Source organism: Streptomyces sp. NPDC058683 (assembly GCF_042716195.1).
Taxonomy (GTDB): domain Bacteria; phylum Actinomycetota; class Actinomycetes; order Streptomycetales; family Streptomycetaceae; genus Streptomyces.
This window is the reverse complement of record NZ_JBHXSK010000003.1, coordinates 339986-381921: the sequence shown is the minus strand read 5'-3', so window position 1 is coordinate 381921 and position 41936 is coordinate 339986. Positions and strand designations below refer to the sequence as shown.

Sequence of the window (41936 nt, the reverse complement as noted above, 5' to 3'; positions counted from 1 at the left end):
TTTTTTTTAAAAACTCCAAGAAAAAATACCCCAGCCAAACAAAGAATACTTCCCCCCCCCCTCCGTGGTCTCGGCCCCAATTCGACGTTGTCGGGAAACATTCGGAAACATCGGAAACGAGTGCCGGGAAAACTCGTGTCACGTGTAAGGCGGGCCACTCGGTCGGGTGGCCCGCCTTACACGTGGTGCTGGTGCTGTCAGCGGCCGAGGGCCCGGCGGCCGCGGCCCTGCGAGAGAACCGGAAGGTTCTTGGCAGGCGCCTGGGAACGCGTGTCCTCCTCGAGACGCAGCGCGAGCGCCGGGCAGCGGCGCACCGCGCGCAGCGCCTTGGCCTCCGCGAACCGCGGCACCTTCGCCTGAGCCACCGTCGGGAAACCGTCCACGCCCAGTTCGAAGACCTCCGGGAGGATGTCCGCGCACAGACCGTGGCCCCGGCACAGCGTCCAGTCGACGTAGATCTTCTGACGGCTGCCGCTGGTCTCCTCGGGCTCTGCGCCGCCAGGGATGCCGGTCGGGAGCTTGCCGTCCTCGAAGAGCGGCAGAACGCCTTCCACGGGCCGTCCGCAGCCGTTTCCGAGGACATGCGCGGCCAGGTCGTCGGTGAACGCCTTGATCGTCGATTCCAGGAACATCGCGGAGCCGTCCGGGTGCGAGCACGCGCCGCGCCGCTTCACGTTCTTCGCGACCTGCTTGAGCGCCTCCAGGGCGGCCGGTCCGCCGCCGTTGAGGATGTCCTCCATGCCGCGCGCGGCCGCCGGCAGGCCGAGGTAGCAGGGACCGCACTGTCCCGCGCTCTCCTCCGCCAGCCACTGGGCGACCCGCAGCGACTCGCCCAGCGGGCAGGTGTCCTGCGTGATCGGCAGGATCGCGCCGGCGCCCAGCGCACCGCCCACCGCGTCCAGGGAGTTGCGGGAGACGATCGCCTCGTTGACCGTCGCCGCGTCGATCCACTTGCCGTGGTAGCCGCCGGTCAGCACACCCTGCGGCACCGGCGGGGCGCCGGCCAGCTGCAGGACGTAGCGCAGCGGCACACCCGTGGGCACCTCGATCACCATGGGACGGGCGACCGCGCCGGAGACCGTCAGCATGACGGTGCCCGGCTCGTCGTACAGACCGGTGTTGCCGTAACGCTCCGGGCCGATCCGGGCGGCGATCGCCAGCTGCGCGAACGTCTCCGCGTTCGACAGCAGCGTGGGCGCGCCGCCGACGCCGTTCTGGGAGGCGCTGGTCTTGCGGCCGGGCGGGATCGCGGGGCCGCCGTCGATCGAGCGGACCAGCGACGCGGCCGCGCCGGTGACCATCCGCACCGGGTTGCGCTGGACGAACGCCTTCAGGGCCGAACGGCGGCCGGTGCTCAGACCGCGTTCGGCGAGCGCCTGCTCCATGGAGCGCTGTGTGGACTCCCGGGTGACCCCCACCACGAGCGTGCGGGCACCCAGCGCCTCGGCGCACAGCAGCGCGCCGTCCAGGATCAGATGCGGGGCACGGTTGATCAGCACCGTGTCCTTGCGGCAGGCCGGCTCGTCCTCGCTGCCGTTGACGACGACCACCGGCCGGACACCGCGCTTGATCGCCGCTTCGGCGACCGAGCGCAGCTTTTTGTGGAAGGGGAAGCCCGCGCCGCCGCGGCCCTTCAGGTTGATGCGTTCGGAGAGCTGCGCGAGCTGCTCCCCGCCCAAGGGTTCAAGCGGCCCGTGCACCTTGAGATGCATGGGCAGATCGAGTCTTTCGACAAGGTCGAAGCCCGACGTGAGCTGCGGAAGGCCGACCACGCGGACTTCTGGGACGTCGGGCAGGGCCTCGTTCACCTATAGCCTCCGGAAGGCGTGTTCCAAGGTTCGCCCGAACCCGGTGCGTCGAAGGACGCGCCGGGCGCTGGTTCGTTGGCGGGACCGCTGTTGTACGTGTCGTTCGAGTTGTACGTGCCGTAGCCGGGGTTCGTCTCACCCGTGTCGTACACATCACGTCCGCCCGGTCCGCCAGCGCCCGGATTGCCATAGACCGGGATGTTGTATCCGGTGTCCTGGAGCGGGTCGTACGCCGACGGGGGCGCTTCGCCGACCGGCGGCGGGGACGGGACCGGCCAGGTGCCCGAGGTGCTGCCGGGGCCGTCCATGCGCGGGAAGGCTTCGGTGGCCTGGAGGTCCAGCCGCTCCATGCGCGCGGTCTGACCTGCCGCGAACGGCGACTGCGACTGGGGCTGGGGCTGTCCGGGCGTGGAGGTGGCCCGGTAGGCGGCCGCGAAGCCGGAGGCCGGATCGGGGGTCGGCATCCCGGTCGGGAACAGCGGGTTGGGCTGCGGGGCTCCGGCGTCGGCCCGCGAGGGCCTCGGCTCGCGTTCGCGTTCACGTCCGCCGTCGTAGCCCGGCAGGCCGGACTCGCCCACCCGGGCGCGGCTGGCGTCCAGCTCGTCCAGGTCGGGGCGCTCCGAGCTGCCCAGGATGGAGACGAGACGGTCGGCGACCTTGCGCTTGAACGGGCGCGGGGCGGCACGCAGCGCCAGCGCGCCCATCACGCCGACCAGGCACAGCTCGTACGAGATCATGAAGAAGGGCTTCGCCGCGCGGCCCGCGAACAGGCCGTGGATCAGAGCGGCGCACCAGGCCGGGTAGGCCAGCATGTGCATGGCCCGCCAGCGGGCCGCCACCACGGCCGGGGCGGCGAAATTGCTGCGCAGGGCGCCGGTGACACCCACGAAGATCATCAGCAGTCCGGCCAGCGAACCGAGCCCGATCAGGCCGGCGCTTCCGGTGACGCCGAGCGAGAACGGGATGATCGCGGCGATCACCACGGTGTGATCGAGAGCAATCTTCGTGACGATGTGCACCAGCAGGAACGCGATCGAGGCGACGGCGGTCGTCCGGTGCACCGCCTGGCCGATGATCCGCTGGCGGGTATTGAGGAAGATGCGGTCCTGTGCGACCAGACCCCAGATCACCGAGCAACTCAGCGAGACGAGCGACAGCACGCCCGCGCCGAAGTTCAGGAACTGTTGGAACTGGCTGCCTCCGGTCAGCACGACCACGGGTATGAGCAACAGGACGACAGCCGACGCCACCCCCCAGGCCGAGCGGCCTGGCTTGGGGAGCGAGCTGTTACTACGACGAGGGTTCATGGGGGCAACTCCGAGCAGTTCGGGAAAGCGGTCCCGGTGCCGCAGCCTAAGTGGCGCCATACCGATCAGTACGAGGTTTGAGTTATTGCGTTGTTATCAAAGGGCAATGCGGGCCTTGTGATGTCCCTTAGTGGTTGTTACGCGAAGTAAGTTTTGAACCTGGTTCAACTCTCGTCCCGGTTGTCGCCTTAGACATACGTGTCAACCGTTGATACGTAAGCGCGTCGCGGCTTGCTCAAGTGCTGCGGTACCCTGACGCCATGCGTGCCGTACGCCTTCTGCTTAGCGGGCCGCGCTGATCAGTCCCGACTGCCGGATCGAACGGCCGGTCGGCATCGGCGCGGCGTCCCCTCCTGTGCGAGGGGATTTTTCGTTTCTAGCAAGTCACAGCCGCAGGCAGAGACGATCGATGGAGCTTTGAGGATCATGAGCGAGACGAACCCCGCTGCCACCGCCACGTCGGCGGAGGCCGCGCCGCACCGCTACACGGCCGCCCTGGCGGCCGAGATCGAGGCACGCTGGCAGGACTTCTGGGACGCCGACGGCACGTACGCGGCGCCGAATCCCAAGGGTGACCTGGCCGGCGACCCCGAGCTGGTCGCCAGGCCCAAGAAGTTCATCATGGACATGTTCCCGTACCCGTCCGGGGCGGGACTGCACGTCGGCCACCCCCTGGGCTACATCGCCACCGATGTGTTCGCCCGATTCCAGCGGATGAACGGCCACAACGTCCTGCACACCCTGGGCTTCGACGCCTTCGGCCTGCCCGCCGAGCAGTACGCCGTGCAGACCGGCACGCACCCGCGGGTGTCCACCGAGTCCAACATCGAGAACATGAAGGCCCAGCTGCGCCGGCTGGGCCTGGGCCACGACAAGCGCCGGTCGTTCGCCACGATCGACCCGGACTACTACAAGTGGACCCAGTGGATCTTCCTGCAGATCTTCAACTCCTGGTACGACGACGAGGCGAACAAGGCCCGCCCGATCTCCGGGCTGATCGCCCAGTTCGAGTCCGGTGAGCGAGCCGTACCGGGCCACACGCGCGCGTGGAACGAGCTGACCGCAACCGAGCGCGGCGACGTCCTGGGCGATTTCCGCCTGGCCTACGCCTCGGACGCGCCGGTCAACTGGTGCCCGGGGCTGGGCACCGTGCTGGCCAACGAGGAGGTCACCGCCGACGGACGCTCCGAGCGCGGCAACTTCCCCGTCTTCAAGGCCAAGCTGCGCCAGTGGAACATGCGCATCACCGCCTACGCCGACCGGCTGCTGGACGACCTGAACGAGCTGGACTGGCCCGAGGCCATCAAGCTGCAGCAGCGCAACTGGATCGGCCGCAGCGAGGGCGCCCGCGTCGACTTCCCGATCGACGGCGAGAAGATCACCGTCTTCACCACGCGCCCCGACACCCTGTTCGGCGCGACCTACATGGTGCTGGCCCCCGAGCACCCGCTGGTCGACAAGTTCGTCCCGGCCGCCTGGCCCGAGGGCACCCACGACGTGTGGACCGGCGGCCACGCGACGCCCGCCGAGGCCGTGGCCGCGTACCGCGCGCAGGCCGGCGCCAAGTCCGACGTGGAGCGGCAGGCCGAGGCCAAGGACAAGACCGGCGTCTTCACGGGCGCGTACGCGACCAACCCGGTCAACGGCGACAAGGTCCCGGTGTTCGTCGCCGACTACGTACTGATGGGCTACGGCACCGGCGCGATCATGGCCGTCCCGGCCGGCGACCAGCGCGACTTCGAGTTCGCGCGCGCCTTCGAGCTGCCGATCGTCTGCATCGTCGAGCCGACCGACGGCCGCGGCACCGACACCTCGACGTGGGAGGACGCCTTCGGCTCCTACGACGCGAAGATCATCAACTCCTCCAACGACGACATCAAGCTGGACGGCCTGCCGGTCGCGGAGGCCAAGGCCCGCATCACGGAATGGCTGGCCCGCAAGGGCATCGGCGAGGGCACCGTCAACTTCCGGCTGCGCGACTGGCTGTTCAGCCGCCAGCGCTACTGGGGCGAGCCCTTCCCGATCGTCTACGACGAGGACGGCGTCGCCCACGCGCTGCCCGAGTCGATGCTGCCGCTGGAGCTGCCGGAGGTCGAGGACTACTCGCCGCGCACCTTCGACCCGGAGGATGCGGACACCCAGCCCGAGACGCCGCTGTCGCGCAACGAGGAATGGGTCAACGTCACCCTGGACCTGGGCGACGGGCCGAAGAAGTACCGCCGCGAGACCAACACCATGCCCAACTGGGCCGGTTCCTGCTGGTACGAGCTGCGCTACCTGGACCCGCACAACGACCAGCAGCTGGTCGACCCGGAGATCGAGCGCTACTGGATGGGTCCGCGCCAGGGCATGCCGCACGGCGGTGTCGACCTGTACGTCGGCGGCGCCGAGCACGCGGTACTGCACCTGCTGTACGCCCGTTTCTGGTCGAAGGTCCTGTACGACCTGGGGCACGTCTCGTCCGCCGAGCCGTTCCACAAGCTGTTCAACCAGGGCATGATCCAGGCCTACGTCTACCGCGACAGCCGAGGCTTCCCGGTCCCCGCCGCCGAGGTCGAGGAGCAGGACGGCGCCTACTACTACCAGGGCGAGAAGGTCACCCGGCTGCTGGGCAAGATGGGCAAGTCCCTGAAGAACGCGGTGACTCCGGACGAGATCTGCGCCGAGTACGGCGCCGACACGCTGCGCCTGTACGAGATGGCGATGGGCCCGCTGGACGTCTCCCGGCCGTGGGACACACGCGCGGTGGTCGGCCAGTTCCGGCTGCTGCAGCGGCTGTGGCGCGTCATCGTCGACGAGGCCACCGGTGAGGTCACCGTCACCGACGCCGATGCCGACGAGGACACGCTGCGTGCCCTGCACAAGGCGATCGACGGCGTCCGCCAGGACCTGGAGGGCCTGCGCTTCAACACAGCCATCGCCAAGGTCACCGAGCTGAACAACCACCTGACCAAGGCGGGCGGCGCGGTATCGCGTACGGTCGCCGAGCCTCTGGTGCTGATGATCGCGCCGCTGGCCCCGCACGTCGCCGAGGAGCTGTGGCGCAAGCTGGGTCACAGCGACTCGGTCGTGCACCGGGACTTCCCGGTCGCCGACCCGGACTACGTCGTGGATGAGACCGTGACCTGCGTCGTGCAGATCAAGGGCAAGGTCAAGGCCCGCCTGGAGGTGCCGCCGGCGATCTCCGAGGAGGAGCTGGAGAAGGTGGCGCTGGCCGACGAGAAGGTCGTCGCGGCACTGGACGGCGCGGGTATCCGCAAGGTGATCGTCCGCGCGCCGAAGCTGGTGAACATCGTCACGGCGTAACGGCCACGGGCCGCCTCCGGGCGGTCCCCTAAGGGCAGGTTCGGGGTCTTTCTGGAACTCCGGGCCTGCCCTTTGCGTTTACCGTTGAAGAGGGCGGCCGCCCCCGCCGTGCTCGGAAGCGGTCGGGTGGTCGGGTGGCCGTCAGCGGAGGAGGAGCACCGTGGAAACAGTGATCGCCGTATTCGCCCTGCTCTTCCTGCTCTTCGTCGCGGGCGGGGCGTACGTCACGTTCAAGGCGGTCGGCGCCGCCAAGCGCGGTGTGGACCGTACGATCACGCAGGCCCGGCGGACGGTCGAGGACCACACGCTGCGCGCCAAGTCCATGGTCCAGATCGGCCCGGCGGCCGAGATCGCCCAGCTGCGGCTCACCCTGCGCACCTCGATGCGGGCCACCCAGGACGCGCTGGACGCGGGCGTCGCCGAGGACGAGTCGCTGAAGGAGTCCCTCGGCCTCTTCCAGCGTCTCAGTGCGCACGGGCACGAACTGGACGGCGAGCTCAGGCGTCTGGAGTCCGAGCCGGACCGGGCCACGCTCGCCGCGCGGCTGCCCGAGCTGCGCCGGCGTACCACGCGCATCACCGAGTCCGCGGACGCGTTGCGGTGGGCGGCGCGTGACCGGGCCCACCGGTTCGCCGACGACGATCTGGACACCTTGAGCACGCAGATCGGCGTCGAGGCGGACGCCCTTCGGCACTGGTCGCGTCCTGCCTCCGCGCCCGAAACCCCGCCGTGGCCCGAGGCCGCCGCCGGTCGGGGCGACCGCCAGACCTGGCCCGAGGCACCCCGGTCCGCCCCGGACGGGGACCCGGCGCAGCCCGCGATCACCCCGCCCGGGCGGCGTCAGGCCTACCCCTGGCAGAAGAAGCCCCGGCCGGAGAGCACCACTTGATACGGCCGGTCCTGGTCGGGGCGGGCGGGGGCGGGCTGCCGCCCCTGGGCTACGCCAGGTAACCTCCAGCTCATGTCCCGCCATGTCGCGATCGTCACCGATTCAACGGCCTACCTGCCGCCGCGGACGATGGAGCGCCACGGCATCACCGCGGTTCCCCTGACCGTGGTCCTCGGCGACCGGGCGTTCGAAGAGGGCACCGAGATCTCGACCCGTTCCCTGGCCCAGGCTCTGCAGAAGCGGCGCTCTGTCACCACGTCCCGGCCCAGCCCCGAGGTGTTCGCCGAAACGTACCGCAAGGTCGCCGAGTCAGGTGCCACCGGTATCGTCTCGCTCCACCTGTCCGCCGAACTGTCGGGCACCTACGACGCGGCGGTCATCGCGGCCCGCGAAGCACCCGTCCCGGTGCGGGTGGTGGACACCGGGATGGTCGCGATGGCGCTCGGTTTCTGCGCGCTCGCGGCGGCCGAGGCCGCCGAGGCGGGCGGCACCGCCGACGAGGCCGTCACGGCGGCGGAGAAGCGCGCCGCCAGCACGACCGCGTACTTCTACGTCGACACCCTCGACTATCTGCGCCGCGGCGGCCGCATCGGAGCGGCGCAGGCCCTGCTGGGTTCCGCGCTCGCCGTGAAGCCCCTGCTCCAGCTGGACGGCGGCCGCGTCGAGCCCCTGGAGAAGGTACGGACGGCGTCCCGCGCCATCGCCCGCCTCGAGGAGCTCGCCGCCGACCGGGCGGGCGGCGCCGAGGTGGACATCGCCGTCCACCATCTCGCCGCCCCCGAACGGGCCGCGGCCCTCGCCGACCGGCTGCGGGCGCGGGTCCCGGGGCTGGTCGAGCTGCATGTCAGCGAGGTCGGTGCGGTCATCGGCGCGCACACCGGACCTGGGCTGCTCGGGGCGGTCGTCTCACCGCGGTGACCTGTGGACCGGACGGCGGCAGCCCCGCCGGTTTCACTCGTGCGGGTGGCGAAGTTGTCCACAACCAGGGCGTGGTCCACGGAACTTGAGCAAGATCATCGCGAGTGGGCGGGAAGCCCCATCCTCGTCGCATGGCACTTCGATCACGCTCACACGAGACACATGCGACCAGTGGCCCGGGCCGGGGCCCCACTTCCGACGGCCGTACCCGGCACCGCCGGTCCCCGGTCCGGGTCCGCGCCCGCCAGCGCCCGGCCCCGGCGGACGAACTGCGCCGCCGGGCGGAACTCCTCTTCGGTGAACGGGGAGTCACCAGGCCGGAGCCGGGACACGGACCCCCGCACGCCGGAACGGTGACTGGCACCGGTGCGGCGGCCGGACTGACCGCGGCCATCTCCGGACCGACGGCGGCCACCTCCAGGGTGCGCGCCGCCGCGTCCGGGGTGCGTACCGCCGCGGCCGCACTGTCCACGGCGGCGGCCGTGGTGTCCTCGGCCCGTGCGCTCGCGGGCGAGACCACGGCCCTGCGCGAACCCGCGCTCCCCCGGCTGCGGTCCCGGATCGGGCTCGCCGTGCGGGAGCGGATGCCGGTGTGGCTGGCGACCCGCTGCGGGCTGGAACGCCGGGGCGCGGTGGCTCTCGGGGTGGTCCTCGTCGTGGCCGGGGCTCTGGCCGTGCAGCACTTCTGGACGGGCCGGACCGAATCGGTGAGCGCACCGGAGGTGGTGCGTGCCGAGGCGCCGTACGAGAAGAGCGAGGAGAAGGTTCCGGCCGCGGGCACCGGTACCGCAGCGGCGCCCGCGGGGACGGCCGGGCCCGGCGGTGAGATCGTCGTGGACGTCGCCGGGAAGGTGCGTGAGCCGGGGGTCCACGCTCTGCCGGCCGGGTCCCGGGTCACCGATGCGCTGCGGGCGGCGGGCGGGGTGCGGCCCGGTACGGACACCGGCGGACTCAACCGCGCCCGCTTCCTGGTGGACGGCGAACAGATCGTCGTCGGGGGCCCCGCCCCGCCGGCCGCCCCGGGCCAGGTCGCAGGTGGTGCCGCGGCGGGTACGGGTCCGGCCGCGCCGGTCTCCCTGAACACGGCGACCGTGGAGCAGCTCGACGCCCTGCCCGGAGTCGGCCCGGTGCTGGCGCAGCACATCGTCGACTACCGGACCGAGCACGTCGGCTTCCGCTCGGTCGACGAACTCCGCCAGGTCAAGGGCATCGGCGACCGCCGCTTCTCCGACCTGCGGGATCTGGTACGGCCATGAGCCGCGCGACCGGCCAAGCCCCGCCGGGATCCGTGACCGTGCGCCGGGCCGTTCACGCCGGTTCGGGCAAGCGGCTGGGGACCGCACACCCCCGGCAGGACACGGTGGCCGACCTGCGGCTGGTGCCGCCCGCGCTGGCCGCCTGGGCGACGGCGGCCCTGACCCTGGACGCACCGCCGGGGTGGACGGCCGGGATCGCCGTCGCCTGCCTGGTCGCCGGGTTGATCCTGCTGTGGCGCAGCCGCGCGGACCGCCGGCCAGGGACGGTGACCGACAACTCCCCGGCCCTCCGGCCAGGGACGGTGACCGGCAACACGCCGGCCCTCCGGCCAGGGACGGTGACCGGCAACGCTCCGCCGCTGCGGCCGACTTGGCGGAACGCCTCCGTCGGCGCGCTGCTTCTGTGTGTCGCCGGGGCCGCCGCCTCCGCGGGGCTGCACGGGGCGGATGTGCGCCGCGGGCCGGTGCCTGGGCTGGCCCAGGCCTACACGACCGTCACCGTCGAGGTGGAGCTCACGGGCGACCCGTGGGTCAGCAGGCCGCGCGTGCAGGGGGACCACGCCACTCCGGCCGCCGTGCTGGTGCGCGGCGACGTACGGCGGGTGGAGAGCGGCGACGGGACGGCGGTGACGACGCGCTCACCGGTGCTGATGGCCGTCGACCCGGGGGTGCGGGCGCCTCGTGGCGGCGGCCGCGCGCAGTGGCTCGGGCTGCTGCCCTCCACACGGCTGCGGGTGAGCGGGCGGCTGGCGCCGGCGACGGCCGGCGGGGACCGGACCGCCGCGATGCTGCGGGTGCGGGAGCGTCCCGCACCGGTGGTGGTGGGCGCGGCGAATGGGCCGCAGCGGCTGGCCGGGCGGTTGCGGGCCGGGCTGCGGGAGGCGACCGAGGGGCTGCCCGAGGACGCGCGGGCGCTGCTGCCCGGGCTGGTCGTCGGGGACACCTCGCGGATCACGCCCGAACTGCACGAGGCCTTCGAGGAGACCGATCTCGCGCACACCCTCGCGGTCTCGGGCAGCAACCTCACCATCCTGCTCGCCCTGCTCGTCGGACCGCCGGGACTGGCCCAGCGGGTCGAGCGGCGTGGCCTCGCCCCGCGCCTGGGGCTGTCGCTGCGATCGACCGCGCTGTTCGCGTCGGCGCTCACCCTCGGCTTCGTCGTCGTCTGCCGGCCGGACCCCAGCGTGCTGCGGGCCGCGGCCTGCGGAGCCGTCGCCCTGCTGGCCCTGGCGACCGGCCGCCGCAGGTCCCTGATCCCGGCGCTGGCGACGGCGGTTCTGCTGCTGGTGCTGTACGACCCGTGGCTGGCACGCAGTTACGGCTTCCTGCTGTCCGTGCTGGCCACCGGGGCGCTGCTGGTGCTGGCGCCCGGCTGGAGCGAGGCGCTGCGACGGCGCGGGGTGCCGGAGCGGCTGGCCGAGGGCCTGGGCGCCGCTGCTGCCGCGCAGGCGGTGTGCGCGCCGGTGGTCGCGGTGCTGTCGGCGCGGGTGAGTCTGGTGGCGGTGCCGTGCAATCTGCTGGCCGAGATCGCCGTCGCGCCGGCCACGGTGCTGGGGTTCGCGGCGCTCGCGGCGGCCCCGGTGGCGATGCCGTTGGCCAAGGCGCTGGCGTGGTGCGCGGGCTGGCCGGCCGGGTGGATCGCGGGGATCGCCCGGACCGGGGCCGCGCTGCCGGGCGCGGGCGTGGACTGGCCCGGGAGCTGGACGGGAGCACTGCTGCTGGCCGGGGTCACAGTGGTCGTCGTACCGCTGGGGCGGCGGTTGCTGCGGCATCCGTGGTGGTGCGGGGCGCTCGGGGTGCTGCTCGTGCTGCTGGTGGTACGGCCGGCACCGCTGACCCGGGTGATCACGGGCTGGCCGCCGCCCGGCTGGCGACTGGCGATGTGCGACGTCGGGCAGGGCGACGCGACGGTGCTCGCGGCGGGCGCCGGCACGGGTGTGGTGGTGGACGCCGGGCCCGATCCGACGCTGGTCGACCACTGCCTGCGGGAACTCGGCATCACCCGTGTCCCGCTCGTCGTCCTGACCCACTTCCATGCCGACCATGTCGGCGGGCTGCCCGGAGTGCTGCGGGGGAGGACGGTCGCGCAGATCGAGACGACCGGGTTCGAGGAACCGGCGGAACAGGCCGAGTTCGTGCGGAGAGAGGCGGCCGAGCACCGGATCCCGGTCACGCGCGCGGTCGCCGGGGAGCGGCGCACCACCGGCGGGCTGGACTGGCAGGTGCTGTGGCCGCCCCCGGACCCGGCACCGGACCCGGACGGCCCGAACGACGCCAGTGTCGCCCTGCTGGTCCGCTCGGCCGGACTGCGGATGCTGCTGCTCGGAGACCTAGAACCCCCGGCCCAGCAGGAGCTGCTGAGATCACCGGCGGCCGCCGAACTGGGCCGGGTGGACGTTCTGAAAGTGGCCCATCACGGGTCCGCGTATCAGGATCCGCAGCTGCTGCGGCTGGTGGCGCCACGGGTCGCGCTCATCTCGTGCGGGGCGGACAACCCGTACGGACACCCGGCGCCGGACACGGTGGCGCGGCTGAGGGCCGCCGGGGCGGTGGTGCTGCGGACCGACCGTGACGGGGCGCTCGCCGTGACCGGCGGCCGCACGGGACGGGAGGCGGGGGAGCTGGCAGTGGCGCGAGACTGAGGGCATGAACTCGGTGAACCCCACGCGGATTGACGCCTACCTCCACCGGCTCGGGGCCGCCCGCCCGGCCCGGCCCACCGCCGAGGCCCTGCGGGATCTGCAGCTGAGGCATCTGCGGGCCGTGCCCTTCGAGAACCTGTCGATCCACCTCGGCGAGGAGATCGTGCTGGAGGAGAAGCGACTGGTGGACAAGGTGGTGGGCGCGGGCCGGGGCGGGTTCTGCTACGAACTCAACGGCGCCTTCTCGGCGTTGCTGACCGCGCTCGGTTTCGAGGTGACGCTGCTGGCGGGGCGGGTGTACGGGGATCAGGGGCGGCTCGGGATCCCGTACGACCATCTCGCGCTGCGGGTCGGGACGGTGGACGGGAGCGAGTGGCTCGCCGACGTCGGGTTCGGGGCGCACAGCCACTACCCGCTGGCGTTCGCGGAGCGGGGTGAGCAGGTGGACCCGGGCGGCACGTTCCGGATCACCGGGGCCGGGCCGGACGCGGCGGGTGCCGGGGGAGAGACGGGAGCGGTGGCCGGGGACCTGGACGTGCTGCGGGACGGGAAGCCGCAGTACCGGCTGGAGGTCCGGCCGCGGGTGCTCGGGGACTTCACCGCCGGGGCGTGGTGGCACAGCACCTCGCCGTCGTCCCACTTCACGCAGTCGCTGGTGTGTTCCCGGGTCACCGAGGACGGCGGGCGGATCACGCTCAGCGGGCGGACGCTGACGGTGACGGAGGCGGACGGGGCGCGTGAGGTAGGGGAGTTGGAGGGCGACGAGGAGGTGCTGGGGGTCTACCGGGAGCGGTTCGGGATCGCGCTGGACCGTGTGCCCGCTGTGCGAAATCCGCGGAACACCAGCCGGAATGGCTAATTCGGACGTCACGGGAGAACGCGTTACTACTGGCACGTAGCATGCTACTCATGGGTAGTTCCGGCTCATCTGCCGGATTCCCGCGATGTGGGCCTGTGTTGCCCCGAAAGCCGCATCAGTGATCGAATGTATCTTCGGCAACGGACGGTGGCGAGGCGTACAGGGGTGGCGTGGATGTTCGGCGGCTTGAGGGGAAACCGAACGAACCGGGTGCAGCGGACGAGCCCCCTCGCGGCGGTGCGGACTCCGCCCGACGCCGGGGTCCTGAGCTGCCGGGTGCTCGACCCGGTCAACGAGCCGGTGACGAACGCCGAGTTCGCGGTCAGCGACACCATGGGGTGCACGGTGGTCAGCGGGGGCGCGGACCCCTACGGGTCGTTCGTGACGACCGTGCCGGCCGGCGAGTACCGGCTCGCGGTGTCCGCCGAGGGGTTCACGCCGTACCGGGCCACCGCGCGGGTCGGCGAGAACTGCCTCGCCTCGCTCGGTGACGTGACCCTCCAGGTCGCCCGGCCGCCGGAGCTGCCGGCGCCCGGGGACTGGGAGATCGAGCCGACGCATTCCTCGATCGCCTTCACCGCCCGGCACATCGGACTGGCCCGGATCCACGGGCGGTTCAACTCGTTCGCGGGCGCGGTGCGGATCGCCGAGCCGGTGGAGCGGTCCGCCCTGCACGTCGTGATCGACGCCGCGACCATCGACACGGGCGTGCGGATGCGGGACGACCATCTGCGGTCGGCGGACTTCCTGGACGTGCTGCGGTTTCCGACGCTGGAGTTCTACGGCGACCGGTTCGCGCACCGGGGCGGCACCAGATGGGCCGTCACCGGGGCGCTGTCCCTGCACGGCGTGACGCGGACGGTCACGCTCGACACGGAGTACCTCGGGCTCGGCACCGGCATGGAGGGCGAGGTGCGGGCGGCCTGCCGGGCCACGACCGAACTGCACCGGGACGACTTCACCGTGAGCTGGCAGACGATGCTCGCGCGCGGGATCGCGGTCGTCGGGCCGAGCATCCGCGTCGACCTCGACGTGCAGATCGTGCCCAAGGGCTGAGCCGGCCGCTCCGGCTCGTTCGGGCCGGCGGCGGTGGCCGAGAATGGTGCCGTGAGCGATGTGAGACATGTGCTGGTGCTGCCGGACCGGGATGCGGCGGAGGAAGCCGCCGAGGCGCTCGGGGAGCGCTTCGGGATCGGTGAGGAGCCGCGGCTGGTGCGGGACGCGCTGGCGGGGGAGGACGACGCCGAGGACGCGCAGTGGCTGGTGCTGCTGAGGGACGCGGAGGGGCGGCTGGACCCGGCGGAGCTGGACGAGTTCGCGGGGGAGTGGGAGGGGTGGCGGGAGGAGCCGTAGCGGGTACGGGTGCCCGGCAGGCGGCGCGGCCGCGCTGTCAGTGGGCCGTGGGATGCTTGGCGTGATGGCAAAGAAGACTGCTGATGACGATCCGCTCGCCCCGCTGACACTTGCCGTGGGGCAGGAAGAACTGCTGCTCGACCGCGCCGTGCAGCAGGTGGTGGCGGCTGCCCGGGCCGCCGACGCCGACACGGACGTACGGGATCTGAACCCGGACCAGTTGCAGCCCGGCACACTCGCCGAGCTGACCAGCCCGTCGCTCTTCGCGGAGCGCAAGGTCGTGGTCGTACGCAACGCGCAGGACCTGTCCGCCGACACGATCAAGGACGTGAAGGCGTACCTCGGGGCGCCCGCCGAGGAGATCACCCTGGTGCTGCTGCACGCGGGCGGGGTCAAGGGCAAGGGGCTGCTGGACGCGGCGCGCAAGGCGGGGGCACGGGAGGTCGCCTGCCCGAAGATGACCAAGCCGGCGGACCGGCTCGCGTTCACGCGGAGCGAGTTCCGGGCGCTGGGACGCTCGGCCACGCCCGAGGCCTGTCAGGCGCTCGTCGACGCCATCGGCAGCGATCTGCGGGAGCTGGCCTCGGCCGTGACCCAGCTCGCCGCCGATGTCGAGGGCACCATCGACGAGGCCGTCGTCGGGCGGTACTACACCGGGCGGGCCGAGGCGTCGAGCTTTACCGTCGCCGACCGGGCCGTGGAAGGACGTACGGCGGAGGCGCTGGAGGCGTTGCGCTGGTCGCTGGCGACCGGGGTCGCCCCGGTCCTGATCACCAGTGCCCTCGCGCAGGGGGTGCGGGCGATCGGGAAGCTGTCGGGGGCGCGGGGCGGCCGGCCCGCCGATCTCGCGCGGGAGCTCGGGATGCCGCCGTGGAAGATCGACCGGGTACGGCAGCAGATGCGGGGCTGGACGCCCGACGGGGTGGCGGTGGCGCTGCGGGCCGTCGCCGACGCCGATGCGGGGGTCAAGGGCGGCGGGGACGATCCCGAGTACGCCCTGGAGAAGGCCGTGGTGACCATCGCGCGGGCGGCGCGGTCGCGAGGCCGGGGGTAACAGGCCGGGCGTACCGCAGGGGGACGGGATTCGCCCGGAATGCCGAAAGCCCCGGCGGCCGCCCTGGGGAAGGGTGGAATGCCGGGGCCTCGGTTCAAGCTTTTCGAGCCCGTTCCCGCGTGGCGAACGCAGGCCGCGAACAGGCTCTGGGGGCCGGTCGGGGGCGGATGAGAGAGGGCCCGCCCGGATCCTTCCGGCGTCGTATCAAGTGTCAGCCCTGGAGGGTCGCGACCTTGGAAGCGAGCGCCGACTTCTTGTTGGCGGCCTGGTTCTTGTGGATGACGCCCTTCGAGACGGCCTTGTCGAGTGCACGCGACGCGGCGCGCTGGTACTCGGTGGCCTTCTCGACGTCACCCGCGGCAGCGGCCTCGCGGGCCTTGCGGATCGCGGTCTTGAGGGAGGACTTGACAGCCTTGTTGCGCTGCCGAGCCTTCTCGTTGGTCTTGATCCGCTTGATCTGGGACTTGATGTTCGCCACGAAAGAGCCTTTTCAGGTTCTGGTGCGGGACCGTGCAGATCCCGTACCGATGATTTCTCGAAGACGTGCCTCGCGCTGAGAGGGCATGAGACACAGCTGCCCAGACTAGCAGCGGGGCGGGGAACCGCCCAAACCGGTCCCCGGTCCCCCGTCATGGGACCATGGAGACTACGTATCGATCCGACCCGAGGCACAAGGCGCCTCAAGAGACAGGACCCTGCGTGCCCGCGACCCCTAACAATGTGCCCGAGCCGAGCCGTACCGCCCCGGCTCTGATCCGCAATTTCTGCATCATCGCGCACATCGACCACGGCAAGTCCACGCTCGCCGACCGGATGCTCCAGCTGACCGGAGTGGTCGAGCAGCGGCAGATGCGTGCTCAGTACCTCGACCGGATGGACATCGAGCGCGAGCGCGGCATCACGATCAAGTCCCAGGCGGTGCGTCTGCCCTGGGCCCCCACCGAGGGCCCCGACCAGGGCAGCACGCACATCCTCAACATGATCGACACCCCGGGGCACGTCGACTTCACCTACGAGGTCTCGCGGTCGCTGGCGGCCTGCGAGGGGACCGTCCTCCTCGTCGACGCCGCCCAGGGCATCGAGGCGCAGACCCTCGCCAACCTCTACCTGGCGATGGAGAACGACCTCGCGATCATCCCCGTGCTCAACAAGATCGACCTGCCGGCCGCGCAGCCGGAGAAGTTCGCCGAGGAACTGGCGAACCTGGTCGGCTGCGAGCCGGACGACGTGCTGCGGGTCTCCGCCAAGACCGGTGTAGGCGTCGACGCCCTGCTGAACAAGGTCGTCAAGGAGATCCCGGCGCCGGTCGGTGTCGCCGACGCGCCCGCCCGCGCGATGATCTTCGACTCGGTCTACGACTCCTACCGCGGTGTCGTCACCTACGTCCGTGTCATCGACGGCCAGCTCAACAAGCGCGAGCGCATCAAGATGATGTCGACCGGCGCCACCCACGAGCTGCTGGAGATCGGTACGAACTCGCCCGAGATGCTGGGCGCCGACGGCCTCGGCGTCGGCGAGGTGGGCTACCTGATCACCGGTGTGAAGGACGTCCGGCAGTCCAAGGTCGGTGACACCGTCACCAGCCAGCACAAGGGCGCCACGGAGGCGCTCGGCGGCTACAAGGACCCGAAGCCGATGGTCTTCTCCGGTCTGTATCCGCTGGACGGCTCCGACTACCCCGAACTGCGCGAAGCCCTCGACAAGCTGCAGCTCAACGACGCCGCGCTCGTCTACGAGCCGGAGACCTCCGCCGCCCTCGGCTTCGGTTTCCGCGTCGGCTTCCTCGGCCTGCTGCACCTGGACGTGATCCGGGAGCGGCTGGAGCGCGAGTTCGGGCTCGACCTGATCGCGACGGCCCCGAACGTGGTCTACCGCGTCGTCATGGAGGACGGCAGCGAGCACACGGTCACCAACCCGAGCGAGTTCCCCGAGGGGAAGATCGGCGAGGTGTACGAGCCGGTCGTGCGCGCCACCATCCTGGCGCCCAGCGAGTTCATCGGCTCGATCATGGAGCTGTGCCAGACCCGGCGCGGCACCCTGCTCGGCATGGACTACCTGTCCGAGGACCGCGTCGAGATCCGGTACACACTGCCGCTCGCAGAGATCGTCTTCGACTTCTTCGACCAGTTGAAGTCGAAGACGCGTGGTTACGCGTCGCTGGACTACGAGCCCACCGGCGAGCAGACGTCCAGCCTGGTCAAGGTCGACATCCTGCTGCACGGCGACAAGGTGGACGCCTTCTCGGCGATCACGCACAAGGACGCGGCGTACGCGTACGGGGTGCGGCTCGTCGCCAAGCTGCGCGAGCTCATCCCCAGGCAGGCCTTCGAGGTGCCCATCCAGGCCGCCATCGGCTCCCGGGTGATCGCCCGCGAGACCATCCGCGCCATCCGCAAGGACGTCCTCGCCAAGTGCTACGGCGGTGACATCTCCCGTAAGCGCAAGCTGCTGGAGAAGCAGAAGGAAGGCAAGAAGCGGATGAAGATGGTGGGTTCCGTGGAGGTTCCGCAGGAAGCCTTCATCGCCGTCCTCAGCAGTGATGACAGCACGGGATCGGCCAAGAGCAAGAAGTAACCACCGGTAACAATCGGCCACGGCCGCAAATCGGGTGCAACGGGGGTCCGCCGTACGAAAGTGCGGCGGACCCCTACGCGTGCGTAGGGTCGCTCTGCGTGGAAGATGCGGGGAAACAGACAGGCCGAGGCCCCTTACGCACAGGCCGGTCGCGGCTTACTCTGATCCCTGCTCGATAGTTACTCGCGAGTTAAACAAGTAGTGCGAACCGCACCGTGAGTAAACCCAGCCGCACTGAGCCAGCCGCACCGTCGCGGGCCCCCGGAGGATGTCGTGAGCGACACGCAGACACTGATCGAGAACCGTCCGCCGTCCGTGGCGGCCCTCTTCCTGGAGCGCGTGGCGGCCACACCGGACGCCGAGGCCTACCGGTACCCGGTGCCCGCCGCCTCCGGTCAGGGCCCGGACGACTGGAAGTCGCTGAGCTGGGGGCAGGCCGCCAAGCGCGTCTACTCGATCGCGGCCGGTCTCATCGAACTCGGTATCCAGCCCGAGCAGCGGGTCGCCCTGGCCTCCTCCACCCGTGTCGAGTGGATCCTCGCCGACCTCGGCATCCTGTGTGCCGGCGCGGCCACCACGACCGTCTATCCGCAGACCAACGCCGAGGAGACTGCGTTCATCCTCTCCGACTCCGGCAGCCGGGTGCTCATCGCGGAGAACGCGGCGCAGGTCGCCAAGGCCGTCGAGAAGCGCGGCGAGCTGCCCGAGCTCACCCAGGTCGTCGTCATCGACCCGGCCGGTGCGGAGACGGGTGACTGGGTCATCACCCTCGCCGAGCTGGAGGAGCGCGGCGCCAAGTACCTGGAGAGCCACCCCGAGCTGATCAAGGAGCGGGTCGGGGCGATCACCAAAGACCAGCTCGCCACGCTCATCTACACCTCCGGCACCACCGGCCGTCCCAAGGGCGTACGGCTGCCGCACGACAACTGGTCGTACATGGCGAAGTCGGTCGCCGCGACCGGGCTGATCAACGGCGACGACGTGCAGTACCTGTGGCTGCCGCTCGCCCATGTCTTCGGCAAGGTGCTCACCTCCGGGCAGATCGAGGTCGGCCATGTCACCGCCGTCGACGGCCGCGTCGACAAGATCATCGAGAATCTGCCGGTCGTGCAGCCGACGTACATGGCTGCCGTGCCGCGCATCTTCGAGAAGGTCTACAACGGTGTCGCCGCGAAGGCCCGCGCGGGCGGCGCCGCCAAGTACCGGATCTTCCAGTGGGCGGCCGACGTCGCCCGCGAGTACGCCAAGGCCACCCAGGACAACTTCCGCCGCACCGGCTCCGCCACCGCGCCCCTCGGGCTCACCGCCAAGCACAAGGTCGCCGACACCCTCGTCTACGCCAAGCTGCGGGAAGCCTTCGGCGGGCGGCTGCGGGCCTGTGTCTCCGGGTCCGCAGCGCTGGCGCCCGAGATCGGCTACTTCTTCGCCGGCGCCGGTGTGCACGTTCTCGAGGGCTACGGTCTGACGGAGTCCTCCGCCGCGTCCGTCCTGAACCCGGGCGAGGCCTACCGCACCGGTACGGTCGGCAAGCCGCTGCCCGGCTGTGAGGTGCGGATCGCCGACGACGGGGAGATCCTGCTCCGCGGCCCCGGCATCATGGAGGGCTACCACGGGCTGCCCGAGAAGACCGCGGAGGTCCTCGAAGCCGACGGGTGGTTCCACACCGGTGACATCGGTGAGCTGTCCCCCGACGGCTATCTGCGGATCACCGACCGCAAGAAGGACCTCATCAAGACGTCCGGCGGCAAGTACATCGCGCCCGCCGAGGTCGAGGGACAGTTCAAGGCGGTCTGCCCGTACGTCTCCAACATCCTCGTCCACGGCGCCGACCGGAACTACTGCACGGCCCTGATCGCCCTCGACGAGGTCGCGATCCTGGAATGGGCCGAGGAGAACGGCCTGGGCGGCAAGTCCTACGCCGAGGTGGTGGCCGCGCCGGCGACCGTCGAGATGGTCGACGGATACGTCAAGCAGCTCAACGAGGGGCTGCAGCGCTGGCAGACCATCAAGAAGTTCCGGCTGCTGCCCCGGGACCTGGATGTGGAGCACGGGGAGATCACGCCGAGCCTGAAGGTGAAGAGGCCGGTTGTGGAGCGGGAGTACAAGCACCTGATCGACGAGATGTACGCCGGGACGCGCGAGGCGTAGAGGGTGGCGGGGGGACTTGTGGCGGCCGCGGGTTCGTGGCGGGTCGTCGCGCCCGCGCGGCGGAGCCGCACGCCGTCACAGTCCCCGCCTCATTCAGCCGGACCGCTTGGCACCGCTTAACAGTCGACGCAGTTCCCTGACTTCTTCTCGTAGCGTCACTACGTCGACAGGTTCGTTGGACAGCTGATCCTCCAGAACCGCCAGCCGTTTGCCCAACTCGCCGAAGTCCGCCTGTTCGCGTGCCAGCAGTGACTGCAACTGCTGGTTCTTCCGGTGCAGTTCCAGGAAGACGTTGACCTTCGCCCGCAGCACCCAGGGATCGAAGGGCTTCGTCAGATAGTCCGCCGCGCCTGTCGCGTAGCCGCGGAACGCGTACCCGGCGTCCTCCTCCGCTCCTGTCAGGAAGATGATCGGGACGTCCTTGGTCTGGTCGAGGCGTTTGATGTTCGCGGCTGTTTCGAAGCCGTCCATGCCCGGCATGCGGATGTCGAGGAGGACCACGGCGAAGCGGCGGCGCAGCAGGGCCTTCATCGCCTCCTCGCCGGAACGCGCGCGCACTATCGGCTCGTTCAGGGATCCCAGCACGGCCTCCAGCGCGATCAGGTTGTCCTCCATGTCGTCGACCAGGAGGATGCCGGCCCGCTCGTCAGTGATCATCGCCCCGTCCGTTCCTTGTCGGCGGGCTCGCCGCCTTCCGTGCTGTCGGGGTCCAGGAGTGCGCAGACGACGGTGAGCAGCCGGTCGACGTCCACGGGTTTGGGCACGTAGTCGTTGGCGCCGCGCGCGATGGACTTCTCCCGGTCGCCGGGCATCGCCTTCGCCGTCAGCGCGACGATCGGCAGGCCGGTCCAGCGGGGGGCGCGGCGGATGGCCGCGATGGTCTCGTAGCCGTCCATCTCCGGCATCATGATGTCCATCAGGACCAGTTCGACGTCCGGGTTGCGTTCGAGGGTCTCGATGCCCTCCCGGCCGTTCTCCGCGTAGAGCACGGGCATGCCGACGCGGCCCAGGACGTGGGTGAGCGCGAAGACGTTGCGGATGTCGTCGTCGATGATCAGGACGCGCCGGCCGGGCAGGATCTGGCCGGCGCGGCCGGACTGCCACGCCTCCAGCTTGGCCGGAGCCGGCCAGGAGTCGTCGGTGTCGGGGGTGGTGGCCGGGGCGGGGCCGGGGACGGGCAGGGCGTGGTCCTCCGGGGTGGGGCCCGCCGCCGTGTGGCCGGGGCTGACGACCGGGACGTACAGCGTGAACGTCGAGCCCTTGCCCTGTTCGCTCGCCGCGACGATACGGCCGCCGAGCAGGCCCGCGATCTCGCGGCTGATGGACAGGCCGAGGCCGGTGCCGCCGTACTTGCGGTTCGTGGTGCCGTCGGCCTGCTGGAACGCCTCGAAGATCACCGGGATTTTCTCGGCGGCGATCCCGATGCCGGTGTCCGTCACCTCGAAGGCGATCACCTCGTCGCTGCCGCGGACGTAGTGCTGGTCGGGGTCCTTCACCCGCTCGACCCGCAGTTCCACCCGTCCCTTGGCGGTGAACTTGATCGCGTTGGAGAGCAGGTTGCGCAGGATCTGCTGGAGGCGCTGTTCGTCGGAGTACATCTCGCGCGGTACGTCCTCGCCGACCGCCACCTCGAAGGCCAGACCCCGGTCCAGGGTCAGCGGGCGGAAGGTGGCGTGGACGTAGTCGAGGAGTTTGATCAGAGGCAGGCGTTTGGGGCGTACGTCCATCCGGCCGGCCTCGATCTTCGACAGGTCCAGGATGTCGTTGATGAGCTGGAGGAGGTCGGAGCCCGAGCGGTGGATCGTCGTCGCGAACTGGACCTCCTGGTCGGAGAGACGGCCGTCCGGGTTGTCGGACAGCAGCCGGGCCAGGATCAGCAAGGAGTTCAGCGGAGTGCGCAGTTCGTGGGACATGTTCGCCAGGAACTCCGACTTGTACTGGGAAGAAGTCGCCAGGAGAGCGGCTTTCTCCTCCAGTTCCGCGTTCGAGCGTTGCAGTTCCGCCTGTTGTTTCTGAAGTTCGTCCGAGCGTTCCTGGAGCTGCATCGCCAGTCGTTGTGACTCGCCGAGCAGGGACTCCGTGCGGGAGTTGGCGATGATCGTGTTGATGGCCACGCCGATGGTGTTGACGAACTGGTCGAAGAAGGCCAGGTGGACGTCGGAGAAGCGGGAGAAGGAGGCCAGTTCGATCACGCCGAGGAGTTTGTCCTCGAAGAGGATCGGGATGATGACGATCGTCGTCGGTGCCGCTTCGCCGAGACCGCTGTTGATCTTGATGTAGTTCGGTGGTGCCTCCTCGACGAGGATCCGCTTCTTCTCGCGGGCCGCCTGGCGGACCAGGCCGTGCACCGGCAGGCCGCCGGTCTCCACGATCGCGCCCTGTGCGGAGCCGTAGCCGGCGATGAACGCCATGCCTTTCGCCGGTACGGCCGTGCGTACGGCCGCGCCGTCCTCGTCCGGGTCGGCCAGGAAGAACGCGCCGTACTGGGCGTTCACCAGCGGGGTGAGCTCGCGCAGGATCAGGTCGGCGACCTCCATCAGGTCCCGGTGGCCCTGCATCAGCGCGGCGAGCCGGGCCAGGTTGGACTCCAGCCAGTCCTTCGCGCGGGTCGTCTCGCGCAGGTTGGCCACCATCAGGTTGATGTTGTCCTTCAGCTCGGCGACCTCGCCCTGCGTCTCCACGGTGATCGACCGGGACATGTCGCCCTGGGCGACGGCCGAGGCGACCTCGGCGATCGCGCGGACCTGGGTGGTGAGGTTGAGGGCGAGTTCGTTCACGTTGGTCGTCAGGCGCTTCCAGGTGCCGTACACGCCCTCCACGCGTGCCTGGCCGCCCAGTTGTCCTTCGGAGCCCACCTCGCGGGCCACGCGGGTCACCTCGGACGAGAACGACGACAGGGTGTCGACCATCGTGTTGATCGTCGTCTTCAGTTCGAGGATCTCGCCGCGCGCGTCCACGTCGATCTTCTTCGACAGGTCGCCCTGTGCCACGGCCGTCGCCACCTGGGCGATGTTGCGCACCTGTGAGGTGAGGTTGTCGGCCATGTAGTTGACGTTGTCGGTCAGGTCCCGCCAGACGCCGGAGACGCCGAGCACCTGGGCGCGGCCGCCCAGCCGGCCGTCGGTGCCGACCTCGCGGGCCACCCGGGTCACCTCGTCGGCGAAGGCCCGCAACTGCTCCACCATCGTGTTGACGGTGTCCTTCAGCTCGAGGATCTCGCCGCGCGCGTCGACGGTGATTTTCTTGGAGAGGTCGCCGTTGGCGACGGCTGTGGTCACCTGGGCGATGTTGCGGACCTGTGAGGTCAGGTTCAGCGCCATGAAGTTGACGTTGTCGGTGAGGTCTTTCCAGACTCCGGACACGCCTCTGACCTGTGCCTGGCCGCCGAGGTTTCCTTCGGTGCCGACTTCGCGGGCGACGCGGGTGACTTCGTCGGCGAATGCCGACAGCTGGTCGACCATCGTGTTGATCGTCGATTTCAGTTCGAGGATCTCGCCTTTCGCCTCCACGGTGATTTTCTTGCCGAGGTCGCCCTGGGCGACGGCCGTGGAGACGAGCGCGATGTTGCGGACCTGGCTCGTCAGGTTGTCCGCCATGAAGTTGACGTTGTCGGTGAGGTCTTTCCAGACTCCGGACACGCCTCTGACCTGCGCCCGGCCGCCGAGGTTTCCTTCGGTGCCGACTTCGCGGGCGACGCGGGTGACTTCGCCGGCGAACGCCGACAGCTGGTCGACCATCGTGTTGATCGTCGACTTCAGTTCGAGAATCTCGCCCTTGGCGTCGACCGTGATCTTCTGCGAGAGGTCGCCGTTGGCGACGGCTGTGGTCACCTGGGCGATGTTGCGGACCTGTGAGGTCAGGTTCGACGCCATGAAGTTGACGTTGTCGGTGAGGTCCTTCCAGACACCGGAGACACCCCGCACCTGGGCCCGGCCGCCCAGCTGGCCCTCTGTGCCGACCTCGCGCGCGACCCGGGTCACCTCGTCCGCGAACGCGGACAGCTGGTCGACCATGGTGTTGACGGTGAGCTTCAGTTCCAGCAGTTCACCGGTCGCCTCGACGGTCACCGTGCGGGTCAGGTCGCCGCGCGCCACCGCCGTCGTCACCAGGGCGATGTCGCGGACCTGGGCGGTCAGCCGGGACGCCATGGTGTTGACGGCCTCGGTCACGTCCCGCCAGCTGCCGGACAGGCGCTGCACCTTGGCCCGGCCGCCGAGCCGCCCCTCGGTGCCGACCTCACGCGCGACCCGGGTCACCTCGCCGGTGAACAGGGACAGCTGGTCGACCATCTTGTTCACCGCGCGGCCCAGCCTGCGCAGATCGCCGCGCAACTGGCGGCTGCCGTCGTGCAGATCGACCCGTTGGGTGAGATCGCCGCCGGCCACCGCGTCCAGGACGCGCGTGGCGTTCGCCGCGGGGGCGACCAGGGCGTCGAGGACCTGGTTGACGTCGTCGACACGGGACGTCCAGGCGCCCTGGCCGGGGCTGGCCGACAGCCGTTCGTCGAGGCGGCCGTGGCGCACCAGCTCGCGTTTCACGCGCTGCACTTCGGTGTTGAAGTGAACGCTGCGGTCCATGATCTGGTTGAAGACCGCGGTGAGTTCGGCGACCATCCCCTCCCCGGTCTCGGGCACTTTCGTGAAGTCGCCGTCGCGGGCGGCGGTCATCGCGGCGAGCAGAGCGCGCAGTTCGGATGCTCGGAGTTGTTCCGGTTTCTGTCCGTCTTCGAGCACACGCGTAGCACTGTTCTCACTCATGGCGGCCCACTTCGGTAACTCGGTGCTTATGGGCGCAGCCAGTCTGTCACTCTGTCCGCATCGATCGGGATGTATTCGTCCGAACTGCTCGGGGAGCTCGACATGGGGGCCATACCCACGCAACGGGAGACCGTCTCCCGGGTCCGTGAGGCGCCTGCGCGCGACGAGGCGCCCGCGCACGAGAGCGCGGGCGCGTACGCGCAGGGGCGCGCGACCCTGCCCGGGAGCCCCCTTGCGCCGGGTTCCGCCCGCGCATTGGTGCGCGCCTGCCTCGACGAGTGGACCGGCTGCGGCCTGCTGGAGCCGGGACAGCGGGTCGCCGAGGACGCCATGGTCGTCGTCAGCGAACTCGTCACCAACGCCGTCGTGCACGCCGGCACCGACGTCGAGGTCGACTGGTGGCTGGAGGAGGCGCGGGAGGAGACGGCGTTCGTCGTCGAGGTCACCGACCACCACCCCTCCCGCGCCCCGCGCGACCACCCGGGCGAGACGCCCTACGAGACCCCGGAGTACGGGCGCGGCCTGCGTCTGGTCGCCTCGCTCGCCGAGTCCTGGGGGGTCACCTACCGCATCGGTGCGAAGACGGTGTGGGCGCGCCTGACCGGGCGAGGCGGCACGCTCCCCGACGAGCAGGAGCTGAAGGTGGCCGAGATCCTCGCGCCCGAGCCCCAGCGCCCCGACCGGGACCGGGACTGGCTGGACAGGGGCGCGCTGTCCTTCCTCGCCGAGGCCTCCGACCTGCTCGCCGGGCAGCTCGACGAGAACCTGGTGGCCGCGCTCGCCGGCCAGCTGATCGTGCCAAGGCTGGCCGACTGGTGCGCGGTGTGGCTGGAGGACGAATCGACCGTGCGGTCCGGCGGCTGGGGCGAGGCGAACGGCGCGGGCGGGCCGCGGCTGGCCCGGGTCTGGCACGGCAGCGAGAACCGCATCGAGGAACTGCGCCGCGCCCTGGAGAAGGACCCGCCGTGCGCGAAGGACGGGTTACGGTCCGGGCCCGAGGCGTATCCCTGGCCCGGCGAGGCGCTCGGCCCGCAGGGCGCCCGCGGTTCGGCGCTCTCCTACCGGCTCATCGCGGGCGGCCGCCCGCTCGGCACGCTCGTGATCGGACGCTCCGGCCCGGCCGGTTTCCCCGACGAGATCACCGGCCTGGTCGAGGACTTCGGACGCCGGGTCGCCCTCGCCATCGGCGCGGCCCGCCAGTACGCCCGCCAGGCCACCATCAGCGCCGTCCTCCAGCGCGGGCTGCTGCCGGGTGCGGTCGCCGAGATCCCGGGCGTGCGCAGCGCGCTCGTCTACGAGCCCTGCGACAAGGGCGGCCCCAGCGGTGACTTCTACGACCTGTTCCCGGCCGGCGACGGCCGCTGGTGCTTCGCCGTCGGCGACGTCCAGGGCAAGGGCCCCGAGGCCGCCGTCGTCATCGGTCTGGCCCGGCCCTGGCTGCGGCTGCTGGCCCGGGAGGGGTACCGGGTCGCCGACGTCCTCGACCGGCTCAACCAGCTCCTCCTGGACGACGCCACCGAAGCCGCCGACGCCGCCGCCCGCGCCCTGGTCGCCGCCGGCGGCCGCATGCCGCCCGGCGACGGCCCGCAGACCCGTTTCCTCTCCCTCCTGTACGGCGAACTCACCCCCCTCGAAGCGGGCGGTGTCCGCTGCACCCTCGCCTCCGCCGGGCATCCGCTGCCGCTGCTCCTCGGCCCCGACGGCGCGGTCCGCACCGCCGCCCGGCCGCAGACCCTGCTCGGGGTCGTGGAGGACGAGACGTACACCAGCGAGACCATCGAGCTCGGGCCCGGCGACACCCTGCTGTGCGTGACCGACGGGGTCACCGAGCGCCGCTCGGGCTCCCGCCAGTTCGACGACGGCGACGGGCTCGCGCGGGCCCTCGCGGGCTGCACGGGCCTGAGCGCCGAGCTGATCGCCGAGCGCATCCGGCGGCTCGTGCACGAGTTCGGCGGCGGGCAGCCGGAGGACGATCTGGCGCTGCTGGTCCTCCAGGCGGAGTAACCGGCGTCGTACGGGACAATGGAGGACATGCCTTCCGCACTTCCCGACGGCGAGCCGGTCCCCGACGACGGCGCGCTCCCGGCGCACGCACTGGCCGGTGCCGCCGGCCGCCCCCTCGGGTTCTATCTGCACGTCCCCTACTGCGCGACCCGCTGCGGCTACTGCGACTTCAACACGTACACGGCGACCGAGCTGCGCGGCACCGGCGGCGTCCTCGCCTCCCGCGACAACTACGCGGACACCCTGATCGACGAGATCCGTCTGGCCCGCAAGGTCCTGGGCGACGACCCGCGCGAGGTCCGCACGGTGTTCGTGGGCGGGGGCACACCGACGCTGCTGGCCGCCGGTGACCTGGTACGGATGCTGGGCGCGATCCGCGACGAGTTCGGTCTGGCCGCCGACGCGGAGGTCACGACGGAGGCGAACCCGGAGTCCGTCGACCCCGCCTATCTGGCGGCTCTGCGCGAGGGCGGCTTCAACCGGGTCTCCTTCGGCATGCAGAGCGCCCGGCAGCACGTGCTGCGCGTCCTGGACCGCACGCACACCCCGGGGCGCCCCGAGGCGTGTGTCGCGGAGGCCCGCGCGGCCGGCTTCGAGCACGTCAACCTGGATCTGATCTACGGCACGCCGGGCGAGTCCGACGACGACTGGCGGGCCTCGCTGGACGCGGCGCTCGGAGCCGGCCCGGACCACGTGTCGGCGTACGCGCTGATCGTCGAGGAGGGCACGCAGCTGGCCCGCCGGATCCGCCGGGGCGAGGTCCCGATGACCGACGACGACGTCCACGCGGACCGCTATCTGATCGCCGAGGAGATGCTGTCCGCGGCCGGCTTCGACTGGTACGAGGTGTCCAACTGGGCCACCTCGCGGGGAGCCCGCTGCCTGCACAACGAGCTGTACTGGCGGGGCGCCGACTGGTGGGGCGCGGGACCGGGCGCGCACGCCCACGTGGGCGGCGTGCGCTGGTGGAACGTCAAGCATCCGGGGGCGTACGCGGCGGCGCTGGCGTCGGGACGCTCGCCGGGGGCCGGGCGTGAGGTCCTCACCGACGAGGACCGCCGGGTCGAGCGGATCCTGTTGGAGCTGCGGCTGCGGGAGGGGGTGCCGCTGTCGCTGCTGAAGGAGCAGGGGCTGGCGGCCGCGCGGCGGGCGCTGGGGGAGGGGCTGCTGGAGACCGGCCCGTACGAGGACGGCCGGGCCGTGCTGACGCTGCGGGGGCGGTTGCTGGCGGACGCGGTGGTCAGGGACCTGGTGGACTGAAGGGGCCGGGGGGTGCCCGGCTACGGGGCCGTCACGAAGTCGATCAGTTCCTCCACCCGGCCCAGCAGCTCCGGTTCGAGGTCCTTGTAGGAGCCCACCCGGGCCAGGATCGCCTGCCACACCGCGCCCGTGTTGTCCGAGGGCCAGCCGAGGGCCCGGCACACGCCCGTCTTCCAGTCCTGGCCGTGCGGGACGCGCGGCCATGCCTCGATGCCCAGGGCGGCGGGCTTCACCGCCTCCCAGATGTCGATGTACGGGTGGCCGACCACCAGGGCGTGCGCGCTGGTGACCGACTGGGCGATCCGCCACTCCTTCGTGCCGGGGAGCAGGTGGTCCACCAGGACACCGAGGCGCGCGTCCGGGCCCGGTGCGAATTCGGCCACGATCGACGGCAGGTCGTCCACGCCCTCCAGGTACTCCACGACCACGCCCTCGATGCGCAGGTCGTCGCCCCAGACCTTCTCGACCAGTTCCGCGTCGTGGCGGCCCTCGACGTAGATGCGGCCCGCGCGGGCCACGCGCGCGCGTGCGCCGGGCACGGCGACCGAGCCGGAGGCGGTACGGGCGGGGCGTGCGGGGGCGGCCGACGTGGGGCGTACGAGGGTGACCGCCCGGCCCTCCAGGAGGAAGCCCCGCGGCTCCAGCGGGAAGACGCGGTGTTTGCCGAAGCGGTCCTCCAGTGTCACCGTGCCCGCCTCGCAGCGGATCACCGCGCCGCAGAATCCGGTGCCGGGTTCCTCGACGACCAGGCCGGGTTCGGCGGCCACCTCCGGCGCCGGTTTCGGCTTCTTCCACGGCGGGGTCAGGTCGGCGGAGTACTGGCGCATTCGGATGACGATAGGAGAAGCGGCGGCGGCGTGGTCACGACACGCCGAAACGGGCGGCCAGGGCGTCGCGTTGGCGTCGTACGAACTCCGCGTCCACCACCGCTCCGTGACCGGGCACGTACAGGGCGTTCTCGCCGCCGAGGGACAGCAGCCGGTCCAGGGCGGCCGGCCAGTGGGACGGTACGGCGTCGGGGCCGGCCTGGGGGTCGCCGGACTCCTCCACCAGGTCGCCGCAGAACACCACCGCCCGGTCGCCGGGGACGCCGGGGACGAGGACCGCGAGGTCGTGGGAGGTGTGGCCGGGGCCCACGTCGGCCAGCAGGGCCCGGCGGCCGTCGCCGAGGTCGAGGGTCCACTCGCCACAGACCGGACGGCGGGGCAGGGGCAGCGCGTCGGCCGCCTCCTCGGCCTCCGGGGCCGGGAGGCCGTTGCGGATCGCGTCCAGGCGGAGCGCCTCGCGGCCGTGCGCGAAGACGTCCTCGGCGCCCGCCGCCGTGTGCACGTCCGCGCCCGCGAACGCCGGGGTGCCGAAGACGTGGTCGAAGTGGGGGTGGGTGAGCGCGAGATGGGTCACACGGCGTCCGGCCAGCCGCTGCGCCTGCGTACGCAACCGCGCGCCCTCCGCCAGGCTCGACCCGGCGTCCACCATCAGGACCGGGCCCGCCCCGAGGACCAGCCCGGCCGTGCAGTCCCAGCCCGGCAGCCGGCACCGGCCGACCCCCTCGGCCACCCGTTCCCAGCCCAGCTCTTCCCAAGTCACCGTCACACCACGACGCTAACGGCAGAACGCCCCGGGTCCTCACCGACCTTGCCCAGTCGGTACCCGGCGGCCGTACACTGGGCCGGGGACGCTGGCACTCGCGTTCGCAGAGTGCCAGGCGAAAAGGCCCGAAAGGCCGCGGGGACGACTTTCTGGAGGTGTGGCGCCGGATGCTGAGTGAACGCAGGCTTCAGGTATTGCGCGCCATTGTCCAGGATTACGTCGGCACCGAGGAGCCGGTGGGGTCGAAGGCGCTGACCGAGCGGCACAACCTCGGGGTCTCCCCGGCGACCGTGCGCAACGACATGGCCGCCCTGGAGGACGAGGGGTTCATCGCCCAGCCGCACACCAGCGCCGGGCGGATCCCCACCGACAAGGGCTACCGGCTGTTCGTCGACAAGCTGGCCGGCGTCAAGCCGATGAGCGCGCCCGAGCGGCGGGCCATCCAGAACTTCCTCGACGGCGCCGTCGACCTCGACGACGTCGTGGCGCGGACGGTGCGGCTGCTGGCGCAGCTGACGCGGCAGGTCGCGGTCGTGCAGTACCCGTCGCTGACACGGTCCACCGTGCGGCACGTGGAGCTGCTCTCGCTCGCGCCGGCCCGGCTGATGCTGGTGCTGATCACCGACACCGGGCGGGTCGAGCAGCGGATGGTCGACTGCCCGGCGCCCATCGGGGAGACGTCGGTGGCGGATCTGCGGGCGCGGCTCAACAGCCGGGTCGCCGGTCGCCGGTTCTCGGACGTGCCCCGGCTGGTGGAGGATCTGCCGGACGCCTTCGAGGCCGAGGACCGCGGCACCGTCTCGGCGCTGCTCTCCACCCTGCTGGAGACGCTCGTCGAGGAGAACGAGGAGCGGCTGATGATCGGCGGCACCGCCAATCTCACCCGCTTCGGACATGATTTTCCCCTCATGATCCGGCCCGTCCTGGAGGCCCTGGAGGAGCATGTCGTCCTCCTCAAGCTCATGGGCGAGGCGGGGGATTCGGGCATGACCGTACGCATCGGTCACGAGAACGCCTACGAGGGACTCAACTCCACGTCCGTGGTGTCGGTCGGCTACGGTTCGGGCGGCGAGGCAGTCGCCAAGCTCGGCGTGGTCGGACCGACCCGCATGGATTACCCGGGAACGATGGGAGCGGTACGAGCGGTGGCACGGTACGTCGGACAGATCCTGGCGGAGTCGTAAGTGGCCACGGACTACTACGCCGTTCTCGGCGTGCGCCGCGACGCGTCGCAGGAAGAGATCAAGAAGGCCTTCCGTCGGCTCGCGCGCGAGCTGCACCCGGACGTCAACCCGGATCCGAAGACCCAGGAGCGGTTCAAGGAGATCAACGCCGCCTACGAGGTGCTCTCCGACCCGCAGAAGAAGCAGGTCTACGACCTCGGCGGCGATCCGCTCTCGCAGAGCGGCGGCGCGGGCGCGGGCGGCTTCGGGGCCGGTGGCTTCGGGAACTTCTCGGACATCATGGACGCGTTCTTCGGTACCGCGTCGCAGCGCGGTCCGCGCTCGCGGACCCGGCGCGGCCAGGACGCCATGATCCGGATCGAGGTCGAGCTCGACGAGGCGGCCTTCGGCACGACCAAGGACATCCAGGTCGACACGGCGATCGTCTGCAACACCTGCAACGGTGAGGGCGCGGCGCCGGGCACCTCCGCGCAGACGTGTGACATGTGCCGCGGTCGCGGTGAGGTCTCGCAGGTCACCCGGTCCTTCCTGGGCCAGGTCATGACCTCGCGGCCCTGCCCGCAGTGCCAGGGCTTCGGCACGGTCGTGCCGACGCCGTGTCCCGAGTGCGCCGGTGACGGGCGGGTGCGGTCGCGGCGGACGCTGACCGTGAAGATCCCGGCCGGTGTCGACAACGGCACCCGGATCCAGCTCGCCGGCGAGGGCGAGGTCGGGCCCGGCGGTGGTCCCGCCGGTGACCTGTACGTCGAGATCCACGAGCTGCCGCACTCCACGTTCCAGCGGCGCGGCGACGACCTGCACTGCACGGTGACCATCCCGATGACGGCGGCCTCGCTCGGTACGAAGGTGCCGCTGGAGACGCTGGACGGGATGGAGGAGGTCGACATCCGGCCGGGCACGCAGTCCGGGCAGTCGATCCCGCTGCACACCCGTGGCGTCACGCATCTGCGCGGCGGCGGGCGCGGCGATCTCATCGTCCACGTCGAGGTGACGACCCCGACCAAGCTCGACCCCGAGCAGGAGCGGCTGCTGCGCGAGCTGGCGAAGCTGCGCGGCGAGGAACGGCCGACGGGGCAGTTCCAGCCGGGTCAGCAGGGACTCTTCAGCCGGCTGAAGGACGCGTTCAACGGGCGCTGACCCGTCGGCGGGCGCCGGCGGGGCGCCGCGCGGGGGCTGAGGGGCCGCCGTACGGGCGCCGCCCCTCGGCCCGGACATATCTGGCATGTGCCAGAGGGACGGCCCGATTCGGTCTTGTTCGGAGGACGTGACAACATGCCGTCATGTCCTCCGCACTGACCGATCTCCTCCCCCTTCCGATCGTGCAGGCCCCCATGGCGGGCGGGGTCTCCGTGCCGCAGCTCGCCGCCGCCGTGTCCGAGGCGGGCGGGCTGGGGTTCCTGGCCGCCGGGTACAAGACCGCCGACGGGATGTACCAGGAGATCAAGCAGCTGCGCGGGCTGACCGGCCGCCCCTTCGGGGTGAACCTCTTCATGCCGCAGACGGAGTACGCCGAGACCGGCGCCGTGGAGGTCTACGCGCATCAGCTGGCCGGTGAGGCCGCCTGGTACAAGACCGAGCTCGGCGACCCCGACAGCGGCCGGGACGACGGGTACGAGGCCAAGCTGGCCGTGCTGCTCGACAACCCGGTGGCCGCGGCCTCGTTCCACTTCGGCGTCCCCGGCCAGGACGTCCTCGACTCCCTCCGGCGGGCAGGAACCTTCACCCTCGTCACCGCGACCACCGCCGAGGAGGCTGTCGCCGCCGAGCGGGCCGGGGCGGACGCGGTGATCGCACAGGGCGTGGAGGCCGGCGGTCACCAGGGCACCCACCGCGACGTGCAGGAGAACGAGGGCTCCGGGATCGGACTGCTGTCGCTGATCGCCCAGATACGGGAGACGGTGCGGATTCCCGTCGTCGCCGCCGGCGGCATCATGCGCGGCAGCCAGATCGCCGCCGTGCTGGCCGCGGGTGCGAGCGCCGCCCAGCTGGGTACGGCCTTCCTCGCCACCCCCGAGTCCGGCGCCACCGACCTCCACAAGCGGGCGCTGACCGACCCGCTGTTCATCCGGACCGAACTGACCCGGGCGTTCTCCGGGCGGCCCGCCCGGGGCCTGGTCAACCGCTTCATGCGCGAGCACGGCCCGTACGCGCCCGCCGCCTACCCGGAGGTCCACCACCTCACCTCCCCGCTGCGCAAGGCCGCCGCCAAGGCCGGGGACGCGCAGGGCATGGCCCTGTGGGCCGGGCAGGGCCACCGGCTGGCCCGCCCGCTGCCCGCCGGGCAGCTGGTGGAGACCCTCGCGGCGGAACTCGCCGCCGCGTCGACAGCGTTGTCGGCCAAGGGCGAAGGATACGAGGGGTACGAGGGGGAGGGGCGATGACCGCCCCGGTGTTCGTGCTCGACCCGCTCGTGGTGCCCGACCACTTGGGCGGCGAGGTCGTCCTGGACGGCCCCGAGGGACGGCACGCCGTCTCCGTGAAGCGGCTGCAGCCCGGCGAGGACGTCATCCTCACCGACGGGCGCGGACGCTGGGCGGAGGGCGTCGTACGGGCCGCCGAGGGCAAGGACCGGCTGGTGGTGACGGGCCTGGAGAGCGTCTTCGAGGAGCCCGGGCCGAGCCCCCGCATCACCGTCGTCCAGGCCCTCCCCAAGGGCGACCGCGGTGAGGTCGCCGTGGAGACCATGACCGAGGTCGGCGTCGACGCGATCGTGCCCTGGCAGGCCGCCCGCTGCATCACCCAGTGGAAGGGCGACCGGGGCCTGAAGTCCCTCGCGAAGTGGCGGGCCACCGCCCGCGAGGCCGGCAAGCAGTCCCGCCGGGTGCGCTTCCCGGAGATCGCGGACGCGGCGACCACCAAGCAGGTCGCCGCACTGCTCGCCGGAGCCGACCTGGCCGCGGTGCTCCACTCCGACTTCGAGCACGGCAGTGACCCGCTCGCCGCGGCCCGGCTGCCCGCCGAGGGTGAGATCGTGCTGGTCGTCGGGCCCGAAGGGGGCGTCGCCCGGGACGAGCTGGCGCTCTTCGAGGAGGCGGGCGCGAAGGCGTACACCCTGGGGCCTACCGTGATGCGCACATCGACCGCCGGCACCGCGGCCGCGGCCCTGCTGCTGGGCCGCACCGGCCGCTGGTCCTGACCCGTACGACACCACAGGGGGAACGCGCCGTGGAACTCGCCCAAGTCCGGCTCCTGGTCTCCGACTTCGCCGCCTGCTACCGCTTCTACGCCGAGGTGCTCGGGCTGAAGCCGCAGTCGGGGGCGAGCGAGGGACCGTACGAGAAGTTCAGCCCGCACGCCGGGTCGGCGGGGATAGCCCTCCAGGACCGGGCCATGATGGCCGAGGTGCTGGGCGAGCTGGGGGACACCGCGACCGGGCACCGTTCGCTGGTGGTGCTGCGCGTCGACGACCTGGACGCCTACTGCGAGCAGATCGCCGCCCGGGGCGCGGTCCTGGTGCACGGGCCGATGCCGATGACGGAACGCATGCGCGTCGCCCACCTCAAGGACCCGGAGGGCAACCTGGTGGAACTCCAGGAGTGGCTGCTGCTGCGCACCTGAGGAGCCCGTCGGCCGCCAGGGGGACCTCTCCGAACACGTGAGTGGCCGTATGCCCTCTACCGTCACGGAGTCGACGGTGGCAGGCTGCCCTCCATGGGGGCATTGAGGCCGATTTGGCGCCGACCGCGCGTGACGCGCCGGTCGCGCGTGACCAGGGCGGCGGCCGTGGCGGGGCTCGCGGTGGTCGCCGTGGGCGGTGTGGTGGGCTGTCAGCCGACCGACCTGAACTCCGCGACCGTCGCGTACACCACCGACCGGACCGCCACCGCCGAGCTGGAACGGCAGCACGTCGACGTCAGCTGGCTCACCTGCACCGGCAACTACGGCTCGTCGGCCCCGAAGACGCCCTCGGCGTCCGAGACCACCGTCGTCTCCGTGGACTGCCGGGGCAGGACCAAGGACGGCCGGGACATCACCGTCACCGGGCGGGTCACCAAGGCGGTCAGCGGCGCCTGTGTGCGCGGGAACCTCGTCGCGAAGGTGGGCGGCAAGGAGTGGTTCCGGGTGAAGGGCCTCGGCAACTGCGACGCCACGCCCGGACCGGCGTACAGCACCTACCGGCCGCCCACCTACGGGCAGCAGCCGGGCCCCACCGTGACCGTGACGAAGACCGTCTGGTGCCAGAGCGACCCCAAGTGCTCGCCGGTGCAGGGCAAGTGATCGAAATCGGCCACCGTAATCGTGCCGCGATGCATAGGCTGAGCGGGTGACTCAGGGTGCAGCGACAGGACCGCGGTCCTACCTCCGATTTCCCCATGTCCACGGCGACCTGGTCGCCTTCACCGCCGAGGACGACGTGTGGCTCGCGCCCCTGGACGGCGGCCGGGCCTGGCGGGTCAGCGCCGACAACGTCCCCGTGACGCTGCCGCGCATCTCGCCCGACGGGACCACGGTGGCCTGGACCTCCACCCGCGACGGCGCCCCCGAGGTGCACACGGCCCCGGTGGAGGGCGGCAGCAGCGAACGCCTGACGCACTGGGGGAGTTCCCGCACCCAGGTGCGCGGCTGGACCGCCGACGGGCAGGTCCTCGCGATCAGCACCTACGGCCAGTCCAGCCTCCGGCGCAGCTGGGCCCGCACCGTCCCGCTCGACGGCGGGCCGTCCACCGTCCTGCCGTACGGCCCGGTCGGCCATGTCGCCTTCGGGCCGCACACCGTGCTGCTGTCCGCGCCGATGGGCCGGGAGGCGGCCTGGTGGAAGCGGTACCGGGGCGGTACGGCGGGGAAGCTGTGGATCGATCGCGAAGGGTCCGGGGAGTTCGTACGGCTGCACGAGGAGCTGGACGGGAACCTCGAATACCCGGTGTGGGCCGGCGACCGGATCGCCTTCCTCTCCGACCACGAGGGAACGGGCGCGCTCTACTCCTCCCTCGCCGACGGCTCCGACCTGCGCCGGCACACCCCGCATGGGGGCACCTCCCGCTCATGGGGGTCCCCCCGCTCGAGCGAAGCCGAGAGTGGGGGAGAAGCCGAGAGTGGGGGAGGCTTCTACGCCCGGCACGCGGCCGGTGACGGCACCCGGGTCGTCTACGCCTCGGCCGGTGAACTCTGGCTCCTGGACGACCTGGAGGGCGCCGAGCCCCGCCGGCTGGACATCCGGCTCGGCGGGTCCCGGGTGGACCGGCAGCCGCGCCCGGTCAACGCGGCCCGCTGGTTCAGCTCCGCCTCGCCCGACCACACCGCGCGCGGCAGCGCCGTCCTGGTGCGCGGCGGCGTGCACTGGGTGACCCACCGCTCGGGGCCGGCCCGCGCGCTGGCCGCCCAGCCCGGGGTGCGCGCCCGGCTGCCCGTCACCTTCCGTGCGGACACGGAGGAGTGGGTGGTGTGGGTGACGGACGCCGAGGGCGACGACGCCCTGGAGTTCGCCCCCGCCACCGGTCCCGTGCCCGGCTCCACCCCGCGCCGGCTCGCCGCCGGGCAGCTCGGCCGGGTCCTGGACCTCGCCGTCGCCCCCGACGGCGGCCGGGTCGCGGTCGCCGCGCACGACGGACGGCTGCTCCTCGTCGAACGCGAGAGCGGCGAGGTCCGCGAGGTCGACCGCAGCGAGGACGGCGACGTCTCCGGGCTGGCGTTCTCGCCCGACTCCGGCTGGCTGGCCTGGTCCCACCCCGGGGCCGGCGGGCTCACCCAGCTCCGGGTCGCCCACACCACCGACCTCACCGTCACCGAGGCGACCCCGCTGCGCTTCCAGGACTACGACCCCGTCTTCACCCGCGACGGCAAACACCTCGCCTTCCTCTCCACCCGCTCCTTCGACCCGGTCTACGACGAGCACGTCTTCGACCTGGCCTTCGTGGTCGGCGACCGCCCGCACCTGATCACGCTGGCCGCGACCACCCCCTCGCCGTTCGGCCCGCAGCGGCACGGCCGCCCCTTCGAGACCCCCGACAAGGACGAGACCCCGGACGCCGAGGGCACCCCGGCCACCCGGATCGACCTGGAGGGTCTCGCCGACCGGATCGTGCCCTTCCCCGTCGAGGCCGGCCGCTACTCCGGGCTGCGCGCCGCCAAGGACGGCGTCCTGTGGCTGCGCCACCCGGTGCGCGGCGTGCTCGGCGCCTCCCGCGCCCACCCCGAGGACCCCGACCCCAAGACCGAGCTGGAACGCTACGACCTCGCCCAGCAGCGCATCGAGTACCTCGCCTCCGACGCCGACCACTTCGAGGTCAGCGGCGACGGCAAACGCGTCCTGCTGTGGGCCGACGGCAAGCTCAAGGTCGTACCCAGCGACCGTCGTGCCTCGAACGACGACGACAGCGACACCAACATCACCGTGGACCTGTCCCGGGTCCGGCAGACCGTCGAACCGGCCGCCGAGTGGCGGCAGATGTTCGACGAGACCGGCCGCGTCATGCGGGACCAGTTCTGGCGGCCGGACCTCGGCGGCGTCGACTGGAACGGCGTCCTGGACCGCTACCGCCCGCTCGTCGACCACGTCGCCACCCACGACGACCTGGTCGACCTGCTCTGGGAGGTCCAGGGCGAACTCGGCACCTCGCACGCCTACGTCACCCCGAACGGCGGCTACGGCCGCGGCGCCCGCCAGGGCCTGCTCGGCGCCGACATCTCACGGCACCCGGACGGCAGTTGGCGCATCGACCGGATCCTGCCCGCCGAGACCTCCGACCCCGGCGCCCGCTCCCCGCTCGCCGCACCCGGCGTCGCGGTACGCCCCGGCGACGCGATCGTGGCCGTCGCCGGCCGTTCCGTCGACCCGGTGACCGGACCCGGCCCCCTCCTCGTCGGCACCGCCGGCAAGGCCGTCGAGCTGACCGTGTCCCCCGCGGGCGGCGGCGAACTGCGCCACCCCGTCGTCGTCCCGGTCGCGGACGAGGAACCGCTGCGCTACCACGCGTGGGTGGCCGACCGGCGGGCCCATGTGCACGAACTCTCCGGCGGCCGCCTCGGCTACCTCCACGTGCCCGACATGCAGGCACCGGGCTGGGCCCAGATCCACCGCGACCTGAGTGTGGAGATGGCCCGCGAGGGCATCGTCGTGGACGTCCGCGAGAACCGCGGCGGGCACACCTCGCAGCTCGTCGTGGAGAAACTGGCCCGGCGGATCGTCGGCTGGGACCTGCCGCGCGGCATGCGCCCGTTCAGCTACCCGAAGGACGCGCCCCGGGGCCCGGTGGTCGTGGTCGCGAACGAGTTCTCCGGCTCGGACGGGGACATCGTCAACGCGGCGATCAAGGCGCTGGGCATCGGCCCGGTGGTCGGCACCCGCACCTGGGGCGGTGTGATCGGCATCGACAGCCGCTACCGCCTGGTCGACGGCACGCTGGTCACCCAGCCCAAGTACGCGTTCTGGCTGGAGGGTTACGGCTGGGGGGTGGAGAACCACGGCGTCGACCCCGACGTGGAGGTCGTGCAGACCCCGCAGGACTGGGCCGCGGGCCGGGACCCGCAACTGGACGAGGCGGTACGGATAGCGCTGGAGGCATTGGAGACGACGCCTGCGAAGGTGCCGCCGACGCTGCCGATGTAAGGAGGGGGGCCGGGTCCGACCAAAGGGGCGCGGGGCCGTGCCGGTGTGCGGCTCCGCCGCGTGGGCGCGACAAGCCCCCACCGGACCCGCACCCGACGACGATACGATGCCCCCGGAACTGATCACCGGGCGCTGAATCACCGGGCGAGGAGAAGACATGGCCGGGGAACCCCAGGACGACTGCCTGTTCTGCAAGATCGTCGCAGGTCACGTCCCCGCGACGATCGTCCGGGAGACCGACACCACCGTCGCCTTCCGGGACATAAACCCCCAGGCGCCCACCCACGTCCTGGTGATCCCCAAGGCCCACTACAAGAACGCGGCCGAGCTCGCCGCAGGCGAACCCGCCGTCGCCGCCGACATACTGCGTGAGGCGCAGGCCGTCGCCGACGAGGACAAGCTGGACAGCTACCGCATCGTCTTCAACACCGGCAGCGGCGCCGGCCAGACCGTCTGGCACGCCCACGCGCACGTCATCGGCGGCCGCGGCCTGCAGTGGCCGCCCGGGTAGGTCGTCGTGTCCGTCCGTGAACTGGTGGTCCTCGGCACCGCCAGCCAGGTTCCCACCCGGCACCGCAACCACAACGGCTACCTGCTGCGCTGGGACGGCGAGGGCATCCTCTTCGACCCCGGCGAGGGCACCCAGCGGCAGATGCTGCGGGCCGGGGTCGCCGCGCACGACCTCAACCGGATCTGCGTCACCCACTTCCACGGCGACCACTCACTCGGCCTCGCCGGGGTCATCCAGCGCATCAACCTCGACAAGGTCCCGCACCCGGTCACCGCGCACTACCCGAAGTCCGGGCAGCGCTTCTTCGACCGGCTCCGGTACGCCACCGCCTACCGGGAGACCGTCGGCATCACCGAGGCCCCGGTCGACGCGGACGGCGACCTTGCCGCCACCCCGTCGTACACGCTCCAGGCCCGGAAGCTGTCCCACCCGGTCGAGTCCTACGGCTACCGGCTGGTCGAGCCCGACGGCCGCCGCATGCTGCCCGAACGGCTCGCCGCGCACGGCATCAAGGGCCCGGACGTCGGCCGTCTCCAGCGCGACGGCGTCCTCGGGGACGTCACCCTCGACCAGGTCAGCGAGGTGCGACGCGGGCAGCGGTGCGCGTTCGTGATGGACACCCGGCTCTGCGACGGCGTGCACGCGCTCGCCGAGGGCTGCGACCTGCTCGTCATCGAGTCCACGTTCCTCGACGAGGACGCCGAACTCGCCGCGGACCACGGCCATCTGACCGCCGGACAGGCGGCGGCCGTCGCGCGGGACGCGGGGGTACGGCACCTCGTGCTGACCCACTTCAGCCAGCGCTACCCGGAACCCGAGGAGTTCGAGCGGCAGGCACGGGCCGCGGGCTACGAGGGCGAGCTGACCGTCGCCTACGACCTGCTCCGAGTGCCGGTTCCGAAGCGCAGGTGAAACGGCCGTACCATGCTCTGATGCCCCTCCCCAAAGCTGAACTGCACCTCCACATCGAAGGCACCCTGGAGCCGGAGCTGGCGTTCCGGCTCGCCGCGCGCAACGGCGTCGTGCTGCCGTACGCGGACACCGAGGCGCTGCGCGAGGCGTACCGGTTCAAGGACCTGCAGTCCTTCCTGAACCTGTACTACGAGCTCATGGCCGTCCTGCGCACCGAGCAGGACTTCGAGGACCTCGCGAACGCCTATCTGGGCCGGGCCGCCGCGCAGGGCGTGCGGCACGCCGAGATCTTCTTCGACCCGCAGGCGCACATCGCCCGGGGCGTGCCCATGAGCACGGTCGTGGACGGCCTGTGGCGGGCACTCGGCCAGAGCGTCGGGAACCACGGGATCTCCACCCGGCTGATCATGTGCTTCCTGCGGGACGAGTCCGCCGACTCGGCGCTGGAGACACTGGAGGCCGCACGGCCCCACCTCGACCGGATCATCGGGATCGGGCTGGACTCGGCCGAGGTCGGGCATCCGCCGGCCAAGTTCCGCGAGGTGTACGAGGCCGCCGCCGACCTCGGGCTGCGGCGCGTGGCGCACGCCGGTGAGGAGGGGCCGCCCGCCTACATCACCGAAGCGCTGGACGTGCTCGGCGTGGAGCGCGTCGACCACGGGCTGCGCTGCATGGAGGACGCGGACCTGGTCGCCCGTCTGGTGCGGGAGCGGATCCCGCTGACGCTGTGCCCACTGTCGAACGTGCGGCTGCGCGCGGTCGACGTGCTCGCCGAGCACCCGCTGCCGGCGATGCTCGACGCGGGCCTGCTGTGCACGGTCAACTCCGACGACCCGGCCTACTTCGGCGGTTACGCCGACGACAACTTCCGCGCGGTCGCCGACACCCTGGGCCTGTCCGAGGAGCGGCTGCGGGAACTGGCCCGCAACTCCTTCCTCGCGTCCTTCCTGGAGGACGACGAGGAGCTGCGGGCCCGGTACCTCGCCGAGGTGGAGGCCTACGAGTTCGCCTAGGCGGCGACGTCCAGCCGTACCGTCTCGTCGGTGAGCGCCGGGTGGGTCGTCGTGACGGTGGTGGTCCTGCGCCGCAGCGCCACCGCCGTCAGCGGGACCGCGACCGCCAGCAGGCCCACCGCAAGGACCGTGCCCATCGCGGGGAAACCGGCCCGGGCCGACAGCAGGCTGCCGGTCATCGGGCCGACGGCCGTCCCCAGCGACGACGCCGACCCGACCAGCACCGCCCAGCGGCCCCGCGGGTCCAGGGCGGCGGCCAGGCCGATGACGTACGACAGGACGACCGGGTAGAGCAGGTTCCAGGCGATCTCGCCGGACGCGAACGTCGTCAGGTCCGTCGCGGACGCGCTGAGCGCGATACAGCCCGCGATCAGCACGGTGCCGAGACCGATCGGCAGGGCCTGCCCGAGCCGCGGGCCGAGCGCGCCCGCGCCGACCACGCCCAGCAGACCGGCGCCGAGCGCCACCGCGAACACCACGCCGACGGTCACCTCGCTCAGATGCGCCTGGGTCAGGCCGATCCGGCCGCTCACGCCCCACAGCGAGTTCTGCGCGGCCGACCAGCAGGGCATCGCGGCGGCCAGCAGCAGACCCGAGCGCAGGTGCGGGAGGCGGGAGCCGGCCGCGGTGCGGGGCAGGGCCGGGGCGGTACGGGGGGACAGGCGGGCGGTCAGCGGCCAGACCGCCAGCGCGGTGAGCGCGATCGCGGCGAGGGGCTGCGCATGGCCGGGACCGAGGTGCGGGACCGTCAGATAGACGGCACCCGCGAGGGCGGAGACACCGAGCAGGCCGAGGGTGGTGGTGCGGTGCGGGTCCCTCTGCGCGGCGATGCCGGTGGCGGCCACCGCGGTGACCGTGCCGGAGCCGAAGCCCCCGGCGACCGCACCGGCCACGACAGCCGGGACGTGGGCGGTGAGGGCGGCGCCGCCGTAGCCGAGGACGGCGAGCAGGAGACCGGCGCGGGCGAGGGTGCGGGGGCCGATCCGGTCCACGCGGGACGCCAGCAGGAAGCCGGCCGCCGCGGAACTCAGCAGCAGGGCACTGC

The 41936-nt window shown here is 71.7% G+C and carries 31 protein-coding genes (1 of these 31 cut by a window edge); 23 read left to right on the top strand and 8 right to left on the bottom strand.

Translation table 11 applies throughout. The features are described 5' to 3' along the window. Positions 1–197: 197 nt before the first annotated feature. Positions 198–1808, bottom strand: a complete 1611-nt coding sequence (locus ACFWXC_RS05460; protein ID WP_384473426.1) for an NADH-ubiquinone oxidoreductase-F iron-sulfur binding region domain-containing protein — start codon at positions 1806–1808, stop codon at positions 198–200. Then, complete coding sequence (locus ACFWXC_RS05455; RefSeq protein ID WP_384473423.1) at positions 1805–3115, bottom strand: cytochrome b/b6 domain-containing protein; 1311 nt, start codon at positions 3113–3115, stop codon at positions 1805–1807. Before ACFWXC_RS05455 ends, ACFWXC_RS05460 begins: the two co-directional genes overlap by 4 nt. Positions 3116–3541: 426 nt before the next feature. Between ACFWXC_RS05455 and leuS the strand changes: the two genes are divergently transcribed. The 9 genes from leuS (at position 3542) to holA (ending at position 15392) form a co-directional block, all read left to right on the top strand. Further along, positions 3542–6421 carry a leucine--tRNA ligase gene (gene leuS / locus ACFWXC_RS05450; RefSeq protein ID WP_384473420.1) on the top strand — a complete coding sequence of 960 codons (2880 nt, stop codon included), beginning with the start codon at positions 3542–3544 and terminating at the stop codon, positions 6419–6421. A gap of 160 nt (positions 6422–6581) precedes the next feature. After that, positions 6582–7310 (top strand): hypothetical protein, encoded by a 729-nt coding sequence (locus ACFWXC_RS05445; RefSeq protein WP_384473417.1) that lies wholly within the window; start codon positions 6582–6584, stop codon positions 7308–7310. A gap of 72 nt (positions 7311–7382) precedes the next feature. Next, the gene (locus ACFWXC_RS05440) at positions 7383–8228 is read left to right on the top strand and encodes a DegV family protein (RefSeq protein ID WP_384473414.1); all 846 of its coding nucleotides are present in this window, start codon (positions 7383–7385) and stop codon (positions 8226–8228) included. Between the two features lie 131 nt (positions 8229–8359). Next, entirely contained in the window at positions 8360–9484 is a 1125-nt protein-coding gene (locus tag ACFWXC_RS05435) for a helix-hairpin-helix domain-containing protein (RefSeq protein ID WP_384473411.1), read from the top strand. Beyond that, positions 9481–12126, top strand: coding sequence for a ComEC/Rec2 family competence protein (locus tag ACFWXC_RS05430; protein WP_384473408.1), 2646 nt, complete (start codon positions 9481–9483; stop codon positions 12124–12126). The genes ACFWXC_RS05435 and ACFWXC_RS05430 overlap by 4 nt, the downstream gene beginning before the upstream one ends. Before the next feature lie 13 nt (positions 12127–12139). Further along, positions 12140–12985, top strand: coding sequence for an arylamine N-acetyltransferase (locus ACFWXC_RS05425; protein WP_384473450.1), 846 nt, complete (start codon positions 12140–12142; stop codon positions 12983–12985). Between the two features lie 174 nt (positions 12986–13159). Further along, positions 13160–14041, top strand: coding sequence for a YceI family protein (locus tag ACFWXC_RS05420; protein ID WP_384473405.1), 882 nt, complete (start codon positions 13160–13162; stop codon positions 14039–14041). A gap of 51 nt (positions 14042–14092) precedes the next feature. Then, the gene (locus ACFWXC_RS05415; protein ID WP_365796147.1) at positions 14093–14338 is read left to right on the top strand and encodes a hypothetical protein; all 246 of its coding nucleotides are present in this window, start codon (positions 14093–14095) and stop codon (positions 14336–14338) included. 64 nt (positions 14339–14402) lie between these two features. Next, a complete protein-coding gene (gene holA, locus ACFWXC_RS05410; protein WP_384473402.1) occupies positions 14403–15392 on the top strand; it encodes a DNA polymerase III subunit delta in 990 nt (329 codons plus the stop codon). A gap of 211 nt (positions 15393–15603) precedes the next feature. Here holA and rpsT read toward each other — a convergent pair whose 3' ends face one another. Beyond that, on the bottom strand, positions 15604–15870 hold the full coding sequence (gene rpsT, locus ACFWXC_RS05405) for a 30S ribosomal protein S20 (protein ID WP_384473399.1): 267 nt from the start codon (positions 15868–15870) through the stop codon (positions 15604–15606). Between the two features lie 221 nt (positions 15871–16091). On the opposite strand from rpsT, the gene lepA reads away from it, so the two are divergent. Further along, a complete protein-coding gene (gene lepA, locus ACFWXC_RS05400; RefSeq protein WP_384473396.1) occupies positions 16092–17966 on the top strand; it encodes a translation elongation factor 4 in 1875 nt (624 codons plus the stop codon). A 273-nt stretch (positions 17967–18239) separates the two neighbouring features. Beyond that, on the top strand, positions 18240–20114 hold the full coding sequence (locus tag ACFWXC_RS05395) for an AMP-dependent synthetase/ligase (protein ID WP_384473392.1): 1875 nt from the start codon (positions 18240–18242) through the stop codon (positions 20112–20114). A 93-nt stretch (positions 20115–20207) separates the two neighbouring features. On the opposite strand, the gene ACFWXC_RS05390 is transcribed toward ACFWXC_RS05395, so the two are convergent. Further along, a complete protein-coding gene (locus ACFWXC_RS05390; protein WP_384473389.1) occupies positions 20208–20771 on the bottom strand; it encodes a two-component system response regulator in 564 nt (187 codons plus the stop codon). Further along, on the bottom strand, positions 20768–24871 hold the full coding sequence (locus ACFWXC_RS05385; protein WP_384473386.1) for a HAMP domain-containing protein: 4104 nt from the start codon (positions 24869–24871) through the stop codon (positions 20768–20770). The genes ACFWXC_RS05390 and ACFWXC_RS05385 overlap by 4 nt, the downstream gene beginning before the upstream one ends. A 102-nt stretch (positions 24872–24973) precedes the next feature. On the opposite strand from ACFWXC_RS05385, the gene ACFWXC_RS05380 reads away from it, so the two are divergent. Next, positions 24974–26875 carry a SpoIIE family protein phosphatase gene (locus tag ACFWXC_RS05380; RefSeq protein ID WP_384473383.1) on the top strand — a complete coding sequence of 634 codons (1902 nt, stop codon included), beginning with the start codon at positions 24974–24976 and terminating at the stop codon, positions 26873–26875. A 27-nt stretch (positions 26876–26902) separates the two neighbouring features. Continuing rightward, entirely contained in the window at positions 26903–28135 is a 1233-nt protein-coding gene (gene hemW, locus ACFWXC_RS05375; RefSeq protein WP_384473380.1) for a radical SAM family heme chaperone HemW, read from the top strand. A gap of 20 nt (positions 28136–28155) precedes the next feature. Here the strand turns inward: hemW and ACFWXC_RS05370 are convergent, their stop codons facing one another. Together ACFWXC_RS05370 and ACFWXC_RS05365 are read right to left on the bottom strand one after the other, a co-directional pair. Next, a complete protein-coding gene (locus ACFWXC_RS05370) occupies positions 28156–28962 on the bottom strand; it encodes a DUF3097 domain-containing protein (RefSeq protein WP_384473377.1) in 807 nt (268 codons plus the stop codon). A 34-nt stretch (positions 28963–28996) separates the two neighbouring features. Continuing rightward, positions 28997–29728, bottom strand: a complete 732-nt coding sequence (locus ACFWXC_RS05365; protein WP_384473374.1) for an MBL fold metallo-hydrolase — start codon at positions 29726–29728, stop codon at positions 28997–28999. Positions 29729–29892: 164 nt separating this feature from the next. On the opposite strand from ACFWXC_RS05365, the gene hrcA reads away from it, so the two are divergent. From hrcA to ACFWXC_RS05315, 10 genes are all read left to right on the top strand, one after another. Beyond that, positions 29893–30909 carry a heat-inducible transcriptional repressor HrcA gene (gene hrcA / locus ACFWXC_RS05360; protein WP_384473371.1) on the top strand — a complete coding sequence of 339 codons (1017 nt, stop codon included), beginning with the start codon at positions 29893–29895 and terminating at the stop codon, positions 30907–30909. Next, positions 30910–32046: a molecular chaperone DnaJ gene (dnaJ, locus tag ACFWXC_RS05355; RefSeq protein WP_384473368.1), complete on the top strand. Its 1137-nt coding sequence runs from the start codon at positions 30910–30912 to the stop codon at positions 32044–32046. Between the two features lie 143 nt (positions 32047–32189). Continuing rightward, positions 32190–33290: a nitronate monooxygenase gene (locus tag ACFWXC_RS05350; RefSeq protein ID WP_384473365.1), complete on the top strand. Its 1101-nt coding sequence runs from the start codon at positions 32190–32192 to the stop codon at positions 33288–33290. Beyond that, entirely contained in the window at positions 33287–34045 is a 759-nt protein-coding gene (locus ACFWXC_RS05345) for a 16S rRNA (uracil(1498)-N(3))-methyltransferase (RefSeq protein ID WP_384473362.1), read from the top strand. The genes ACFWXC_RS05350 and ACFWXC_RS05345 overlap by 4 nt, the downstream gene beginning before the upstream one ends. A 29-nt stretch (positions 34046–34074) precedes the next feature. Then, positions 34075–34467, top strand: a complete 393-nt coding sequence (locus ACFWXC_RS05340; protein WP_384473359.1) for a VOC family protein — start codon at positions 34075–34077, stop codon at positions 34465–34467. A gap of 165 nt (positions 34468–34632) precedes the next feature. Further along, positions 34633–35127, top strand: coding sequence for a hypothetical protein (locus tag ACFWXC_RS05335; protein WP_384473357.1), 495 nt, complete (start codon positions 34633–34635; stop codon positions 35125–35127). Positions 35128–35173: 46 nt separating this feature from the next. Next, positions 35174–38455, top strand: coding sequence for a S41 family peptidase (locus ACFWXC_RS05330; protein ID WP_384473353.1), 3282 nt, complete (start codon positions 35174–35176; stop codon positions 38453–38455). A 157-nt stretch (positions 38456–38612) separates the two neighbouring features. Beyond that, the gene (locus ACFWXC_RS05325) at positions 38613–38966 is read left to right on the top strand and encodes a histidine triad nucleotide-binding protein (RefSeq protein WP_384473350.1); all 354 of its coding nucleotides are present in this window, start codon (positions 38613–38615) and stop codon (positions 38964–38966) included. 6 nt (positions 38967–38972) lie between these two features. Next, positions 38973–39878: a ribonuclease Z gene (locus ACFWXC_RS05320; protein WP_384473347.1), complete on the top strand. Its 906-nt coding sequence runs from the start codon at positions 38973–38975 to the stop codon at positions 39876–39878. A gap of 20 nt (positions 39879–39898) precedes the next feature. After that, positions 39899–40891 carry an adenosine deaminase gene (locus tag ACFWXC_RS05315; protein ID WP_384473345.1) on the top strand — a complete coding sequence of 331 codons (993 nt, stop codon included), beginning with the start codon at positions 39899–39901 and terminating at the stop codon, positions 40889–40891. On the opposite strand, the gene ACFWXC_RS05310 is transcribed toward ACFWXC_RS05315, so the two are convergent. Next, on the bottom strand, positions 40888–41936 hold the 3' portion of the coding sequence (locus tag ACFWXC_RS05310) for an MFS transporter (RefSeq protein ID WP_384473342.1). 136 nt of this gene lie beyond the right edge of the window; only the last 1049 of its 1185 coding nucleotides appear in the window; its start codon lies off the right edge, out of view; it ends in the stop codon at positions 40888–40890. The genes ACFWXC_RS05315 and ACFWXC_RS05310 overlap by 4 nt on opposite strands.

Coding starts and splice junctions, on each gene's coding strand:
- ACFWXC_RS05325 (WP_384473350.1), top strand. CDS start 38,613: ATGGCCGGGGAACCCCAGGACGACTGCCTGTTCTGCAAGATCGTCGCA.
- ACFWXC_RS05390 (WP_384473389.1), bottom strand. CDS start 20,771: ATGATCACTGACGAGCGGGCCGGCATCCTCCTGGTCGACGACATGGAG.
- hemW (WP_384473380.1), top strand. CDS start 26,903: ATGCCTTCCGCACTTCCCGACGGCGAGCCGGTCCCCGACGACGGCGCG.
- ACFWXC_RS05370 (WP_384473377.1), bottom strand. CDS start 28,962: ATGCGCCAGTACTCCGCCGACCTGACCCCGCCGTGGAAGAAGCCGAAA.
- ACFWXC_RS05440 (WP_384473414.1), top strand. CDS start 7,383: ATGTCCCGCCATGTCGCGATCGTCACCGATTCAACGGCCTACCTGCCG.
- ACFWXC_RS05420 (WP_384473405.1), top strand. CDS start 13,160: ATGTTCGGCGGCTTGAGGGGAAACCGAACGAACCGGGTGCAGCGGACG.
- leuS (WP_384473420.1), top strand. CDS start 3,542: ATGAGCGAGACGAACCCCGCTGCCACCGCCACGTCGGCGGAGGCCGCG.
- hrcA (WP_384473371.1), top strand. CDS start 29,893: ATGCTGAGTGAACGCAGGCTTCAGGTATTGCGCGCCATTGTCCAGGAT.
- ACFWXC_RS05315 (WP_384473345.1), top strand. CDS start 39,899: ATGCCCCTCCCCAAAGCTGAACTGCACCTCCACATCGAAGGCACCCTG.
- ACFWXC_RS05380 (WP_384473383.1), top strand. CDS start 24,974: ATGGGGGCCATACCCACGCAACGGGAGACCGTCTCCCGGGTCCGTGAG.
- ACFWXC_RS05455 (WP_384473423.1), bottom strand. CDS start 3,115: ATGAACCCTCGTCGTAGTAACAGCTCGCTCCCCAAGCCAGGCCGCTCG.
- holA (WP_384473402.1), top strand. CDS start 14,403: ATGGCAAAGAAGACTGCTGATGACGATCCGCTCGCCCCGCTGACACTT.
- ACFWXC_RS05435 (WP_384473411.1), top strand. CDS start 8,360: ATGGCACTTCGATCACGCTCACACGAGACACATGCGACCAGTGGCCCG.
- ACFWXC_RS05350 (WP_384473365.1), top strand. CDS start 32,190: ATGTCCTCCGCACTGACCGATCTCCTCCCCCTTCCGATCGTGCAGGCC.
- ACFWXC_RS05385 (WP_384473386.1), bottom strand. CDS start 24,871: ATGAGTGAGAACAGTGCTACGCGTGTGCTCGAAGACGGACAGAAACCG.
- ACFWXC_RS05430 (WP_384473408.1), top strand. CDS start 9,481: ATGAGCCGCGCGACCGGCCAAGCCCCGCCGGGATCCGTGACCGTGCGC.
- ACFWXC_RS05345 (WP_384473362.1), top strand. CDS start 33,287: ATGACCGCCCCGGTGTTCGTGCTCGACCCGCTCGTGGTGCCCGACCAC.